Origin of the sequence: Azomonas agilis (assembly GCF_007830255.1) — a bacterium.
Lineage (GTDB): Bacteria > Pseudomonadota > Gammaproteobacteria > Pseudomonadales > Pseudomonadaceae > Azomonas > Azomonas agilis.
On record NZ_VLKG01000016.1, the window covers coordinates 1 to 52779 of the forward strand.

Annotated in this window: 47 protein-coding genes and 1 tRNA gene; 24 read left to right on the forward strand and 24 right to left on the reverse strand. The window is 52.9% G+C overall.

The features are described from left to right. Window positions 1-267: 267 nt before the first annotated feature. The 6 genes from LX59_RS14710 to LX59_RS14730 form a co-directional block, all read right to left on the reverse strand. The gene (locus LX59_RS14710; RefSeq protein ID WP_144570217.1) at window positions 268-1311 is read right to left on the reverse strand and encodes an IS110 family RNA-guided transposase; all 1044 of its coding nucleotides are present in this window, start codon (window positions 1309-1311) and stop codon (window positions 268-270) included. A 132-nt stretch (window positions 1312-1443) separates the two neighbouring features. Further along, window positions 1444-1596, reverse strand: a complete 153-nt coding sequence (locus tag LX59_RS14715) for a DNA-3-methyladenine glycosylase I (RefSeq protein ID WP_425457502.1) — start codon at window positions 1594-1596, stop codon at window positions 1444-1446. 18 nt (window positions 1597-1614) lie between these two features. Beyond that, entirely contained in the window at window positions 1615-2418 is an 804-nt protein-coding gene (locus LX59_RS14720; protein WP_144573229.1) for a retron system putative HNH endonuclease, read from the reverse strand. Continuing rightward, complete coding sequence (locus LX59_RS14725) at window positions 2415-3797, reverse strand: AAA family ATPase (RefSeq protein WP_144573230.1); 1383 nt, start codon at window positions 3795-3797, stop codon at window positions 2415-2417. Before LX59_RS14725 ends, LX59_RS14720 begins: the two co-directional genes overlap by 4 nt. A gap of 383 nt (window positions 3798-4180) precedes the next feature. Further along, window positions 4181-4309, reverse strand: a complete 129-nt coding sequence (locus LX59_RS16095; RefSeq protein WP_281284854.1) for a hypothetical protein — start codon at window positions 4307-4309, stop codon at window positions 4181-4183. A 468-nt stretch (window positions 4310-4777) separates the two neighbouring features. Beyond that, window positions 4778-5167 carry a hypothetical protein gene (locus tag LX59_RS14730; RefSeq protein ID WP_144573231.1) on the reverse strand — a complete coding sequence of 130 codons (390 nt, stop codon included), beginning with the start codon at window positions 5165-5167 and terminating at the stop codon, window positions 4778-4780. Window positions 5168-5862: 695 nt separating this feature from the next. On the opposite strand from LX59_RS14730, the gene LX59_RS14735 reads away from it, so the two are divergent. Both LX59_RS14735 and LX59_RS14740 read left to right on the forward strand, forming a co-directional pair. Continuing rightward, window positions 5863-6474 (forward strand): helix-turn-helix domain-containing protein, encoded by a 612-nt coding sequence (locus LX59_RS14735; protein ID WP_144573232.1) that lies wholly within the window; start codon window positions 5863-5865, stop codon window positions 6472-6474. Next, a complete protein-coding gene (locus LX59_RS14740; protein WP_170234389.1) occupies window positions 6467-7252 on the forward strand; it encodes a terminase small subunit in 786 nt (261 codons plus the stop codon). The genes LX59_RS14735 and LX59_RS14740 overlap by 8 nt, the downstream gene beginning before the upstream one ends. Window positions 7253-7504: 252 nt before the next feature. Here the strand turns inward: LX59_RS14740 and LX59_RS14745 are convergent. Then, window positions 7505-7592, reverse strand: a tRNA-Ser gene (locus LX59_RS14745). Between the two features lie 145 nt (window positions 7593-7737). Here LX59_RS14745 and LX59_RS14750 point away from each other — a divergent pair. The 7 genes from LX59_RS14750 (at window position 7738) to LX59_RS14780 (ending at window position 11233) form a co-directional block, all read left to right on the forward strand. Then, window positions 7738-8406, forward strand: a complete 669-nt coding sequence (locus tag LX59_RS14750; RefSeq protein ID WP_144573234.1) for a Bax inhibitor-1/YccA family protein — start codon at window positions 7738-7740, stop codon at window positions 8404-8406. A gap of 124 nt (window positions 8407-8530) precedes the next feature. After that, window positions 8531-8923 carry a sulfurtransferase complex subunit TusD gene (gene tusD / locus LX59_RS14755; protein WP_144573235.1) on the forward strand — a complete coding sequence of 131 codons (393 nt, stop codon included), beginning with the start codon at window positions 8531-8533 and terminating at the stop codon, window positions 8921-8923. Then, entirely contained in the window at window positions 8923-9285 is a 363-nt protein-coding gene (gene tusC, locus LX59_RS14760; protein WP_144573236.1) for a sulfurtransferase complex subunit TusC, read from the forward strand. The genes tusD and tusC overlap by 1 nt, the downstream gene beginning before the upstream one ends. Then, a complete protein-coding gene (tusB, locus tag LX59_RS14765) occupies window positions 9285-9584 on the forward strand; it encodes a sulfurtransferase complex subunit TusB (protein ID WP_144573237.1) in 300 nt (99 codons plus the stop codon). Before tusC ends, tusB begins: the two co-directional genes overlap by 1 nt. Beyond that, entirely contained in the window at window positions 9581-9898 is a 318-nt protein-coding gene (locus LX59_RS14770; RefSeq protein ID WP_144573238.1) for a TusE/DsrC/DsvC family sulfur relay protein, read from the forward strand. The genes tusB and LX59_RS14770 overlap by 4 nt, the downstream gene beginning before the upstream one ends. A 9-nt stretch (window positions 9899-9907) precedes the next feature. Next, a complete protein-coding gene (locus LX59_RS14775) occupies window positions 9908-10129 on the forward strand; it encodes a DUF2835 domain-containing protein (RefSeq protein WP_144573239.1) in 222 nt (73 codons plus the stop codon). A gap of 72 nt (window positions 10130-10201) precedes the next feature. After that, complete coding sequence (locus LX59_RS14780) at window positions 10202-11233, forward strand: quinone-dependent dihydroorotate dehydrogenase (protein ID WP_144573240.1); 1032 nt, start codon at window positions 10202-10204, stop codon at window positions 11231-11233. A 62-nt stretch (window positions 11234-11295) separates the two neighbouring features. On the opposite strand, the gene rmf is transcribed toward LX59_RS14780, so the two are convergent. After that, a complete protein-coding gene (gene rmf / locus LX59_RS14785) occupies window positions 11296-11511 on the reverse strand; it encodes a ribosome modulation factor (protein WP_144573241.1) in 216 nt (71 codons plus the stop codon). Window positions 11512-11875: 364 nt separating this feature from the next. Between rmf and rlmKL the strand changes: the two genes are divergently transcribed. Continuing rightward, the gene (rlmKL, locus tag LX59_RS14790; RefSeq protein ID WP_144573242.1) at window positions 11876-14062 is read left to right on the forward strand and encodes a bifunctional 23S rRNA (guanine(2069)-N(7))-methyltransferase RlmK/23S rRNA (guanine(2445)-N(2))-methyltransferase RlmL; all 2187 of its coding nucleotides are present in this window, start codon (window positions 11876-11878) and stop codon (window positions 14060-14062) included. Between the two features lie 66 nt (window positions 14063-14128). On the opposite strand, the gene dacB is transcribed toward rlmKL, so the two are convergent. The 6 genes from dacB to LX59_RS15655 all read right to left on the reverse strand — a co-directional run bounded on the left by dacB (window position 14129) and on the right by LX59_RS15655 (window position 20556). After that, on the reverse strand, window positions 14129-15559 hold the full coding sequence (dacB, locus tag LX59_RS14795) for a D-alanyl-D-alanine carboxypeptidase/D-alanyl-D-alanine endopeptidase (RefSeq protein WP_144573243.1): 1431 nt from the start codon (window positions 15557-15559) through the stop codon (window positions 14129-14131). A gap of 149 nt (window positions 15560-15708) precedes the next feature. After that, window positions 15709-17040, reverse strand: coding sequence for a deoxyguanosinetriphosphate triphosphohydrolase (locus LX59_RS14800; protein ID WP_144573244.1), 1332 nt, complete (start codon window positions 17038-17040; stop codon window positions 15709-15711). A 37-nt stretch (window positions 17041-17077) separates the two neighbouring features. Continuing rightward, window positions 17078-17467 (reverse strand): hypothetical protein, encoded by a 390-nt coding sequence (locus LX59_RS14805; RefSeq protein ID WP_144573245.1) that lies wholly within the window; start codon window positions 17465-17467, stop codon window positions 17078-17080. A gap of 95 nt (window positions 17468-17562) precedes the next feature. Then, complete coding sequence (gene fabI / locus LX59_RS14810) at window positions 17563-18336, reverse strand: enoyl-ACP reductase FabI (RefSeq protein ID WP_144573246.1); 774 nt, start codon at window positions 18334-18336, stop codon at window positions 17563-17565. A 167-nt stretch (window positions 18337-18503) separates the two neighbouring features. Next, window positions 18504-19811: a glutathionylspermidine synthase family protein gene (locus LX59_RS14815; protein WP_170234390.1), complete on the reverse strand. Its 1308-nt coding sequence runs from the start codon at window positions 19809-19811 to the stop codon at window positions 18504-18506. Between the two features lie 4 nt (window positions 19812-19815). Then, on the reverse strand, window positions 19816-20556 hold the full coding sequence (locus LX59_RS15655) for a hypothetical protein (RefSeq protein ID WP_170234391.1): 741 nt from the start codon (window positions 20554-20556) through the stop codon (window positions 19816-19818). 231 nt (window positions 20557-20787) lie between these two features. Between LX59_RS15655 and LX59_RS14825 the strand changes: the two genes are divergently transcribed. From LX59_RS14825 to LX59_RS14870, 10 genes are all read left to right on the forward strand, one after another. Continuing rightward, window positions 20788-21402, forward strand: coding sequence for a DUF6655 family protein (locus tag LX59_RS14825; protein WP_144573249.1), 615 nt, complete (start codon window positions 20788-20790; stop codon window positions 21400-21402). A gap of 175 nt (window positions 21403-21577) precedes the next feature. After that, a complete protein-coding gene (locus LX59_RS14830; protein ID WP_144573271.1) occupies window positions 21578-22870 on the forward strand; it encodes a cobyrinic acid a,c-diamide synthase CobB in 1293 nt (430 codons plus the stop codon). Next, the gene (gene bluB, locus LX59_RS14835; RefSeq protein ID WP_144573250.1) at window positions 22867-23517 is read left to right on the forward strand and encodes a 5,6-dimethylbenzimidazole synthase; all 651 of its coding nucleotides are present in this window, start codon (window positions 22867-22869) and stop codon (window positions 23515-23517) included. Before LX59_RS14830 ends, bluB begins: the two co-directional genes overlap by 4 nt. Further along, on the forward strand, window positions 23517-24437 hold the full coding sequence (cbiB, locus tag LX59_RS14840) for an adenosylcobinamide-phosphate synthase CbiB (RefSeq protein WP_144573272.1): 921 nt from the start codon (window positions 23517-23519) through the stop codon (window positions 24435-24437). Before bluB ends, cbiB begins: the two co-directional genes overlap by 1 nt. After that, window positions 24430-25413 carry a threonine-phosphate decarboxylase CobD gene (gene cobD / locus LX59_RS14845; RefSeq protein WP_144573251.1) on the forward strand — a complete coding sequence of 328 codons (984 nt, stop codon included), beginning with the start codon at window positions 24430-24432 and terminating at the stop codon, window positions 25411-25413. The genes cbiB and cobD overlap by 8 nt, the downstream gene beginning before the upstream one ends. A gap of 5 nt (window positions 25414-25418) precedes the next feature. Next, window positions 25419-26906 (forward strand): cobyric acid synthase, encoded by a 1488-nt coding sequence (locus LX59_RS14850; protein WP_144573252.1) that lies wholly within the window; start codon window positions 25419-25421, stop codon window positions 26904-26906. Further along, window positions 26894-27415 carry a bifunctional adenosylcobinamide kinase/adenosylcobinamide-phosphate guanylyltransferase gene (gene cobU / locus LX59_RS14855; protein ID WP_144573253.1) on the forward strand — a complete coding sequence of 174 codons (522 nt, stop codon included), beginning with the start codon at window positions 26894-26896 and terminating at the stop codon, window positions 27413-27415. The genes LX59_RS14850 and cobU overlap by 13 nt, the downstream gene beginning before the upstream one ends. Then, window positions 27412-28473 (forward strand): nicotinate-nucleotide--dimethylbenzimidazole phosphoribosyltransferase, encoded by a 1062-nt coding sequence (gene cobT, locus LX59_RS14860; protein ID WP_144573254.1) that lies wholly within the window; start codon window positions 27412-27414, stop codon window positions 28471-28473. Before cobU ends, cobT begins: the two co-directional genes overlap by 4 nt. Then, entirely contained in the window at window positions 28470-29024 is a 555-nt protein-coding gene (locus LX59_RS14865; protein ID WP_144573255.1) for a histidine phosphatase family protein, read from the forward strand. The genes cobT and LX59_RS14865 overlap by 4 nt, the downstream gene beginning before the upstream one ends. A 12-nt stretch (window positions 29025-29036) precedes the next feature. After that, window positions 29037-29762, forward strand: a complete 726-nt coding sequence (locus LX59_RS14870) for an adenosylcobinamide-GDP ribazoletransferase (protein ID WP_144573256.1) — start codon at window positions 29037-29039, stop codon at window positions 29760-29762. On the opposite strand, the gene glpD is transcribed toward LX59_RS14870, so the two are convergent. The 3 genes from glpD to LX59_RS14885 all read right to left on the reverse strand — a co-directional run bounded on the left by glpD (window position 29743) and on the right by LX59_RS14885 (window position 34656). Continuing rightward, window positions 29743-31245 carry a glycerol-3-phosphate dehydrogenase gene (glpD, locus tag LX59_RS14875; protein ID WP_144573257.1) on the reverse strand — a complete coding sequence of 501 codons (1503 nt, stop codon included), beginning with the start codon at window positions 31243-31245 and terminating at the stop codon, window positions 29743-29745. The two genes, LX59_RS14870 and glpD, sit on opposite strands and share 20 nt — an antisense overlap. A gap of 32 nt (window positions 31246-31277) precedes the next feature. Next, window positions 31278-33587 carry a beta-glucosidase BglX gene (gene bglX, locus LX59_RS14880; RefSeq protein WP_144573258.1) on the reverse strand — a complete coding sequence of 770 codons (2310 nt, stop codon included), beginning with the start codon at window positions 33585-33587 and terminating at the stop codon, window positions 31278-31280. Between the two features lie 220 nt (window positions 33588-33807). Beyond that, a complete protein-coding gene (locus LX59_RS14885; protein WP_246118781.1) occupies window positions 33808-34656 on the reverse strand; it encodes an SMP-30/gluconolactonase/LRE family protein in 849 nt (282 codons plus the stop codon). A 272-nt stretch (window positions 34657-34928) separates the two neighbouring features. On the opposite strand from LX59_RS14885, the gene LX59_RS14890 reads away from it, so the two are divergent. Then, window positions 34929-36518: an ABC-F family ATPase gene (locus tag LX59_RS14890; protein ID WP_144573259.1), complete on the forward strand. Its 1590-nt coding sequence runs from the start codon at window positions 34929-34931 to the stop codon at window positions 36516-36518. Window positions 36519-36522: 4 nt separating this feature from the next. Here LX59_RS14890 and LX59_RS14895 read toward each other — a convergent pair whose 3' ends face one another. From LX59_RS14895 to dmeF, 4 genes are all read right to left on the reverse strand, one after another. Then, on the reverse strand, window positions 36523-37440 hold the full coding sequence (locus LX59_RS14895) for a transglutaminase family protein (protein WP_144573260.1): 918 nt from the start codon (window positions 37438-37440) through the stop codon (window positions 36523-36525). Next, window positions 37437-39929 (reverse strand): circularly permuted type 2 ATP-grasp protein, encoded by a 2493-nt coding sequence (locus tag LX59_RS14900; RefSeq protein ID WP_144573261.1) that lies wholly within the window; start codon window positions 39927-39929, stop codon window positions 37437-37439. Before LX59_RS14900 ends, LX59_RS14895 begins: the two co-directional genes overlap by 4 nt. Before the next feature lie 69 nt (window positions 39930-39998). Beyond that, the gene (locus tag LX59_RS14905; RefSeq protein WP_144573262.1) at window positions 39999-43340 is read right to left on the reverse strand and encodes a transglutaminase family protein; all 3342 of its coding nucleotides are present in this window, start codon (window positions 43338-43340) and stop codon (window positions 39999-40001) included. A gap of 221 nt (window positions 43341-43561) precedes the next feature. Beyond that, a complete protein-coding gene (gene dmeF, locus LX59_RS14910) occupies window positions 43562-44524 on the reverse strand; it encodes a CDF family Co(II)/Ni(II) efflux transporter DmeF (RefSeq protein ID WP_144573263.1) in 963 nt (320 codons plus the stop codon). Window positions 44525-44591: 67 nt separating this feature from the next. Here dmeF and LX59_RS14915 point away from each other — a divergent pair, with 67 nt between their 5' ends. After that, complete coding sequence (locus tag LX59_RS14915; RefSeq protein WP_144573264.1) at window positions 44592-44867, forward strand: metal/formaldehyde-sensitive transcriptional repressor; 276 nt, start codon at window positions 44592-44594, stop codon at window positions 44865-44867. Window positions 44868-44870: 3 nt separating this feature from the next. Here LX59_RS14915 and norR read toward each other — a convergent pair whose 3' ends face one another. Then, the gene (norR, locus tag LX59_RS14920) at window positions 44871-46430 is read right to left on the reverse strand and encodes a nitric oxide reductase transcriptional regulator NorR (protein ID WP_144573265.1); all 1560 of its coding nucleotides are present in this window, start codon (window positions 46428-46430) and stop codon (window positions 44871-44873) included. A gap of 150 nt (window positions 46431-46580) precedes the next feature. Here norR and hmpA point away from each other — a divergent pair, with 150 nt between their 5' ends. After that, window positions 46581-47762 carry an NO-inducible flavohemoprotein gene (hmpA, locus tag LX59_RS14925; protein WP_144573266.1) on the forward strand — a complete coding sequence of 394 codons (1182 nt, stop codon included), beginning with the start codon at window positions 46581-46583 and terminating at the stop codon, window positions 47760-47762. A 17-nt stretch (window positions 47763-47779) separates the two neighbouring features. On the opposite strand, the gene LX59_RS14930 is transcribed toward hmpA, so the two are convergent. Continuing rightward, window positions 47780-48388: a class I SAM-dependent DNA methyltransferase gene (locus LX59_RS14930; RefSeq protein ID WP_144573267.1), complete on the reverse strand. Its 609-nt coding sequence runs from the start codon at window positions 48386-48388 to the stop codon at window positions 47780-47782. A 189-nt stretch (window positions 48389-48577) separates the two neighbouring features. Between LX59_RS14930 and LX59_RS14935 the strand changes: the two genes are divergently transcribed. Continuing rightward, window positions 48578-50161, forward strand: a complete 1584-nt coding sequence (locus LX59_RS14935; RefSeq protein WP_144573268.1) for a methyl-accepting chemotaxis protein — start codon at window positions 48578-48580, stop codon at window positions 50159-50161. An 83-nt stretch (window positions 50162-50244) separates the two neighbouring features. Here LX59_RS14935 and acnB read toward each other — a convergent pair. After that, the coding region (gene acnB, locus LX59_RS14940) for a bifunctional aconitate hydratase 2/2-methylisocitrate dehydratase (protein ID WP_144573269.1) at window positions 50245-52779 on the reverse strand (2535 nt) is incomplete at its 5' end.

The following is a 52779-nucleotide window of genomic DNA, read 5'->3' on the forward strand; positions in this document are numbered from 1 at the left end:
GTATATGGACTCTCCCCACAAGTAGTGAGCAAAGCTTTGCTTTTGCACCTGTCGTCAGCGCGGTTGCATTCGTATATCCGGCCTGTTCTGGGCGCTTACGCCCTGGCCATGCTGTAGTTCGCGCAGCGGGGGCCAAGCGTTCAATCGATCACGGGGATCATCATTGTTATCGGCCTTGTTCCGCTGCAGGACTCGCCTGTTCCGACAGTGCTGCTGTTCACCACAACCACCAGAAAACCATCACATCTTTACTGATTACCCCCGCCGTTAGGCGAGCTTTGTGCTCTGCCAGTTGCCATTGAACCGCCGCTCGTGGCACCAAACTGCCCAGCAGATCCGTACCAGCTTGTTGGCCAGGGCTACCGCCGCTTTGTTGTGGCCGATCCGCGCTGCTGTTTCTACAACCCATCGCTGTAAGTGCGTTAGCTTCTCCGGCGTGCGCGCCTGGCAGCGTTGGGCAGCCAGCAAGGCGGCTCGGGAGCCATGGATCAACAGGGTGCGCACATAGACGTTGCCCTGTCGGCTGATATGGCCGAGTTTGCGGCGGTCGCCGCTACTGAACTCGCGTGGCGTCATGCCCAGCCAAGCGCTCAGTTGCCTGCCGCTGGCAAAGCGTTCTGGTTTTCCAACAGCGGCGGTCAGGGCGCTGGCGGTCAGCAGGCCAATGCCACTGACTTCATCCAGTTTGCGTACGACTTCGTCGGCGGCGTGCCAGCGCTTGAGCTGTTGCTCGCACTCGGACATGCACTGCGCGTACAGGTTGATCTCGGCCAGAACAATCTGCAGTTGAGGCCGCAGCAGTGCCAGCTCAGGCCGCTCGATTAGCTCATGCGCGGCGCGCAGAAACGTGGCGGTGCTGCTGGGCGCTTCAATCCCCGCCTCACGCAAGAAGCCGCGTAGCAGGTTGATACGCTGGGTACGGCTCTTCTTCCAGGTTTCACGCAGGCCATGCAGTTGCTGCACCTGCTGTTGTTCGTGGGTTTTTACCGGCACTGGATGAATATCGCGACAGCGGGCCGCTTCGAGCATGGCATCGCAGTCGTTGCGATCAGTCTTGTTGCGCCGGCGATAGGGCCGCACGTAGCGTGGATGAATCAACATCACTGCATGCCCCTGTGCTTGCATCGTGCGCCCCCAATAGTGAGCGGTGCCGCAGGCTTCCATCACCCATTCGACGGGCTCGCTCTGCTCCTGTATATATTGCCGAAACGCCACCCGGTTCAGCCGTTTACGCTGCACCACTTGGCCAGAATGGACACTCTCAGCAACTTGGTAAATGGACTTGGCCAGATCAACTGCGATGCGCTTCATCACTGCTCTCCCACTCAGCAAACGTCGTTACTTCGGTATAGAACCGTGGCGTGGGGAGAGCCCATTACAGCATTCAAGGCGCTCACTTCATTCGCTGGGCAGTCGAATGCTGCACTTGCGCCTCAAGCTTTCTCATAACGACTCCAATAAGCCCGCCTGAAACGACTCCAGCATCAGGCACTCCCACAACTGGCGGGAGTCTCGAATCGGAACACCCCACTCTGTATCGTGGTAGGTCTGCATCATGGGGCTGCTATTGGCCCAAGGGCAGCGTTCTAGGCTCACAGCGATTACCTGTTTGGATTAGCCTTGAAAGTTGGTTTCGGCTAAATACTGCTCAGCAGCAGTACCTAGACAAAGCCGAATGGTGGTGAAGAAGCTTGGCCAAGGGTTGCGAAAGTAGCGCTCGGCAAGTTCGCGGAAAGCCCGCTCAGGTGGAATATTCTGCTGGCGATATTTTTTCTTGTTGTGCTCGATATCCCTGCAAATTCGCAAACGCGCCTCGCACAAGCGATTGCAGTTCAGATTGAGCATATCAATAGTGTGTCGCACCAGATGTTGCGTGCAGGAATGGCGATTGCTCGGTATGTCTAGGCCAGCGCAAACCTGTTCGTCAGGTAACAGCCGACCTGTGCTTTTTTCCAGAAAAAATAAACAGGGAAAAGCGGGCAGCTCCAGTGGATTGATAATCCAGCCATTGCACTGCTCATCCAGTTTGCCGCTTTGAATCATCTGATCTTTGTGGGCATCACAGCTGAGGTTTTCTCGTAATGGCTCCAGTGCATGAGGCGGTTGTTGGTGCCGCTGAGATCCTCCCATGCAGACCGCAATCATATTCTGCCAATCCAGCGCCCAGTTATGGGCTGTAGTCCTGTCTGACTTAGGATGAAAGTGTTCAACACGACACTTAAGCGGATCGCGGTCATGCAATCCGACTTCACAGAAACCACACAGGCAACCCTGCCCATCTAGCAGTCGTTGGCGGATGACTTCATAAACAGTGCGACCCACTGCATCCTTTCGCATTGGCTCCCATTCAATCATCGGATGTTCAGCACGATAGGTGGACAGCTCAGCGGGTTCATCCAGTCTGATAACCGGCTTCACTCACCCAGCTCCCACTTGCGATTCTCGATTTGCAGATCTGCATCCAGCAATGCGGGCTCTTGTCCCTGATAACGAGCATCCAGACTTTGGCGCAACTCCAGCGCGCGCGGACTATTCCACTGATCCCTATCAACCAGAGTTAGGTATTCCCTTAATTCCTGAGTGGCTTTATTGGTGGGAGGGCGTACATCATTAAGGCCAAGCACCTGCTTGAGCATTCGCTCTGGTTCAGCACCCTCTGTCCCCGGTGGTGCGGAATAAACTTTGTTGTCTCTCAATATGCGAATGCACTCAGAAGGTACAGTTGTGAGTACCTGTGGGCTGTGCGTAGTCACAACAAACTGGATCTTGGGAAAAGCTTCCTGTAACTGGGTCAAGATAGCTTGTTGCCAACGGGGGTGTAGGTGCATGTCTACTTCATCAATCAGTACCACGCCCTTAGTTGCTTTGGCGGCCTCTACACCAAGATGCGGGTTAAGCTTGATGCAGCGATAGGCAATGTCTCCGATCATGGCCAGTACGCTTCGGATTCCGTCACTAAGCTGATCAGCATCCAAGGTGCCCAGTTGTTCGTGAGTCAGTACCAGCGACTTCTCTCGGGTAATGCTGTATTCCAGCCGGTGCCAGCCAGTTATGGGGTATAGGAAGGTATCAATCGCTTGCTGTACAACCTGCACCCGTTCCTCGGCTGTTTTCAGGTCTGTGGTCTGAGCACGTCCTTCAAGCTGGCGTATTTGCTGCTCTCTTAGGCTTTGAAAGGCCCAAATAAACCATTCTTTGAAGTGCTTATAGGAGGAAGCAGGATCGAGGCAGTTTAGGTAAGCAAAAGTACGGATATAGAAGTCAGTCTCTTGGGTATCGTCTTTGCCTTTTAGGTTTTCCATCAGACGTTTCTGAGCCCAAAGCCGTCCTGTACCGTAATAGCCAAAAACGGGTAAATCCAGAGCTGGGCTTTCAGGGTTACGAATTCGCTCCTGAATACTTGCGGTCCACTGTCTCATGGAGGCAGTTTCGCCCTCATCTTTGGTTTTGCTGGACTTGGCTTCGCTGTCTCGGTAGCGCCCCCAAGAACGTCCAGCCCCGGAGCCAAAGTCGCCAGTCATTATGACTTTGGCGGGTAGCTGCCGAGCCATATCTCCATTGCTCAAGCGTTGTAGACGCACATCGTCAATGGCAACGGTATTGCCGGGATCATTAAACGCATTTCGGGCAAGATCGAAGCTGCTGATATAGGGCCACAGTGCAATGCGAATGGCATCAAGCAGAGTCGACTTACCCTGTCCATTTTCAGCGACAATGACCGTCATCTGCTTATGTAGTGGCAACTCCAGCTCAGTAAAACAGCGGAAGTTTTCCAGTCGCAATAAATCCAGCTTCACAGATTCTCCCTTGGCCCAAGCTCAGGCTTTTGTCTTTAATGGGACTTGCTTAGTGCGGCTCGTCCATCGGAACCTATCTATTAACTAACAGGCAGGACGTACTTTCCTCCTTGGCTACAGCAAAAACAGCTTAGTCAATTGGAGTAGCGCATTTTAAGCGATCAGGTATGAAAAAACTGAAGCTCAAACTGCCATGGGCTCATACCTCCTGTTAGTGCCCGCTTATCTGCCCAGTTATAGGCTGGAGTGGTTGTATTGCGGGAACTGTGGGGCTTCCAGTTGTCTGCCTGCATACATTGGCTGAAAACTCAGCTGATGTTCCATCTCCTGAACATTCAGGAGGTCTTCCGTTCTCGCTAAGCCAAAAGCTCAGCTCAGGTTCATCATAGGGTTGCTGATATACCTGCACGCAAGGTAAAGCCCTTGCTGGTGCTGGGCTCTAGGTGGTTGCTGATTGGTTGCTCATGGGGTTGGTGATGCACCAGCCACTTAGACTCAATGGGCCGCAACATTTCTCAACACCCCCCACGAACACGACTAGGGGAATTAAACTCGGGTGATTCCCCTAGTAAATCAATGGCAGCTCCTACGCACATCAGCCCAACAACGGCCCGTCTCGATAACTTCTGGCTGTTTACTCATAGGGCTGATGTCCAATTTTCGGACTTCAAAAGCAGCACCACTAACCCATTGATAAGACTCAACTCTGTCAAATTGACAGCGTTCCCTGTCATGGCTCCAGTACCTTCCTGTATTGGTGAGTAATATCGGGAAATTCGAGATTACTACCCGCCCACTGGTGTCGCCTGAACCTTGTATCGGTCGTGGAATTCCCCGACTGGGATTGTTCGAGCGACACTAAGTGGCGTTTCTGACACTAAGTGCTATTTTCGACACTCTGCGATGGTTACGGTTACGCCAAGGTTACGGGCTAATCCATGTGCTGTAGGTGGTTACCAAAGCACTGGTTACCAGCTCGGTTACCACTGAAACCATTTGTTTAATGAGCGAAATTCGTGCAGTGCTCGATGACGGAATTCCGGCATCGGTTCCGACCGAAATTCACCGGAGCAGATCCGCCATTCGTAGTGCTGGTGCATGGGCTGGGGATTTTCCAGTTTCAAACCGGAGTATTCAGAGGGGTATTCCGATTTGAAATCGGAGAAGTAGGGCTGGGCGCGGGTGGGAGTGGCGGAGCCTTGGATGCAGTCGATAGCGCACTGACCACTGCTAACCCGTCCTATCCCGAAGGGAACCGTCCCCTCGGCACGCCCATGTATCAGCATATCTGAGGAACGGGTCGGAAGGTAAGTCATGCTGACCTGCTGGATGGCCTGACCTAATTTGTCCACGCCCTTAGTGATCCTCATGTCTGAGGATCTGGACAGTTACGAAAAAACCGTAACCGCTATCAACCGGAATTTTCTTCCGGTTAGCGCTGGAGCGTTGCTCAGATTTGAGCATCGGGCCAAAAAGCGTGGCTGTATTCACCAGTCTGGAGCGATCCTCAAAAGTGAAGATCAGACGGCAATGAGTAGATTTCTACCCGCTGGAGCAGTCCTCAGAAACGAGGATTAGGACTAAGGCATTAACCAAGATTGAGTGCAGCAGAGCTTCAGTACACTAGTAGTCTGAGCAACTAGGTCAGCTACTCACCAAGCAGGAAGCTCCGGTTCGTCCAGCTCTGCCGCATGAAGCTGTAGCTAAAAAGGTCAGATAGCCTCTAGCCCTTTCAGTTTTAACGGGTATGGGATTCAGAAGAACAAAAGGCCACGATAACTCGCGGCCCTTTATCATGACGACTACCAATGGCGGGGGAACGTATCCTTCCTGCTTCGCGCGTCACCAGCTTGAACTCAGCATAAGATAACCTCTACCACTACGCTATAGGCAGTCTCTCTAAGCAATACTGGCTCAAAGATCAGAGTTCATCCTTTGAGTGGCAGGTGTGATCTTTTTCATTGTCCATTTCCCGGCCCCTTTATTCATTTTCGGAAACCTCGGAATAAAGCCTTTCCCATTCCGCGTCACCATAAGCCTTATTCAGCACTGAGTGAGGCAGCGTATGGCAATCATTCTCGACCGAATTAAACGCAAGAATCTGGCTCAGGTCGTAGGCCAGCGGTTAAGGGGCGCTCGTCAGGCATCGGGCCTCAGTCAACGCCAAGCCGCTGATGCGCTCGGTCACAAAGAGATTACCCAGATTTCATTGGCCGAATCTGGCCAAAGGTTGCCGCCGCTGGTGAATGTGATGCGCTTGGCTGATACCTACCGCGTACCCACGGACTACCTCTTAGGCCGTATTGATGATCCCGACCTTGAGGGCGTGGAGCTGCGGCTGCCCTTGCTGGAGCGGGGCTTAGGGCTGTCCTTAGATGGCTTGCATCGGCAACTCATCAAAGGCTACAGCCGTTTGACCCTGACCTTATCGAAAGGAAGCGCTAAGGATCGGGCGGCGCTGACTCAGTTGGCGTCCTTGGCTCAGGAGGGCAAAGAGGTTTTGCGGCGTGTTCGTGAGCTCAATCCTGAGTTTGACGAACTCAAAGGTGGAGCCCATTTACTCAGGGTGCTAGCAGATATAGAAGCTTTAGGCCGCTATGCCCATGAGCGTACACGGCATGAGCGCCATGCTGTGCAGCAGGCCCAGCAGTCCATGCAGGAGGTCGCCCATGAGTGAGCCGATGGATTATCAAGCCCAAGCTAAAGCCTTTGGGATCAGCCTAAAAGAGCTGATGTTTGTGGAGTACTTTTTAGCCAATGGCTTAAATGCCACCCGAGCCTATTTAGAGGCGGGCTACCGGCCTAAAAATGCGGCTAATGCCTCAGCAGAAGCCAGCCGATGTGTTGCAAAACACAGGGTAAAAACCTATCTCGGCTACCGCCTCAAGCAGCTTATCGGGGACGTAGAGGCCGAGAAGCAGCGCCTAATCCAGACCCTGACTTTTATTGCCTTTGGGGATGTGAATGAACTGGTGGAGCACCGGCGCGCCTGTTGCCGGTTTTGCCATGGCGAGGACTTCCGCTACCAGTACACCCCGGACGAATACCGCCAAGCCGAGCAGGAGGCTGAGGAACAAGGCAAAGACTTCGACCCCCAAGGCGGGATTGGCTTTGATGCCAATAAAGACCCCAACCCTAAGTGCCCCGAGTGCTTTGGTCGTGGGGTATCTCAAGTGATATTCCATGACACCCGCCACCTATCCCCAGCCGCTCAAGCCCTATACGCCGGTTTTGAGCACACCAAGGTCGGCAAAAAGGTCGTGCTGATGAGCAAGGAAAAAGCCTTCGAGCTGCTGGCCAAGATTCACAAGCTGTTTGATGACGCGCCCAAGGTCACGCTGGCTTTGGATGTAGAAGCCCTAGAGCAGCGCTTTGCTGAACGGATGCGCCGCGCACACGAGCGGACGCAAGCCCTACGCCAAGAACGTGGACTCACCCAAGATGAACCCTACTGAGAACTTCGGTAGCTATGGTGTAAGCACTTGGCTCAAAAACCAAAGCCGGGATTTTTGAGGAGTTGAATTCAATCAAAGAGTTAGAAAGCTCTAACGCCTCGGCACCAGCAAAGATTTTTGTCTATCTGGGATAGGCCCATTTTTATTTGCTGAATTTCCCAGAGTGAAATCTGAACGCGAAGACAAACTGGGGGGAGACTCAAGGTCTACAAAAGCAAGAGCCCCATAATTCGGGGCTTTTAGCTAGGAATATGGCGGAAGAGGTGAGATTCGAACTCACGGATAGTCGCCCATCGCCGGTTTTCAAGACCGGTGCCTTAAACCGCTCGGCCACTCTTCCACAATGCTTACTGACTGTTTACTGTAAGCGGGGCGTATCTTACCTGATAGAAATACACTGTCAAACTCTATTGATCGAAAATTCAATAAGTTCTGCTAGAATCCTACGACAAATCGTCACAGGCTGCATCCACAGGAGTCACGCTATGCACGAACAGTTTTCCACAAGCTATGTCCAAGAAGCAGGGCAGCTTGAAATCAGCCGGGTACTACGCAACACCTATGGCCTCTTGGCCATGACCTTGGCTTTTAGCGGTTTGGTCGCTTTTTTATCCATGCAAATGAAGGCCGCCTACCCCAATATTTTCGTGGTGTTGATCGGTTTTTATGGTCTGTTTTTCTTGACCGCTAAACTGCAAAACTCCGCTTGGGGCTTGCTGTCTACCTTCGCCTTGACAGGCTTTATGGGATATACCCTAGGCCCAATTCTGAACATGTATTTGGGTTTACCCAATGGTGGCCAAATCATCACCTCAGCCATGGCTATGACGGCTTTGGTGTTCTCCGGTCTGTCTGCCTATGTGCTGATTTCCCGTAAGGACATGAGCTTCTTAGGTGGATTTATCACCGCAGGTTGTTTGGTTTTATTGGGCGCTATGCTGGTCGGATTCTTCTTTGAGATTACTGGACTACAGTTGGCAATCAGTGCCGGATTTGTACTCTTTTCTTCTGCCTGCATTCTGTACCAAACCAGCGCCATCATTCACGGTGGCGAGCGCAACTACATCATGGCTACCGTAGGGCTTTATGTCTCTATCTATAACCTGTTGATTAGTTTGCTGCAGTTGTTGGGCATCATGGGCAGCGATGACTGATCCTAAAGGTCTCTCAGCTTAAAAAGCCCGCCCTTAAGCGGGCTTTTTAGTGGGCGTGTTCTAAAGCTTGTGAGGGCGTTATCATGTGCCTATCTAACTAAGGTACTAGATGTTTTACCTGCCCATGAAATTTGTGATTAGTGTTCAAGCTAGCCCTCAGAGTCCTGCTTCGCGTAGAGCGCTAAAATTTGCCCAAGCAGTCTTATCTGAAGGGCATGAAATCCTGCGCATTTTTTTGTATCAGGATGGTGTATGTAACGCCACCTCCATTCCAGTCTTGCCCCAAGATGAGCTGGATTTAGGAGTAGCTTGGGCTGAGTTTATCCAGCAACATCAATTGGATGCAGTGGTTTGCGTTGCAGCCGCACTAAGGCGTGGCATTTTGAATACTGCAGAAGCACAGCGCTATGGGCGTAAGGCTTCAGTTCTGAGTGATTCTTGGGAGCTGTCCGGTTTAGGTCAGTTGCACGAAGCCATCCAACAGGCAGATCGTTTAGTCAGCTTCGGAGGTTCTTGATGGCTAAATCTTTGTTGGTAATCAGCCGCCAAGCACCTTGGTCTGGATTGGGGGCTCGTGAGGCTTTGGATCTAGTGCTTGCAGGTGGTGCTTTTGATTTGCCCATCAGCCTGCTGTTTTTGGATGATGGGGTATTCCAACTGTTACCTGAGCAAAAACCGGAAGCATTGCAGCAAAAAGATGTGACGGCTAATTTGGCGGCTCTACCCCTATTTGGCGTAGAGCAACTCTATGCGGCTCGTACTGATTTAGTGCAACGAGGCTTGGGCGAATCTCAATTAGCTTTGGAGTCGGTTCGGATTTTAGAGGATGGCGCGTTAGCTGATTTAATCAACCGTCATGATCAGGTGATGACCTTCTGATGGCTACCTTACATCTCTTATCTCAATCTCCTTTTACGAACACTCAGCTCAAAAGTTGCTTACGCTTACTGGGTGACACGGATGGGCTGATGCTCTGTGGCGATGCGGTCTATGTTTTGAATTCAGCACCGGAGTTGGCTCCTGAACTGCAGGTTTTAGCGGCCAAAGGTGCTTTATATGCACTGGAGGAAGATCAAATCGCCCGCAATTGCATCCAAGAAGGCGTGGTTCAGTCGTTAAACTATGCTCAGTTTGTGGCCCTGTGCTGCCAATATGATCGAGTCAATTCTTGGGTATGAGCACTGAATATCGACGCGATGCTGAAGGCTATCTCATGGATTTAGAGGCATGGAGTGAATCCGTTGCAGAGGTTATTGCTCAGGAAGAGGGCTTGGTTTTGGGAACGGAGCACTGGGAAATTCTTTGGCTGTTGCGAGATTTCTACCAGCGCTTTCAATTGGCTCCTGCAACGCGTCCCTTAATTAAGTATGTGGCTCAGCAGTTGGGGCCAGAGAAGGGTAATAGCCTATATCTAAACCACCTGTTTAAAGGCACACCGGCAAAGCTGGCTGCAAAGTTAGCCGGCCTACCCAAGCCGACTAACTGTATTTGAGTCCCTGATATGCCACAACTGATTTTGGATATTTATATACCCGCTGAGCGCTTGATGGCAGTGTATCAAGGGCAGGCCAATCGTATTCAAGTCAAAAGCCGTACTGGTCAGGTGGTGAACTTGCCCGCTCATCATTTGCGGCCCTTTATTACCCGAGAAGGGGTGCAGGGCAGTTTTGTAATGGACTACAGCGCCGAGGGAAAATTACTGAGTTTGAATCGTTTGGCGTGACCTCTGTATCAGGACAGTTGCTCGGCAGATCGCTATACTTTGCACTTCCTCCTCAACTGAGCTTAGGCCCCCATGTATAATCTGGTTCGTGAGCTGATGTTCAAGCTCTCCCCGGAAACTGCCCATGAACTTGCCCTTGACCTGATCGGTGCAGGTGGACGGTTAAAACTAAATAGCCTGATTAACGCCCGTTTGCCCCATTTGCCGGTTCGCGTGATGGGGTTAGATTTTCCGCATCCTGTGGGTTTAGCTGCCGGTTTGGATAAAGACGGTGTAGCTATTAATGGGCTGGCTCAATTAGGCTTTGGCTTTGTTGAAGTGGGAACTGTGACTCCACGTCCGCAACCGGGTAACCCCAAGCCTCGGATCTTTCGCCTTACGGAAGCTGAAGCACTGATTAACCGTATGGGCTTTAATAACCAAGGTGTGGATGCTTTGTTGGCGCGGGTTCGTAGTGCGCACTTTGGGGGGATTTTAGGCATCAATATTGGCAAAAACTTCGATACCCCCGTTGAAGAGGCTGAGCAGGACTATCGTCTGGGGCTGGAAAAGGTTTATCCCTACGCCAGTTACGTCACTATTAACGTTAGTTCTCCTAATACACCCGGTTTGCGTGCTTTGCAGTTTGGCGATGCACTGAAGGCGTTATTGGATTCCTTGTATACCCACCGCGAATACTTAGCCGATCAGCAGGGCCGTCGTGTGCCGTTGGCGATTAAAATTGCACCGGATATGACCGATGAAGAAATTGCTTGGGTCGGCGAAGCCGTTTTGAACGCTGGGATGGACGCGATTATCGCCACCAATACAACCTTGAGCCGTAAAGGCGTTTTAGGTTTAGCTCATGCAGATGAAGCGGGCGGTTTATCTGGGGCTCCTGTGCGGGAACAAAGTACCCATACCGTGCGCGTTTTGGCGGAAACCTTAAAGGGACAACTGCCCATTATTGCTGTGGGCGGCATTACCGAAGGGCGGCATGCAGCGGAGAAAATCCAAGCGGGGGCTTCGTTGGTACAGCTCTATACTGGGTTTATTTACAAAGGCCCGACTCTGATTCGTGAGTCGCTAGATGCCATTGCTGCGTTAAAAAAGGCTGCCGTGTAACCAGCGCACTTTCTTTGGGACGCCTCCACCCCTGAGAAAGCACACTGGCGGATCAGCTGATCCTAGATGGCAGAGAGCACTTGGTTAAGACGGTGCAGGCCGGCCGCGCCGGTTAGCCCATCCCAGTGGTCGCTACGACCTTCGCGCCAGCCATTGAGCCAAGACTGACGGACATCAGGTTGAGTGAAGGGACAAAGTTCTTGGGATTTGCCGTGTATGCCATACCGATAACCACGTTGATATGCTCGTTCCATCGGATCACGCTTGAGTCTTCTCATTGGGTCTAGTCCTCTAGGTATTGACTGTGTTCCCTTTGGTCTCTTTGCGAGGCCAAGCAGTGTGTGTCGCACTGCTAGCGAAACCTGATATGGCTTAAAACAGGTTTCTACCGCTGCCCTGTTGGGCCCATTAGGGCAGCGGTTGGTTAATCTTTACCTGATTCTAGGATCAGCGGGAACGATCAATTTGTCATAAGTTGTTCACTTTTTGCTTATCAACCTTTCTAAGCCTGTCGAGAATAAGCCTAGAAAACCCCCTAATCTGAGGATTTTAGCCTCAGCACATCTAAAGCTTATGGGCGCCTGTTATTTCTGATTTGCTCCAGATTATCGGTCGAATTTGCCAACTACTTCCGGAATTTCCATGACTGACCAGCACGAACTGATCCTTACCTGCCCCAAGGGCTTAGAAATCCTACTCTGTGACGAGGCGCGTAGCCTTGGTTTAGAGCAGCCTCGCGAGCGTTTGGCTTTTATTCAGGGGACGGGTAGTCTGGAAACCGCCTATCGTCTTTGCCTGTGGTCACGTTTAGCCAACAGAGTGTTGCTGGTGCTTAGGCGTTTTGCAGTGGCCAGTGCAGAGCAGCTTTATCAAGAAATTCAATCCATCGACTGGGCCGATCATCTGGAGATTCAAGGCAGTTTAGCCATTGAGTTTACGGGCCGAGGTGCAGGGATTGATAACACCCATTTCGGAGCACTGAAAGTCAAAGATGCCATAGTGGATCAACTGCGCGACGATCAGGGACGGCGGCCCAATGTGGACAAGCTGAATCCTGATGTACGCATTCATGTGCATCTGGAGCAGGGGCAGGCCACGGTATCGCTGGATTTATCGGGCCATAGCCTGCATCAGCGCGGTTATCGGTTGCAGCAAGGCGCTGCCCCGCTGAAAGAAAACTTAGCCGCAGCCATTTTGATTCGCTCCGGTTGGCCTCGCATTGCTGCCGAAGGCGGCGCTTTAGCTGACCCTATGTGTGGTGTGGGAACGCTGCTGATTGAGGCGGGTTTGATTGCCGCAGATGTGGCTCCTAATTTACATCGGCCTCAATGGGGGTTCACTTATTGGCTGGGGCATGTTCCGGCTCTGTGGTCACGGTTACATCAAGAGGCTTTGCAGCGGGCGGAGGAGGGGTTATCTAAACCCCCGGCGTGGATTCGCGGCTATGAAGCTGATCCGCGTTTGATTCAACCGGCGCGTAACAACATTGAGCGCGCTGGGCTTAGCCAGTGGATTCGGGTTTATCAGGGCGAATTGGCGACCTTTGAACCCCATCCCGATCGCGGACAGAAGGGCTTGGTGGTGTGTAACCCACCTTATGGTGAGCGCCTAAGCGACGAGGCGAGTCTGGTGTATCTGTACCGTCACTTAGGTGAGCGGATGCGCGAAGCCTGTTTGGGCTGGGAGGCGGGTATCTTTACCGGAGCCCCTGAACTGGGTAAGCGCATGGGGGTACGCAGCCATAAACAATACGCGCTGTGGAACGGCGCTTTGCCCTGCAAACTGCTGCTGTTTCGCATTGAGCCCCAGGCCTTTGTGGGAGGTGCCGCCTTGGCTGCCGATCATCGGGCTAAGGATGCGCCCGCTGCTGCTCCTGTTGCAGCACCTTTGAGCGAAGGGGCGCAGATGTTTGCTAATCGCCTACGGAAAAACCTCAAGCAATTTAGCAAATGGGTCGCCCGTTCGCAGATTGAGTGCTATCGCCTGTACGATGCGGATATGCCCGAATACGCGCTGGCCATTGATGTATACCGTGACTGGGTGCATGTGCAGGAATATGCGGCCCCGCGCAGTGTCGATCCGGCCAAAGCGCAGTTGCGCTTGTTAGATGCCTTGTCTGCTATTCCCCAAGCTTTGGGCATTCCCTCAGAGCGAATCGTGCTCAAACGACGCGAGCGCCAGACCGGAACGCGCCAATACGAGCGTCAACAGGCCACAGGGGACTTTATGGAGGTGCAGGAAGGCGCTTTGAAGCTGTTGGTCAATCTGCACGACTATCTAGATACCGGCTTGTTTTTGGATCACAGACCCCTGCGGTTACGCCTGCAGGCGGAGGCTTCCGGTAAGCGCTTTTTGAATCTGTTCTGCTATACCGCCACTGCCAGTGTGCATGCGGCTAAAGGCGGTGCGCGCTCGACCACCAGTGTGGACTTATCCAAAACCTACTTAGACTGGGCACGGCGTAATCTGGCCTTGAATGGTTACTCTGAACGTCACCGTTTGGTGCAGGCGGATGTAGTGCATTGGTTGGAGCAAGACCGCGAGGAGTATGACCTGATCTTCATTGATCCGCCGACCTTCTCGAACTCGAAGCGTATGGACGGCGTGTTTGACGTACAGCGCGATCATGTACACTTGCTGGATTTAGCCATGACCCGTTTGGCGGCGGGCGGAACCCTGTATTTCTCCAATAACTTCCGCCGTTTTGTATTGGATGAGCAACTGTTGCAGCGCTATCGAGTCGAGGAAATCAGTGCTCAAACCATAGACGAGGACTTTCAACGTAATCCGAAGATCCATCGGGCGTGGCGTATTCAAGCCAAGGCTTAGTTAATAGGGTAGAGAGTAAAAGAACAGGGAGGCTACAAAGCCTCCCTGTTTGAAACACTGATGTGCTTACTTACGGCTTTGTAGGCTGATTAACACCTGATCCAAAATCGAGGAAGCCCCCCAAGGGCGGTCGTGGTTGAGGATGGCTACCACCGCCCAAGTATTACCGCGTCCATCTCGGCTAAAGCCTGCAATAGCCCGCACGTTGTTTAGGGTTCCGGTTTTGATGTGGGCATCGCCGGCCATGTTGCGCAGGCGTTTACGCATGGTACCGTCCATACCCACTAAGGGCATGGAGGAAATAAACTCAGGGGCATAGGGGCCATACCAAGCGGCGCGCAGCATATAGGCCATTTCCCGAGCGCTGATGCGCTCATTGCGAGACAGGCCTGAGCCGTTTTCCATAATTAGGTTGGAAGCATCCAAACCTTTCTTAGTAAACAAATTATGCACCGCACGGTTGGCGGCTTGGGCATCGTCAGCATCATTGGCGTTCCGAAAACGTGCCCCAATGCTGAGGAATAGCTGACGCGCCATAGTGTTGTTGCTGTATTTGTTGATGTCGCGGATGACTTCTACTACATCCGGCGAAAAGGCACGGGCCAGCAAACGGGCTTTGGGCGGGACGTTGCCTAAACGATCGGCTCCTTGGATGCTGCCGCCAAGCTCTTGCCAGATGCCGCGTACCGCGCCTGCGGCGTATTGTGGATGGTCAAGGATGGATAGATAGCTTTGACCGCTGCACCCTTCAGGAAGATTACCCGTAGCCACCATCACCAATTGCCCTTGCGCGTTTTGCGTTACGTTGTAGCGCGTATTGGGCCAGTCTTGGCACTGCACACCGCGTTGGGAGCTGATGCGGTTGTCGATGATCAGGTTGGCCATTGGTGGTTCGGTAGCCACACTGATGCGGCCTTCTTCGTTGCGGACTAAAACCCGTAATGCTTTGAGATTGACCAGCAAAGCATCGGGGCCGACAAGGAAGGGTTTGTTCTCATCGCCGCCATCGTCCACGAAGCTGTCATTTTGTGGAGGTATAAAAAAGCTGCGGTCTAATACCAAGTCTCCGGTGATTTGGCGTACCCCATTAGCCTTCAGGTCACGCATCAACAGCCAGAGGCGCTCCATATTGAGCTTGGGATCTCCACCGCCTTTAAGGTACAGGTTGCCGCTGAGTACGCCCGCTTTCAAAGAGCCGTCGGTGTAGAACTCGGTTCTCCACTGGTGGGTTGGGCCCAGTAACTCCAAAGCCGCGTAGGTAGTGACCAGCTTCATGGTGGAGGCCGGATTGAGGGGCACGTCTGCATTGAAGATGGTGGGCGTATCCTGACTGGTCAAAGGCAGCATGACTAAGGACACTGCATCAGGCGGTAGCTTGTTGGCTTTTAGCGCCTGAGCGACGGATTCGGGCAGGCTTTGGTTAATAGCTTCTGCCTGAGCCGATCCGGCAAACAGGATCAGACTGGTTAGTGCAAGGGTACTCAGGGTCTTTTTCATGGAGTCAGGCGCAACAATAGAGTTAGGCAAGCGGTTCCGGAGGTGGAAAAGCTGCCGCATTATGCCTGAGCCTGAGCCCGCTGTGCGTGTTCAAAATCAAGCAGGGGCTGGACTATAGTCGCTAGCCCCCTGAAGATGGGTGTAGATGGTTATAAAACCCTAGGGCGGCCTGTCATTTCGTTGGCCATTTCGGCGGCGTAGCTGTCGGTCATGCCCGCAATAAAGTCCATCATGCGTAAAAAGCGTTGATACAAACTTAGCTCAGGGCCGGGCTGGTGATAGCCTAGCAGGTCTAAGATGCGCTGATTTTTGATGGAAAGAGGGCGCTTGCTGTGTTGTTCTAAAGCTGCGCCAAAAAAAGCATTGAGTAAAATCTCTAAAACCGTGTACGCCCCGATTTCGTGCAGGGTTTTGCGTTTGTTGTGGAAGATTTTTTCCCGCGCTACTTGCTTGGCCCGTACCACGCACTCCTTTGCAGGGCCGTGCATGTGATCGACCAGATCGCTGGCTAAATTACCGGCCAACAGTGCTTCTTGTTGTTTGACGAAGGCACGGGCGGCGGCGTTGGTCAGGTGCTCAATGGCTTTACCGCGTAGGATCGCCAGTTTGCGCCGTTGTGAGTCCTGTTGCCCCAATTGGCGGTAGGTAATGGGCAGATCATCACCGACAAGATTGAGCAGTAAGGCTTCTACTTCGGCGTAATCCAGTAAGTCCATTTCCAGACCGTCTTCAAGGTCGATCAGGCCGTAGCAAATATCGTCAGCCGCTTCCATCAGATAAACCAATGGATGACGGGCCCAGCGCTGTTCTTCAACCAATGGAACGCCCAATTTGGCGGCGATTTGTTCTAACAAAGGCAGTTCGCTTTGGTAGCAGCCAAACTTATGTTTTTTGTAACCCAGTGCTTCTGCGTGCCGGGCGGCCCAAGGATATTTCAGGTAAGCGCCAAGGGTGGCGTAGGTGAGGCGCATACCGCCATCAAACTGGTGGTATTCCAGTTGGGTCAGCACCCGAAAGCCTTGGGCATTACCCTCGAAGTTTAAAAAATCCAGCCGCTCGGCATCTTCCAGTTGATCCAACCAGCCGCGCTCTAATGCCTGCAAAAACCAGTGACGGATGGCATCTTCACCAGAGTGGCCAAAGGGTGGGTTGCCTATATCGTGGGCCAAACAAGCCGATTGAATGATGACACCCAGATCCGCTGGGCTGCACCAAGCGGGCAGCTCATCTCGTAACACTTCGCCTACGCGCATTCCTAAGGAGCGGCCCACGCAGCTTACCTCTAAGGAATGGGTTAGGCGGGTGTGGATATGGTCGTTGCTGGATACCGGATGCACCTGTGTTTTACGACCTAAACGCCGGAACGCACCGGAAAAGATGATGCGGTCATGGTCTTTATGAAAGGGGCTGCGGCCCAGCTCCTCTGGGCTATGTACTACCTTGCCTAAGCGTTCGCGGGTAAGCAGTGTGTGCCAATCCAAGGGCAATCCTCCAAGGGTATGTGGGGGTGAGCTTAACTCAGGGCTCGTTCCAAAAGTCGGGGCATCCCAAACGCTCAGCCCGAGCTTTAGAAGCACGTAAGGCCGCCTCTAAATCATTGAGGCTGGGTTTATTCGGGGTTTGAGCGTAAAACCAAGTCGCTTTGGCCACCATGCTGGTGCTGTACAGTTCAGCCATGCGTAAACACTCCGCCTTTAAGGTTTTGGGATTAGGCGGAATAGGCAAAGAGGCTAGGTGTGTTTCCAGCGCTGTGGGTTCGGGTTCTGGCTCCGGTAGGGAAGCTGAGGTATCTAACTTCGGAGGGGAGTCTGAACGGGGTTCAGTCGCTAATGGCTGAGGGGGAAGGCTCTGGCAAGCCGTTAACAGGCAGCAAACAACCACTGGAAGCAGGCGCAGGATGTGGGACATTCAGTTCGTGTCAGGATGAAGTGTATATAGGTAGCCTACAGGATTAGGCTCTGATCGCCAGCTCCTGTTGAGCCGCGATCAGAACGGGGGTGGAGTTAGCGAACGGCGTGTACGCCTGCATCCACATACAGGGTTTGGCCGGTCATACCGCTGGCATCAGGCCCAACGAGGAAGGCGACGCAGCCGCCCACTTCATCTAGGGTGACTAAACGCCCTAGGGGAGCTTCAGAGGCCATACGGCTCATCAGTTGGTCAAACTGGGGTAAACCAGACGCGGCCCGAGTGGGTAAGGGGCCGGGAGAAACCGCATGAACCCTAATATTCTTAGGCCCAAGCTCAAGTGCCATATAGCGCACTAAGGATTCCAGCGCCGCTTTAACCGGCCCCATCAATCCATAATGTGGGATGGCGTCGTCGGCTCCGATGTAGGTCATGGTGACCAGTGCGCCGCCCTGAGGTAAGTGGGGTTCCACCAAGCGCGCCAGTTCAGCAAAGGAGTGGCACGACACGCGCATCGCCTCGTTAAAGCCTTCGGCACTGCTGTCTACCACACGGCCCAAAAGATCTGTTTTAGGGGCCCAAGCGATGGAATGCACCACAAAATCCAAGCCGCCTAATTGGTTGACGGCCTGATGAACTAGGTGCTCCAAATCTCCGGGGTGCTCGACATTGCAGATATGTAGCGGTGCTTGAATAGATTCGGCGAGGGGGGTTACTACGGCTTGGGCTTTCTCATTCAAACACGAGAGTACCAATTGGGCGCCGCGAGCAGCTAGAACGCGGGCACAACCCCAAGCAATGCTGTGTTCGTTAGCGACACCTAGAATAAGACCACGATGGTTAGATAGGGGAAGGTGTTCTGTAATCATCAGATGAGTTCCATGCTATGGGAAGGCTCCCTATAAGGCAGCTATAGACTGTGTTTAGATTCTGCCCACCAAAGTATGTCAGTCTGCACCTATAAATGAAGCAAGAATGTGTAAGGAATCACCTTTTGGCTGTTAAGCCCTATGTCTGGGGCTTAGGTCAGAACATCTTAGACCACAATCTGATGTGGGATAAAACGCTCGTTACTGAGTTCAAGGACAGGCGTTTCAAACGCACGAAAACACAGGGTTGCCGGAATGGCCTGCTTAGTACCGGCTTGGCCCGCCATCCACATGCCAGCAATAAAATGCTGAGCGCTGCCCGGCCATTGTGCGGCGGCCTGATACTGCTGATAGATGCGTGGCCCTTGCGCGTAGAGACCTTGAGTCTGTACTTGAAGCTGGCCTTGAGCGTCAAAAACCTCAATATTGGCGGACAGTCGTCCTAAAACCGGCTTGCTGACGTAAGCCTGTTGAGCGGCTCGGAAAGGGTCTGGAGTCAGATAGGTTCGGAGTAAAGGGGCCGCTTGATGCCGTTGGGCAAAGTCGGAATCCTGCTCCATCAACTCAGTGACATAGGCCAGCAAGCCTTTATGGCTCATAAACCAGCGCCAAGCAGGTTCCAACAAAGCGACATGGTTGGCCCATTGTTCCCAGTTCATGAACGCCGTTGGAAACTGCTCCACCATCTCTTCCCAAGGAGAGAGCACAAAGAGGGCATCTAAATAGGTATTGGTGTTACGGATCACAAAGGGGCGGCGCCGCTCGGCGTGGTCGTAGTCGATGTCGGACAGATCCAGAAGGTGCGCAGCGGCTTGCTCTCCGATGACCTGCGCTAGGGTTTCGCAGGTGGTTAAGTCTTCAATATGGTCAAAGGAACAGGCTAGGGCAATCTGATGCTGTGGTGCCAGCCGATGGGCTTTCAGCAGGTTGCGTGTTAAGTCGTACCATTCGTTGTATTGGCTTTGTCCGCTTGGGTCAATCTGGCTGAGTAGACGATGTTGTAGGTTAATGGACTCAAACAACATTACGGGCGTATCCCCGTTGAACTCGTAAATTCCAGTGACTGCTCCGTTATCAGGATTGATTACTGCATCGAAGCGCCCGTACAGACTTTGGCCAATTAGGGTGCGACTGTTGAAGGTATGGCGGGCATAGGGAATAAAATAGGCCCCGTGCTTGCGTAGAAAGGGGCAGTCCATGAAGCGATGCAAGGCCTCAGGATCTGCAAACAATCTCTGTAGACCCTCCAGCAAAGCCGCATAGGTTGCAGAAAAAGCCGTCTGGATACCCCCAATCTGGGACTCTGGAATATTGTAAAACGGCATAGCCGCCGCATGCTGTAGGGGGAAGGCCAAAAGCTCCTGCACGTTATTACGCAGGGCCGCATGATGTTGATACAGCCCATACAGGTAGGGCAGCTCTTCGCGGAGCAGGCTGTCCAAATCCAAAGCGATTGAGTGGTGGGTGATCTGCATGCCCTTAGGCTCCGCCACTGTAGCTGCTGGAGCGGCTTGAGCTGGAGTTAGAGCTGCTAAATACACTGCTACTGCGAGTAGACATACTGGAGCTGGTGGAGTCTTTGGAAGCCGGAGCCGCGTTCGACGTAGGTTGTTTTTGTAAACTGACGGACGAAGGCTGAGTGGCTGTAGTGCTGGTGCCGGTTGAGGGCTGTACCGCACTGCTGGCTTGTGGGCGCACAGGGGTTGAACTGGCTGCTCCTGTTGCAGGTGTAACCGGGGTCGCTGCTCTTTGGGCGTTTTGCTGCAAGCTGTTATTGTAGCTGGAGGTAGCCATATTGCGTTGCCGGCGTTCATCCTCACGGCTGTAATAGCTGTTGGTGCGTAGGGGCGGATTTTGCCGCGCGTAGTTATTCACCCCGCCCGCGCTGATCATGTGCCCGATCAAAGCGCCCGCCGCCATGCCTGCTACCAAAGGCCAAATACTGCTTTGGGATTGCTCATTACCTTGATCGCGCACCACGTGCAGTACGCGATTTCCGGCTTCATCAACCCCGTAGTAAACATCCTTGACGCTGGGATCAGCGGCTTGCAAGCGGGCCAGCTCAGCCTTGAGCTCGGTACTTTCCGCCGACAGTTGGGCCCGGGTTTCTGCACTGGTTGCACTGTTGCTGGGTGTGCTGGTATTGGCAGGACTGTCTTCATTTTGACAGCCTGTTAAGCTGACTGCTGTGGCCGCCAAAATCATCAGCTGCTTGTTCATGAACTTAAGCCCTCCTTGTGCGTGTTATTCTGAATCGCTGATTTTTTCTTTATTTCGTGTGTCATGGAACCTGTGTTAAATGGATGAATGATAGCATATCGCTGTTGAGAACTTTTCCGTTATTGCTTGATCCAATGCAGTAAGGCACAGCCGGAATAGGTGTTTTGAGTCTTGTGCAGATCAATTCTGCTGTGCAGAGACTCAAGCTTCAACTTGAGATAAGGAAGCCTAATGACCAAGCTCCCTCTAGGTTCTAGCACCGCGCTAGCTGTTTCTATGCTGTTGATGGTGCAGGGGTGTTCTACCCTAGAAGAGACCAATCCAGCCCGTAGCGCTACCGAACAACTCTTAATTTCGACCGCTGCCGAGCGAGCGGCACAGCGGTTGAATCTAAAAATTCCAGCCAATACCAGAGTCTTTGTCGAAAGCAGCAACTTTGAAGGTACGGATGCCAAGTACGCAACAGCCGCTATTCGTAGTCATTTGCTCTCCAAAGGGGTTTTGCTGATTGATGATAAAACCAAGGCCGATGTGATTGTGGAAACCCGTGCCGGAGCCCTGTCTACAGATCGCAAAAACACGGTGGTGGGTATTCCAGCCTTTGAGCTGCCTTTACCGCTGGCTTCTAGCTCTATCAGCGTTCCTGAACTAGCCCTGTACGGCAAAGACGGTCAGGTGGGAGTCGCCAGCTTTGCTGCTGTTGCCTATAACCCAAAAACGGGGCAGTACGTGGATGCTTCTTCACCAACCTTTGGCTATTCCCATAACACTAAGCAAACGTTTTTGCTGTTCTTTTCATGGCGTACCAATGATTTGATTCCCAAACAGCAAAAAGATGACTTCTAAACACTGAGGTGGTCTGAATTCGCTCACTGGGTAGGGTCGTCTCTTCTCGATTTACCCTTGTATTGGTGATACTTTGCGTCTCTAATTTTGCGGGATAAAGCAGTCTGTTGTGGTCAATAGAAGCTAAGTACGCAATCATTTCGGCTAACGCCTAATCTTTGCCGTGAACACAGTGATTAAGTCTTCGAATTGCCCCGCTTTGTTGATTGCAGCACCCGCTTCAGGTCAGGGTAAAACTTGGGTGACGGCGGCTTTGGCTCGTTTTCATGGTCGTCAAGGTCGGCGGGTACGGGTGTTTAAGTGTGGGCCGGATTTTTTAGATCCGATGATTTTAGCCCAAGCCTGCGGTCAGCCGGTGTATTCCTTAGACCTGTGGTTGTTAGGGGAAGAAGCGTGCCGCCGTTTGCTGTGGCAAGCCGCCGCTGAGGCCGATCTGATTCTGATTGAAGGGGTCATGGGGTTGTTTGATGGTTCGCCCTCAGCCGCTGATTTGGCGCGTCAATTCGGCATTCCCATTGTGGCAGTGATTGATGCCGCGGCTATGGCGCAAACCTTCGGTGCCTTGGTCTATGGTATGGCTCATTATCAACCGGGTTTGTCCTTTGCCGGCGTGTTAGCTAATCGTGTGGGCAGTGAGCAGCATGCGCAGTTACTGCGTAGCAGCCTGCCGGAAGGGCTGCCTTGGTGGGGTGCGTTACCACGTAGGACGGATTGGGAGTTACCCAGCCGTCATCTGGGCTTATTTCAAGCGCAAGAAGTAGCCGATTTAGAGGATCGCCTAAACGCTGCTGCTGAAGCCATCGCCCACAGCGCCAATCCTCCTTTGCCTAACGCAATAACCTTTGAGCCTGCCGCTGAGGTTAGTATGCTTCCGCTGCTGGTCGGAGTGCGGATTGGTATCGCACGGGATGAGGCTTTTGCCTTCACTTACGCAGCCAATTTGGATTTATTGCAGGAGTTAGGGGCCGAGCTGAAGTTTTTTTCCCCTTTGCGGGATTCCCAGTTGCCAGAGGTGGATAGCCTGTATTTTCCCGGTGGCTATCCTGAGTTGCATCTTGAAGCTTTGGCAGATAACCAAGAGTTAATGCAGAGCATTCGTGCCCATCATGCGGCCGCAAAACCCATACTGGCTGAATGTGGGGGGATGCTTTATGTGCTGGAGCGGCTAACCGATGTTGAGGGACAGTCCGCGGCTTTGCTAGGGCTGTTACCGGGGAAAGCCGTGATGCAGCCGCGTTTAGTAGCCTTAGCCTTGCAAGAGGTTGAGTTACCCGAGGGCCAATTGCGGGGCCATAGTTATCATTACTCGCGCCTTGAGTTATCCGTAGAGCCCATAGCCCTAGGGTACAGCCCAAATGCGCGGTCTGTGAGCGAGTCAGTATTTCGGCTGGGGCGTTTGACCGCCTCCTACATTCATTTTTATCTGCCTTCTAACCCACAGGCCGCTGCGGCGTTATTTTTGCCATGACTGCTGACTTTACTGATTCTGAGCGGGCGGCGGTGTACCGAGCCATCGCAGAGCGCCGAGATATGCGGCATTTTTGCGGTGGACAGATTGAGCCGGAGGTATTGCAACGTCTGCTGAATGCAGCTCATCAGGCTCCGAGCGTTGGTTTAATGCAGCCTTGGCGTTTTATCCGAATTTGTAATCCTGAGCGGCGTGCAGCGATCCAAAATCTAGTGGAGCAAGAGCGCCAACAGACGGCAGAAGCTTTGGGTGAGCGACGGGACGAATTTCTACGCCTGAAAGTAGAAGGTATTAAAGACTGCGCCGAGCTGCTGGTGGTGGCTTTGATGGAAGGGCGTGAGGCGCATATTTTTGGCCGCCGTACCTTGCCCGATATGGATTTAGCCTCAGTGGCCTGTGCCATCCAAAACCTGTGGCTGGCAGCCCGGGCTGAAGGTTTGGGTATGGGTTGGGTTTCCCTGTTCGATCCTGAGGCTTTAGGGCCGCTTTTGAGTCTGCCTCAAGGCGCACAAGCCGTGGCGATCCTCTGCTTGGGGCCAGTGACAGCCTTTTATCAGCAACCGATGTTAGAGGCTGAGGGCTGGACAAAAGCTCGTCCTCTGTCGGAGTTACTGTATCAAGACGATTGGGGCACGCCTCTATGTTGATGGGTACAGCACTGACGGTCATAGCGGCTTTATTGTTGGATCACTGGCTGGGAGAGCCTAGGCGCGCTCATCCTCTAGTGGCCTTTGGTGCTTGGGCGAATGTGCTGGAGCTTAAGCTCAATCCACAAGGGCAAGGAAAGCGCTCAGCAGGTCTTTTGGCTTGGGCATTGGCCGTGTTGCCATTAACCGCTTTGGCTTGGATGTTGAGTCAAATTCCTTATCTGGGCTGTCTGATTGAGGTGGGTTTGCTGTATTTGGCTATTGGTTTGCGCAGTCTGTTTGAGCACGTCCAGCCCATCATCCAAGCGCTACACACACACAACCTAAGCGAAGCTCGGTGGCGAGTGAGCCACATCGTTAGCCGAGATACCCAAGCTTTAGATGCGGATGCTGTGGCACGAGCCGCCACCGAGTCTGTATTAGAGAACGGCAGTGATGCGGTCTTTGCAGCCTTGTTCTGGTTTGTGGTCGCGGGTGCTCCGGGTGTGGTGTTGTATCGCCTAAGCAATACCTTAGATGCCATGTGGGGTTACAAGAACGTCCGCTTTCTACATTTTGGTTGGGCAGCAGCGCGCATTGACGATGGACTCAATTACATTCCCGCCCGTTTAACGGCTTTAAGCTATGCCCTCTGTGGCCATACCCGAACGGCTCTGCATTGCTGGCGTACTCAAGCACCTTTGTGGGACAGTCCCAACGCGGGGCCGGTGATGGCTGCGGGTGCTGGGGCTTTAAGGGTGCGTTTGGGCGGCACGGCGGTATATGGTGGCGCCATCCATCAACGCCCCGATTTGGGCGAAGGCTCAGTCCCTGAGGCTAAGGATATCCAGCGAGCTTTAAGGCTATTGCAGCGGGTCACAGGGCTTTGGCTGGCGCTGCTGCTATTAGGTGGATTGTTGGGTGGATGGCTGTATGCTTGAACACGGTGGCCGCCTGCGCCAAGCCGCGCAAACCTATAGCATTCCGATGCAGGATTGGCTGGACTTATCCACCGGATTAGCCCCTTGGTCGCTTCCCTTTCCTGCCGTACCCGAACAACTTTGGCAGCGCCTCCCTGAAGCGGAGGATGGTTTAGCCGAGCAAGCCGCCCATTATTACGGTGCGGCCCATGCGTTGCCGGTGGCCGGAACCCAAGCCGCTATTCAAGCCTTACCGCGTTTGCGTCCGCCCAGTCGAGTGGGGATATTATCGCCGTGTTACGCCGAACATGCGTATCAGTGGCAACAGGCGGGTCACTGTGTTGAGCTTTTGAAGGAAGCTGATATTCCTACTCGACTACCCGATCTACAAGTGCTGGTGGTGGTCAACCCAAGTAACCCGACCGGGCAATTGCTGGAGCCTGAGTTGTTACTGACTTGGCACAAGCAGTTGGCTTCACGAGGTGGTTGGCTGGTGCTGGATGAGGCCTTTATGGATGCCACTCCAGAGCACAGCCTAGCCGCTGCCAGCAAGCGTCCGGGGCTGATTGTGTTGCGTTCTTTAGGGAAGTTCTTTGGGCTGGCAGGAGTGCGTTTAGGCTTTGTGCTGGCAGAGCCCAAGTTGCTAGAAGCGCTGGAGCACTGGCTGGGGCCTTGGGCTGTGAGCGGCCCAGCACGTTGGATTGGGGCCGCATGCCTGCAAAACCTAGAAGCACAACAGCAGCAACGCCAACGCTTGCATCAAACCAGCCAACGCCTGAACAGGCTATTAGCGCATCAAGGGTTTCCCATTGTAGGAAGCACGGCTTTTTTCCACTGGTTGGTCACTGAGCAAGCAGCGGCTTTGCATCAGCACTGTGCTCAACAAGGCATCTTACTGCGCCATTTCCCCGAATTGCAGGGCTTGCGTCTGGGCTTACCGGCTACGGAGGCAGATTGGCAACGTCTGGAGCAGGCCCTAAACGGGTTTAGGAGATGATAATGATGAAGCGCGCCACAACCCTGATGGTGCAGGGCACTACCTCGGATGCGGGTAAAAGTACACTGGTGACAGCTTTGTGCCGTTGGCTAGCGCGCCAATCGGTATCTGTAGCCCCTTTTAAGCCACAAAATATGGCCTTAAACAGCGCTGTGACGGCGGATGGCGGCGAAATTGGTCGCGCCCAAGCGGTACAGGCTCAAGCCGCCGGTTTAGAGCCGCATACCGACATGAACCCCATCCTGCTCAAACCCAATACTGACATTGGGGCACAGGTGATCGTGCAGGGCAAAGCTATCGGCAATATGGCGGCGGTGGGTTATCAGCAGTACAAACCTATGGCCATGCGAGCCGTGTTGGAGTCCCATCAGCGTTTGGCCCATCAGTATCAGGTGATCATCGTTGAGGGGGCCGGTTCTCCGGCGGAAATCAACCTTCGAGCCAACGATATTGCCAATATGGGCTTTGCGGAGGCGGTGGATTGCCCCGTGATTTTGATCGCCGATATTGATCGCGGCGGTGTATTTGCCCATTTGGTCGGAACCTTGGCTTTGCTGTCGCCTTCGGAGCAAGCGCGGGTACAGGGGTTTGTCATTAACCGATTTCGGGGGGATCTGGCGTTGTTACAGTCAGGTTTAGACTGGCTGGAGCAATATACGGGCAAGCCGGTGTTGGGTGTGTTGCCCTATGTGCAGGATTTGCATTTAGAGGCTGAGGATAGCGTAGACGTGCGCCAAGTAACGGCTAGCGCTCATCCGCTTAAAGTCATAGTGCCGGTGTTACCGCGCTTGAGTAACCATACTGACTTTGATCCCTTACGCTTGCATCCACAGGTGGATTTGCAGTTTATCGGCCCCGGTCAGCCCATTCCGGCTGCGGATTTGATCATTTTGCCCGGCTCTAAAAGTGTGCGTGCTGATTTAGCGCGGTTGCGTGCTGAGGGTTGGGAGGAAGCGATCCAACGTCATCTGCGCTACGGCGGTAAGCTGCTGGGGATTTGTGGTGGCTTCCAGATATTAGGTCAGCAACTGCACGATCCTCTGGGTTTAGAGGGCGATGCCGGTGACAGCGAAGGCTTAGGTTTACTGGAGTTCTCCACGGTGCTGGAAGCAGAAAAGCAGTTACACCGCGTACAGGGCCAACTGTGTTTACAACAGGTACCCATCAGCGGCTACGAGATTCACGCAGGTGTCAGCCGAGGGCCTGCTTTAGAGCGTCCGGCAGTGTACTTAGACTCAGGCCGTGTGGATGGAGCTATCAGCGCCGATGGGCAGATTCTGGGGACTTACTTACATGGCCTGTTTGAACAGCCCAGTGCCTGCGCTGCTTTATTGCGTTGGGCGGGTCTGCAAGATCCACAGGCATTCGATTATCAGGCCCGTCGTGAACAGGACATTGAGCGCCTAGCCGATCTGGTACAGCAGCATCTGGATATCAAGCGCCTAAACCGACTCTGTGGACTGACTGCGAAGGAAATCCCATGCCTGAACTGATTTTAGGTGGAGCTCGTTCGGGTAAAAGCCGTTTGGCTGAGCAACGTGCTCAAGCCAGCGGTTTAGCCGTCACCTACATTGCCACCAGCCAAGCGTGGGATCAGGAGATGCAGGCCCGCATTCAACACCACCAAGAGCGTCGTCCCAGTCATTGGGGTTTAGTGGAGGAGCCTTTAGCGCTGGCTCAGGTGTTAATCCAAAATGCCGCTCCAGAGCACTGCTTACTGGTGGATTGTTTAACCCTGTGGCTGACTAATTTATTGTTACAGCCTAATCCTGAGCGATTGATGCATGAGCGCCAAGCACTGCTGGATTGCTTGCCTAAACTCCCGGGCCAGATTCTTTTAGTCAGTAACGAAACAGGGCTGGGAGTAGTGCCTTTAGGCGAACTCACCCGCCGTTATGTGGACGAAGCCGGTTGGCTGCATCAAGTCCTAGCCCAAAGCTGTGAGCGCGTTACCCTCGTGGTGGCGGGTTTACCCCTTAGCCTCAAGGAGCCTCCAGCATGACCGATACTGCCTTTTGGTGGCAAAACCCCTGTCGTATGCCTGATCAACAGATGGGGCAAGCAGCGCAACAACGTCAGCAGCAATTGACTAAACCCACAGGCGCTTTGGGCGATTTGGAAGCCTTAGCCATTCGTTTGGCGGCTTTACAGGCTAAGGAGTTGCCCCAAATCAACCAACCTTGGTTGACTCTGTTTGCCGGTGATCACGGAGTAGTGGCTGAAGGGGTTTCGGCTTATCCGCAGGCGGTTACGGTGCAAATGCTGCGTAACTTCCTCAACGGCGGTGCCGCCATCAGCGTATTGGCTAAGGCCCAGAATATTCCCCTAGAGGTAGTGGATTTGGGCACGGTGGATTTGCATCTGTCCTTACCCAATGTGCAGCACCTGCGCCTTGGCCCTGGAACAGCTAATTTCGTCCACCAACCGGCCATGAGTGTTGAGCAATGCCAAGCTGCCTTACAGGCCGGGCAGGCCGCCGTGCAACGGGCAAAAGCCAACCGTGCAGACCTGTTTCTGGCAGGAGAAATGGGCATTGGCAATACCACGGCGGCTACCGCTTTAGCCTGTGCCCTGACCGGATTGGCTCCGGCCCAGTTAGCTGGCCCCGGTACGGGGTTGGATCACTCAGGCGTGCAGCAAAAACAGGCGGTGATTAATCGGGCGTTGCAATACCATCAGGATCAATTAGAAGCACCTTTGCAGGCACTCCAATGCTTGGGTGGTTTTGAGCTGGCGGCACTGGCCGGAGCCTATATCGCCTGCGCTCAAATGGGAATACCGGCCTTAGTGGATGGCTTTATCTGTACCGCAGCGGCTCTGTGTGCGGTACGCCTGAACCCCGAGTGTCAACCTTGGTTGCTGTTTGCTCATGCAGGCGCAGAGCAGGGGCATGTACTGCTCTTGGAACAACTACAGGCCAAACCTTTGCTGCACTTAGGGTTACGCCTCGGCGAAGGCAGTGGGGCAGCGTTAGCAGTGCCCATCATTCAATTGGCCTGTCAGCTTCATACTGGGATGGCTACCTTTGCCGAAGCCGCCGTAGCAGATCGCCCACTATGAGTTTGAGTATTAGCCTGTTACGTCACGGAGAAACTACCCACGGCGGTTTTCGCGGACGCTTGGATGATCCACTGACGGAGCTCGGTTGGCAGCAAATGCAGCAAGCGGTGCAGGGGACAATGGGCTGGACGCATATCCTCAGTTCACCCTTACAGCGTTGCCGCCTTTTTGCTGAATACCTAGCTGTCGAGCTTGAGCTTCCGTTGCAGATTGAAGCGGATTTGCGTGAGTTGAGCTTTGGCGCTTGGGAAGGCCGTACCGCTGCTGAATTAATGGCCACGGATGCTGAGGCTTTAGGCCAGTTTTGGGCCGATCCTTACGCCTTTACGCCACCTCAAGCCGAGCCTATGCAGGACTTTGCCCTACGCCTTCAACGGTTAATGCAGCGTTTACCGCAAAGCTATGTTGATGCGTCCTTGCTGATTGTGACCCACGGCGGTGTGATGCGTTATCTATTAGCGGAGGCTCAAGGCTTGCCTAAACAGCAGTTATTGCAGATTGAAGTGCCCCATGCTGCGTTACGCCCATTGCACTGGCCCGATCAACGCTGAGCTGAGTTTTACATGCACGCCTTTTGGATCGCCCTACAATTTTTGACCCGTATTCCGGTGCGCTTATCGGCTATGCCTACTCCTGAGGCGATAGGGCGCTCTTTGCTCTGGTATCCGGTGGTGGGATTGCTGATCGGGTTATTACTGCTGGGGGTGCAAAGTCTGTTGCAGGGTATAGCACCTGTGTTGCAGGCGGCATTGTTGTTGACGGCTTGGGTGCTACTCACCGGCGGTTTGCATCTGGACGGGCTGGCTGACAGCGCCGATGCGTGGGCCGGTGGCTTTGGTGATCGGGAGCGTACCCTTGCGATTATGAAAGACCCCCGCAGCGGCCCCATAGCCATAGTCGTACTGGCGTTGGTGCTGTTGCTCAAGTACTCCGCTTTGCAACAGGTAAGCCCTTGGGCGTTGTTGTTTGCGCCTTGGTTGGCTCGTGGGCTCTTGCCGCTGTTGTTTTGGACTACGCCTTATGTGCGCTCTGGAGGATTGGGAACGGCCCTGACGGAGCATCTGCCCAGAGCTTGGATACCTTGGGTGCTGGTGCTGCACGCAGTACTGCTGCTCTGTTGGGGGGGCTGGTTTGGATTAGTGGCTTTGGGTGCGGCACTGGGCTGTTTTGTGCTGCTGCGCCACCTGATGCAGCAACGTTTGGGCGGAGTTACAGGAGATACCGCCGGTGCGCTGGTGGAGCTAGCCGAGGTTAGTGTGCTGGTGCTGCTCAGTGCTTGGGCCGGTTAGCCTTAAGATAATCCTCCACTGCCGCGCAATCGCTGGGGGAAAGGAATAAGCCCAGCTTGGTACGCCGCCATAAAATATCTTCAGCCGTTTGAGCCCATTCATATTGGCATAAATAGTCCAATTCACGCCCGTATAAATGCATGCTGGCGCTTAATAGCGGGCCTAAGTCTTCTAAGGTTTGTACGGAGTCTAAGAGCGACTCAACGCGGCAGCCGTATTGTTTGATCCAACGCTGTAACAAGCTTTGATCCAACCAAGGGTAGCGCTCTTGCACCGCCTGTTGATTGAGCGGGTATTCGCCACCAGGCAGGGCCGTATGGGCTGTTTGACTGGGGTTCATCTGAGGAAAGAAGGGAGACAGCAGGTCTAAAGCCTGTTCTGCTAATACGCGATAGGTAGTGAGTTTACCGCCAAATACGGACAGCAGTGGGGCCAATCCATTCGCGTTGGTGGACACCTTCAAACTGAAGTCCCGGGTGACGGCTGAAGGGTCTTGGGCCTGATCATTAAACAGAGGCCGTACCCCAGAAAAGCGATGTACCACCTCTGTCGGCGCTTGGCGGAAGTAGCGCTGAATAATGTCCAGTAAGTAGCTTTGTTCTTCTTCAGTAATCTGTACTTGAGCGGGATCGCCTTGGTATTCGCAATCCGTCGTACCGATTAGGGTGAACTGATCCCAATAGGGGATGGCGAACACAATCCGGCGGTCTTCGTTTTGCAGGATATAGGCTTGTGTCCCCTCATACAGACGCGGTACCACCAGATGGCTACCGCGCACCAGACGCAAACTGTGGGGCGATTTGGTGTGTAGGCAGTGTTCCAGCACCTGTACCGCCCAAGGGCCGGTTGCATTGACTAAAGCCTTAGCTGTAACGCTGTAAGGCGGTTGGTTTTCGGTTTTTAGTTCTATATGCCACAGATCATTTTGGCGTGTAGCCCTGAGGCAGCGTGTACGAGGCAGAATTTTTGCCCCACCTTCGTAGGCGGCTTGGGCATTGGCTACGACTAAACGGGCATCGTCCACCCAACAGTCGGAGTACGCAAACCCTGTATGAAACTCCGGTTTTAACGGGCCATCCCGGTCTAAACTCAGGTATTGGGAACCTTGCAGATGTTGGCGTGGCCCTAAGTGATCGTAGAGAAATAAACCGGCTCGAATCAGCCACGCCGGTCGTAAATGGGGCTGGTGCGGCAAAATAAAACGTAACGGGTGAATCAGGTGCGGAGCCTTGGCCATCAGCACTTCACGCTCGGTCAAAGCTTCGCGCACCATGCGAAATTCGTAGTGTTCCAGATAACGCAGCCCGCCGTGAATCAGCTTGCTGCTAGCAGAAGAGGTGTGCTGGGCTAAATCGTCTTGCTCACACAAACACACCGAGAGGCCTCGCCCCGCCGCATCGGCTGCGATACCGGTGCCGTTAATACCCCCACCAATGACCAGCAGATCAAAAGAACCCTGTGTAGTGGTGTTGGGATAGAACATGGCAGTACCTCTCGGTGGATTGGGTCTAAGCGCTATGGCTTCAGGCTAAAGTTTTGATGTTGCACTTGTTGCGAGTCTAAGCCGATTTGTACCTGAAATACGCCAGGTTCGGCTTTGTATTCCAGTTGCGCGTTGTAGAACTTTAACAGCTCCTCAGTGATGGGGAAGCGCACCACTTGTTGCTCGCCCGGTTGCAATTGGATCTTCTGGAACCCCTTGAGTTCTTTAACCGGACGCACAATCGAAGCCGCTTCATCACGAATGTAAAGCTGGACTACGGTTTCTCCTGCACGATCTCCGGTGTTTTTCAGGGTAATGCGCGCCTCTAAGCTTTGGTCCGCTGTCATTTCGAGGCTGGATAGCTGCATGTCTGAAAGCTGAAACTGGGTATAACTCAGACCATGACCGAAGGGATACAGCGGGCCATTGGGTTCTTCAAAATACTGCGAGGTGTAGTTGCCCGGTTCTTTAGGGTCTAAAGGTGCAGGGCGACCAATACGCAGGCGGTTGTAGTAGGTCGGGATTTGGCCCACGGAACGCGGGAAAGAAATAGGCAGCTTGCCGGACGGGTTATAGTCGCCAAACAGCACATCGGCGATGGCATTGCCACCTTCAGTACCGCTGAACCAGGTTTCCAAGATGGCATCGGCGTTTTCCTGTTCCCATTCCAAAGCCAGAGGTCGCCCATTCATCAATACCAACACCAAAGGCTTGCCGGTGGCTTTGAGGGCTTTGAGTAGGGCTTTTTGGGTATCTGGCAGGGTTAATTGGGTACGGCTGGAGGATTCGTGGGACATACCACGGGATTCACCCACCGCTGCCACAATCACGTCGGCCTTTTGAGCCACTTCCAAAGCTTCGGCTAGGAGCTGTTCAGCGTTGCGCGGATCAGGGTTGACCTCGGTTTCCGCCCAGTTGAAGCGGTTCAGATAGTCAATGATGCTCTGATTGCCGGTTAGGTTCGCGCCCAGTGCGTACAGGAGTTTGGCTTCTGCTCCCAGAGCCTGTTGCATACCTTGGCGTAGGGTTACGGTTTGCTGGTGCCGTCCTGCTCCTGACCAACTGCCGAGCATATCAATAGGGCTGTCCGCTAAGGGGCCGATCAGGGCAATGGTGCTGGATTTGGCCAGAGGCAGCCGGTTTTGCTCATTTTTCAGCAGTACCAGCGATTGGCGGGCTATTTGGCGGGCGGCTTCGCGGTTAAGGCGCTGTTCGGATTTAGGGTCTTGATCTCCCGAGGCTTCACCAATGCGGCGGAAGGGGTCATGGAATAGGCCCATGTCGTATTTAGCGGCCAGCACCTCATATACGGAGGCATCCAATTCTTTTTGGCTTACTTCGCCAGATTGGATCAGTTTGGGCAGTTCATCGCGGTACAGGCTGTCGTGCATACTCATGCTGATGCCGGCTTTGATGGCTAATTTAGCGGCTTCACGTCCATCTTGGGCTACGCCATGACGGATCAGTTCCCAAATCGCCCCGTGGTCGCTGGTGACTAATCCTTTAAAGCCCCAGTCTTTGCGCAATAAGTCTTGCATCAACCAGATATTGGCGGTGGCGGGCATACCGTTAATGGAGTTCAGCGCGGCCATTACACCACCGGCTCCTGCCTGAATGGCGGCTCGATAGGGCGGCAGGTAGTCCTGATACATACGCATGGGACTCATATCGACCACGTTGTAATCGCGCCCGCCTTCGACCGCGCCATAGAGGGCAAAATGCTTAACGCTGGCCATAATGCTGTCGGCATTACTGGGTGAGGAGCCTTGATAGCCTCGCACCATAGCTTCCGCAATACGCGAAACGAGGTAAGTATCCTCACCAAAGCCTTCGGAGGTACGGCCCCAGCGTGGATCGCGGCTAATGTCCACCATGGGTGCAAAGGTCAGATCTAGGCCATCGCCACTGGCCTCAACAGCGGAAACACGGGCAGCTTGTTGAATAGCCTCCAGATTCCAGCTAGAAGCCAAGCCCAAGCTGATAGGGAAGGTGGTGCGATGCCCGTGAATCACATCAAAGGCAAAAAAGATCGGAATTTTGAGGCGGCTGTGTAAAGCAGCAGCTTCTTGTAACGGGCGGTTTTCGGCACGGCTGATGCTGTTAAAAGTGCCACCAATGCGTCCTGCCGCGATCTCTTTCAGTATTTGCGGTTGAGGCATATCCGGCCCAATGCTGATCAGGCGCAGTTGACCTATTTTTTCCTCCAGCGTCATGCGCTGCATCAGATGCTCAAGAAAGGCTGATTTTTGATCAATAGGTGGTGGAGTTTCTGTAGTTTCAGCCCAAGCGGGACTTAGGGTTAGGCAAGTAACTAAGCCTAATAGAGCAAAGGACGTATGCATGACGAAAAGCGCGAGATCCCGATAGATCAAGGGTGGGATAGCACGACAGCCCAGAGTTTTTTGATTCGTTGTCATCGAATCAGGGGGTAACTTCTGGGCTGTCCCAATTCTCGCTTCCTGAGTAAGTAAGCGCTATCTTAGGGGCATCATATAAGGGTGAATAAATAGAACGCTATTATCGGCAAGAAGGTTTGGGAGATAAATCCGCTTGCGTGTCGATTTAATCTAATTGCTTAAGCTCTAGGATCCGGTCTCGACCCCCTTCAGCCAATAGGTAATGTCCGGGGGCAATAGGATGCAGAACTTGGGGAGATTTTAAAAAGCTTAAAATAGTCTGCAATTCCCCATTGGGCTTACGCAGTAATAAGCGGGCACGATGGTTGCGATCCTCGCTCACCCATAATCCTTGAGCATCGCAAAAAAGTGAACCTGGCTGGTGCAGGCCTTGGAGATAGATACTGTCTTGCCCATCCTCGGAGAATTTTTTCACTAATCCGCGATCTTTTTCGGTGTAAAAGCGTTGACCATCGGGACAGATTACTAAGGCCTCTGCTTCATCTAAGTTGTCGCGCAAGATGTTCAAACTATTAGTTTTGGCGTGGTATTGAAGGAGTCGTCCTTGATAGCCTTTACGATCTTCGATGGCATATAAGTATTCACCTTCTACGGTTAATGTTTGAACATTAGTGCCATTAAATAAAGGTTCAATTTTACCATCGCGTAATAAGTTAACAGGGAAGGGGCCAGCCTCTTGGCTAAATACAATACCTTCGTTATATAAAGCTAAACCATCAGGCTTTGATAAATTGTCTACTAATAATTGGCGCAGGCCTTCGGGATTAATTTTCCAGATTTTCCCACGACTTTTGGTTAGCTCTTCAGTAACAATAATATTTTTTTGTGAATCTAACAGAATAGCCCCAGGGCTTTGTATATCCGTTAAGCGCTCTTGGTAACTCCAGCCTGAATGAGGGGTTACTGGATAAAAGTGTTGCCAGGCGAAAAAGGTGGCTGTGGATATGGTTAATAGTAATGCTAAAGATATGTTTATTTTTATAAGGGCTCTCAAGGTATTTTCCTATTTTAACTAAAACTTGAGTTTTCTGAGTGTGCATGCTAGTGAAAGTAATCGTTTTTTTCAATGCTTGTTTTGTTAATCTATTCAAACATTGTAACTTTGATTAATTAATAAGTTATATTGCTGCTCAATAAGGTGGTTTTACTTGAGGGTGATTTATCTGAATTAAAATACAGGGACATTAGCCTCTGTATAGGGTATGCTAAGACTACTTATAAAACATATTTCATCTAATTAATCGGTTTATCAAAGGACTAGATTCGTTGATTTCAACTGCCAACATCACCATGCAGTTTGGCCCTAAGCCACTGTTTGAAAATGTCTCTGTCAAGTTTGGTAATGGCAACCGCTACGGCCTGATTGGGGCTAACGGTTGTGGTAAATCCACCTTTATGAAGATCTTGGGTGGCGAGCTAGAGCCCTCTGGTGGTCAAGTGATGCTAGAGCCCAATGTGCGTTTGGGTAAACTGCGCCAAGATCAGTTTGCCTATGAACATTTTAGCGTGATTGATACCGTGATCATGGGGCACGCTGAGCTATGGAGCATTAAGGCCGAGCGCGACCGTATTTATTCTTTGCCGGAAATGAGTGAAGAGGACGGCATGGCGGTGGCTGAGCTGGAAGTCCAGTTTGCTGAATACGATGGCTATACCGCCGAATCGCGTGCCGGTGAGCTGTTGCTGGGTTTAGGAATTCCTTTAGAGCAGCATTTTGGCCCGATGAGCGCGGTAGCTCCGGGCTGGAAATTGCGGGTATTGTTGGCTCAGGCGCTGTTTTCTGATCCCGACGTACTGTTACTGGACGAGCCAACCAACCACCTTGATATTAATACCATTCGCTGGCTGGAAAGCATTCTGATCGCCCGCGACTCCACCATGATCATCATTTCCCACGATCGGCACTTCCTAAACTCCGTGTGTACCCACATGGCGGATTTGGATTATGGCGAGCTGCGTCTATTCCCCGGTAATTACGATGAATATATGACCGCCGCTACCCAAGCCCGTGAGCGTCTACTGGCCGACAATGCCAAGAAAAAAGCTCAGATTGCCGAGCTACAAACCTTCGTCAGTCGCTTCTCAGCTAACGCTTCTAAGGCCAAGCAAGCCACCAGTCGTGCGCGGCAGATCGACAAAATTCAGTTGGAAGAGGTTAAGCCTTCCAGCCGTGTGAGTCCTTTTATTCGCTTTGAGCAAACTAAAAAGCTGCATCGCCAAGCCGTGACCTTGGAGAAACTGTCTCAGGGATACGATGGCATTCCGCTGTTTAAAAATCTGGGCATTCAGATTGAAGCCGGTGAGCGTGTGGCCATTATCGGCCCCAACGGGATCGGCAAAACCACGTTGTTGCGTACCTTGATGGCAGAGCTTCCGCCAATGACTGGGGAAGTGAAGTGGACAGAAAGCGCTGAAGTTGGCTATTTCGCCCAAGATCACGCCGCCGATTTTGCGGAAAACCTGAGCCTATTTGACTGGATGTCCCAGTGGACTCAGGGCGGAGAGCAGATCGTGCGCGGTACTTTGGGCCGGATGCTGTTTTCCAACGATGAAATTCAAAAATCAGTCAAGGTGATTTCTGGCGGTGAGCAGGGTCGTATGCTGTTTGGCAAGTTGACCCTGCAAAAACCCAACGTGTTGGTGATGGATGAGCCTACTAACCACTTGGATATGGAATCCATTGAGGCGCTGAACTTAGCCTTGGAAAATTATCCCGGTACTCTGATTTTCGTCAGCCATGACCGGGAGTTTGTCAGCTCGTTGGCAACGCGCATTTTGGAGTTGTCAGAGCAGGGAATCACCGATTTTAGCGGCACTTATAATGACTATTTGCGCAGCCAAGGTATTTTGGTCTAGCAGCTCAGAGGCCATGCGCGATGGCCTCATCCAAAGGCATGACCGTGACACGCACGTCAGGGTCATGGCTGCCACCGCCTAAAATCACCCCACGCAACGGGGATACATCGGCGAAATCCCGTCCCCAAGCAAGGGTGATGTGTTCTAACTCTGGACGAATGTTGTTGGTGGGATCAAAGTCCACCCAGCCCTGTACCGGGCAAAATACCGATACCCAAGCATGGGAAGCATCAGCACCAATCAGACGAGGTTGGCCGGGAGGCGGTTGGGTCAATAAATAGCCACTGATGTAGCGGGCGGACAGCCCTCTCGATCTTAAACAGGTTAGCATCAAGTGGGCAAAGTCCTGACAGACACCGCGTCGTTTTTCCAATACCTGTACTAAAGGCGTGGCGACCTGTGTCGCGTTAGGGTCGAAGGTGAATTCGTCAAAAATTTTCTCCATCAGGGCTTGCGCGGCCAGCAACAAAGGACGCTGGGGGGGAAAGCAATCCGCTGCAAAGTCACTAAATACTTGTTTTAGATGCACATAGGGTGATTCAAAGCGGTAGCGTGCGGCCTCTAAAATGCTGGGATCTGGTGGTTTTCCCGTGGTATAGCTCAGGGCTTGGCACACTGTTTCCCAGGGTGGGGATATATTTAAGTCCAATTCTGGGCGCTGAAATACTTCTACATCCAAGTTGGCAGTTACAATCAGTGAATCGTGGGGCTTTTCAATGGCGATCCGGGTTAGGGGATTCCCAAAAGCATCAATGCTGTCGCTGCGGTGGGTAGGCTCAGGCGCAATATGCAGGCCACGGTGGTGGGTGCGTTGCCACAAAGATTCCCGAGGCCATAGGTGGGCTAACTGTTGGGCCAGCGACACGGTGGACGAGTAATGGTAGTGCGTATCGTGCAGAATTTTATAACGAGTACTGGTCATAGGGACTGAGTCTGCTGGCTGGTGTCAATGTGCGCGAAGAAGCGTAATCCCAAGCGGTCAGACAGTTGAGCAGAGCTGTGGCTGATCTGACGCAGTAAATCAGCCAGCCTGTTAAGACTGTCTTGTCGGGCCGCGCTTGAGTGTTCTGACTCAAATTGATCCAGGTTGAACTTCAGTAACTGATGGTGCAGATCAGATAAAGTTTGTTCTAAAGGGAAATCAAAGCGCTCACTAAAGCACTGTACCCCTCGGATAAGCATGTGGAGTTGGAAAACCACCGCATGAGGGTTGTGGTCGTCTAACAGCAGCAAGTCCAGTACCGGAATCAGTTGTGGCGAGGCCAGATAGCGCGTGCGGTAGGTGATGCTGCTGTTGCCCAACTCTAGCAGCCATGCCAGTGCTGAAGGATCTTGCACCGTAGGGCCGGATATAAAGCTGGCTAGACTGTTGCAGATAAACTGTAGACGTTCAATGCGGCGGCCGGTCATCAAAAAGCGCCAGCCATCGTCACGGGTCATATCGTCAAGGGCAAAACCAGACAGCGTCACGGTGGAGAGCAAGAGACGATCTAAGAGCTCTAACAGCTCCCCCGATTCGGCGTTATTGGCTTCCGGCAGTACCATTTTTTGCAGTTCTAACATAGCCTGCCAGTTTTCACGGGACAGTTTGCCGCGCACATTGGTAGCCGCCCAATGCAGGCGTTGTAGGTTACTGCGTAAGCTAGGAGGCCAATCTTCATCCAGTACGGCGCGAATTAGGCGTTGTTCTAGCTCCGGTGTTTTCCCTTGGGGAACCAGCCCTAAACCTTCGGCGACCACTAAAGCAGCTTGCATGGCTTGGGGGTCGTTGTCGTCGTCAATGTAGCGGGAGAGCATAATTCGGAGTAAGCGCGCTTCCCCTTCGCAGCGCTCACAGTAGCGGCCAAACCAGAACAGGTTCTCCACCATGCGTGAAGGAAGGTAGTGGTCACTGCGCACGACTTCCCGTGCTTTGAGGGGCTTAACGTGTTGCCAAGGGTCGGTAGTGGCTTGGCGGGCCCCCAAAATCCAAGTGTCTTTACTGGCTCCGCCACGCTGCATGGATAGCACTTCAGCATCGGCTTTGGCAGCGACTCGGCTCAGTCCTCCGGGCATGACATAGTAGCTGCCATCGGGTCTGGCCACTGCAAATAAGCGCATGGCCAACGGACGGGCTTCAATACGGCCACTTTGATTATGCCAAATGGGCGCTACAGACATTTTAGGCCGCTCCAACCCCACATAAGCATAAGGGCGTTGGCACAGACGTTCACGCAGTTCATTGAGTTGGGTTGGGGTGAGTTCTGGGCCAAAACAGGCTTGAAAACTTTGGGATCCAAAAGCTGGGCGGATTAATAATTCGGGTAGCTTTTCTAAAGCCTCTTTGAGTACCGGCGGCTCTCCACACCACCAGCTAGCTACGGAGGGGAGCTGCAATTCTTCACCAAATAGACGTCGGTTAATGGCAGGTAGAAAACCCGGTAATCCGGCAGATTCCAGCACACCCGAACCCAGAGCATTGGCAACCAGTACCCGCCCTCGGCGTACCGAGTCCAATAAGCCGGGCACACCTAAGGCAGAGTCGGTGCGAAGTTCCAGAGGGTCGCAGAAGTCGTCGTTTAAGCGGCGCAGTACGGCGTGAACTCGGCGCAATCCCGCCAAACTTTTTAGGTATAGGGTGCCATCGCGCACCGTGAGGTCGCTGCCCTCCACCAGTGGATAACCTAACTGACGGGCGAGGTAGAGATGCTCAAAATAACTTTCGTTAAAACGGCCAGGAGTAAGGAGTACAACCAGAGGCTTTTCATTGTCCTCAACCGGTGCTTGGTGGGCCAAGGTATCCAGCAGGGTGCGGAAGTAACTCGCGATGTGTTCCACTCGCAAGTCCCGGTACAGCTCTGGAAAGGCCCGCGAGATCAGGTGGCGGTTTTCCAAAGCATAACCCGCGCCTGAGGCTGCTTGGGTACGGTCGGCCGTAACCCACCAGCGCCCATCGGGGCCACGGGTTAAGTCCACTGCGTATAGATGCAGCCAAATACCACCCGGTGGTTGGATGTCCTGACAGGGCCACAGAAATTGTTCATGGCCGAAAATTAAATCCGAGGGTAACAGGCCCTCCGCCAAGAGTTGCTGAGGGCCATAAACATCACCCAGTACCGCATTGAGTAAGCGTGCTCGTTGCTCAACACCCGAGGCTAACAGGTGCCACTCTTCAGCAGGAATCAAATGGGGGAGTAGATCCAGCTTCCAAGGCCGATCCGTGCCATCGGGCTCAGCATAAACGTTGTAGGTAACGCCATTTTCTTGGATTTGGCGTTCTAACAGTGCTTGGTGCTGTTGCAGATGCTCACGGCCACCCTCTTGCAGATGTTTGAGCAAACGCTGCCAATGAGGACGTACAACCCGTTTAGCATCGAATAACTCATGCTGGGATGGGTTGTTGTGAGGGTAGTGGATAAGCAGATTGGACATTGAGTACTCGGCAAACGAAAACAAGCGAGGCAGCCTACATCTTTGCAGATCAGGCTGCCGTGCGATCCATCAGTAGCGGCGTAAATCCAGCGTCATCGGCAGCTCTGCATGAATGTTCAGCGGTGGGCACTGGATACGCCCCGGTGTGTGCCCATGCTGGAAGAAACGCGCCAGACGACGGCTTTCCGCTTCATAGGCGTTGACCGGCAGTGTGTCGTAACTACGCCCACCCGGATGAGCTACATGATACTGACAACCTCCTAAGGAGCGTTGCATCCAAGTATCCACTAAATCGAAGATCAGTGGAGCCTGTACGCCTATAGTAGGTTGTAAGCAAGAGCTCGGTTGCCAAGCGCGGTAACGCACCCCCGCAATAAACTCGCCCACGGTTCCGGTAGATTGCAAGGGGACAGGAACACCGTTACAGGTCAGCACATAACGATCGGGAGCCATGCCGCTCAGTTTGACCTGTACCCGCTCCAGTGAGGAGTCCACATAGCGTACTGTACCGGCTGCACCGCCTTCCTCACCCAAAACATGCCAAGGTTCTAGGGCATTGCGCAATTCTAGGTCGATGCCTTTGACGGCGTATTCGCCCAGTTTGGGGAAGCGGAACTCAAAGTGAGGCGCAAACCATTCAGCCCGCACGGGGTATCCGGCTTCTTCCAACTCAATGATCACATCTTGGAAGTCCTGCTGAATAAAGTGGGGCAGTAAGAAACGGTCATGCAGTTCTGTGCCCCAGCGTACTAAGCGTTGAGGTTGGTAGGGCTCATTCCAGAATCGAGCAATCAGAGCCCGTAACAGCAGTTGTTGGGCCAAGCTCATTTTGGCGTGGGGAGGCATCTCAAAGGCGCGCAACTCCAACAATCCTAAGCGCCCTGAGGCTGAGTCAGGGGAGTAGAGTTTGTCGATGCAAAACTCAGCGCGGTGGGTGTTGCCCGTCACATCAATCAGCAGGTTACGCAGCAGGCGATCCACCAGCCAAGGCGGGCACGCCTCACCGGCTTGGGGGAATTGCTGAAAGGCGATTTCCAGCTCGTACACTGAGTCATTACGCGCCTCATCTACCCGTGGCGCTTGAGAGGTTGGGCCGATGAATAAGCCTGAGAACAGGTACGACAGGGACGGATGATTGTGCCAGTAGCTGATCAGGCTACGCAGTAAATCAGGGCGACGTAGGAAGGGCGAATCGCTGGGCGTAGCTCCACCTAAGACAAAGTGATTACCACCGCCGGTTCCGGTATGTCGGCCATCGATCATGAATTTTTCGCTGGACAGCCGCGTTTGGCGCGCAGCCTCGTACAGAAATTCAGTGCGCTCTACCAGCTCATCCCAGCTAGCAGCAGGGTGGATATTGACTTCAATAACCCCTGGGTCGGGCGTAACTCGGAAGTGGGTCAGACGTGGGTCTTGGGGCGGCTCGTAACCTTCCAGCAGGACGGGGCAGTTCAATTCGGTGGCCGTGGTTTCGATAGCCGCGACCAGTTCCAGATAGTCTTCCAGACGGTTTAACGGTGGCATAAACAGGTATAGACGACCTTCGCGAGGTTCCGCACAGAGCGCGGTACGCACAATGCCAGCGGCGGATTCAAAGCGCTGCGGGGCTTGATCCTTGTGTTTTAAAGCTTCTTGCTTGATTTGGTTTGTTGCTTCTGCTGTCTGCGCCGCCGCTTTTTGAGCGGCACTTGGGTTGCGTAACTGCTGCAAAATTTGTTGCCGACTAGGCAGCGGTGGGAATAGCTGGTTCCAATCTGGGGATTGCACATAGGGATAATCGCCCTCACTGACCCACGGCTGGGAGTCCAGAGGTAAGCGGTAGCCCATAGGTGAGTCGCCGGGCATCAAGCGGCAATATTTATCGCGCAGAAACCAATGACCGGTTTCCCACATCTGGCCATCAGCGGTGCGTGCTAAAGGCAAGATGTGGCCCACTACATGACCTAAGCCTTGGTTAAATATCTTGCGTAGTCGTTCGCGTTCCAGCTCATCGCTGAGGCGAGTATCCTCTGGGGTGATGTTTTCCGGTAAACGCCGCTCCCGCCACAGGTAGTACATCCAGTCTTCGTAGGCGGGGAAGTCGTAATCACTGGTTAGGCCCAAGTGTTGAGCCAGACGTTTGAGGAAACGCTGGGCTAAATCTGCATTCGCGCCGTAGGATTGCTTCTCATCGGCCCAGAGTGCGGGGTTTTGCCAAATAGGTTCACCATCGCGTCGCCAGAAGCAGTTCAGTGACCAACGCGGTAGTTGTTCGCCTGGATACCATTTGCCCTGCCCGAAATGTATCAAACCTTGGGGCGCATACTGATCGCGCAAGCGGTGATAAAGCTCGGCGGCCAAACGGCGCTTATTGGGGCCAAGGGCTGTGGTGTTCCATTCAGGATCGTCGGGGTAGTCGATGGCTACAAAGGTGGGCTCGCCGCCCATCGTTAGGCGCACATCATGGGCTTTTAAGTCAGCGTCAACCTGATGGCCGAGGTCGCGGATGGCTTGCCATTGTTCATCGGTGTAGGGTTTGGTGACGCGAGGGGCTTCCCAAACGCGCTCAACGCGCATCTCATGGCTAAATACGCACTCGCACTCATCCACGCCGCCACTGATGGGGGCCGCTGAGGAGGGTTCAGGGCTGCAGGCTACCGGAATATGACCTTCTCCGGCAAAAAGTCCTGATGTGGGGTCGAGCCCAACCCAACCCGCGCCCGGTAGATAGGCTTCGCACCAAGCATGCAGGTCAGTGAAGTCTTGTTCGGTTCCGCTGGGGCCATCCAGTGGTTTCACATCCGCCGTCAGTTGAATCAGGTAGCCAGATACAAAGCGGGCCGCAATCCCCAAATGCCGTAGCAGTTGAACCAGCAACCACGCGGAATCGCGGCAGGAACCTGAGGCTTTTTCCAGCGTTTCTTCTGGGGTTTGTACACCAGGTTCCAGACGAATGCCGTAATGGATATCGCGGGCCAACTGCTGGTTTAGGTTGACCAGAAAGTCCACGCTGCGCAAGGGCGTGAGGTCAATCTGGCCTAAGTAATCAGCAAAGCGCGGAGTTTCGGGCAGTTTAGTTAAATAAGGCGCCAGGTCTTGGCGTTCACCTTCAACGTATTGGAAGGGAATTTTTTCTGCATAGGGTTCGAGGAAAAAGTCGAAGGGGTTAAACACCGCCATTTCGGCGATCAGATCCACCTCGATTTTCAGTTCCTCAGTTTTCTCTGGAAATACCAGTCGCGCCAGATAGTTACCCTGAGGGTCTTGCTGCCAGTTAATAAAGTGCCCGGCTGGAGATACTTTCAGCGAATAGGAGTGAATCGGTGTCCGACTGTGTGGGGCAGGGCGTAGGCGCACTACCTGTGGCCCCAGATTGACGGCTCGGTCATAACGGTAATGGGTAACGTGATGCAAGGCAACATGAATTGACACGGCGGGCCTCCTGCGAGCCAGAGCAACCAGTAAGGGAAAACAGGCCGCCGCTTGCCTGTGTTAAATCAGGCAAGGGATCGGACATCATTCCCTCGTCAGTAAAAAGCACCCTTGAAGGGTAATGACAAGCGCATGATGCCTGATTATGTACTACAAGCGGGCGACAATGTCGCCTGCTGATCAATGAAAGTCCTTGAAAATACGAATGCTTGAGGATAGAGCTAGGCTGAGTGCTTGGAAAAATGTTGGTTTAGTTCGAGGGTAATGTGTACTAATTCTTCGTGGATACTGAGCTGATTGCGGAAGAAGTCGGGATTAGCATTAGGGGTTTCCGGTACAGTCAAAGCGATAATGCAGGCATATTGGGCACGGCCAACACGCCATACATGCAAATCGGTGATGGTGGCAGGGATTGGACTGCTTTCGATTACCTCGTGGATTTCAGCGACTACGGGCGCATCCATTTCTGCATCCAGTAGTACGCGGCTGCTGTCACGCAATAAACCCCAAGCCCAAACCGATACTAAAATGGCTCCCACAATCCCCATAATCGGGTCAAGCCAGTTGGCTCCCCAGAGCTTGCCTCCAAACAGGGCGATAATAGCCAGTACCGAAGTCGCGGCATCGGCGATGACGTGCAGGTAGGCTGCTCGTAGGTTCAGATCATGGTGATGAGGGTGGGAATGCGGATGCCCGTGATCATGATCGTGGCTGTGTCCGTGGTGGCTATGGTCGTCTTTAAGCAGCCATGCGCAGATCAGATTCACGATTAGGCCAATAAAGGCGATAATGATAGCTTCGTTATAATGTATCGGAGTGGGTGAAATCAGACGCTCGATGGATTGGTATAGCATGAGTCCAGCTACGCCCACTAAACATAAAGCGCTGGTGTAGCCGCCTAGAATCTCAATTTTCCAAGTGCCGAAGCTAAAGCGTTTATCCTGAGCAAATCGGCGGGCGGCGTTATAGGCCAGTACCGATAGGCCCAAAGCTAGGGCATGGGAGCTCATATGCCAACCATCTGCCAGCAGAGCCATGGAGTTGAAGGCCCATCCGCCTAGAATTTCAGCCACCATCATGCTGGCAGTTAGGACTACGGCCCAGCGCGTATTACGTTCTGCTAAGGGGTTTCCTTCATCGAATATGTGGGTATGTTGCCGGTAGGCTGAGGCGGACGTATCCATAAGCTCTATCCTATTAAGGGGTTTATATACTATACCCCAGTATAGCTATATCCCATGAGGTTTAAAAATGGCACATACGATCAGAGGTAAATCGAAATTACTGACCCGTGTTCGACGGATCAAAGGGCAATCTGAGGCTTTAGAGCGGGCGTTAGAGCAAGAGATAGACTGTGTGGCCATACTGCAACAGATTGCTGCGATTCGCGGGGCCGTGAACGGTTTGATGGCTGAGGTTCTGGAAGGGCACATTCGTGGGCACTTAGGCGCTACGGAGGCGACTCCAGAACAACGGCAAGAGGATGTCGAGCAGGTGGTGGCTGCCGTGCGTTCTTATTTGAAATAGGGGCTATTTGAGCCCTAAACGCATAGCAAGACGATTTAAGTTCGCTGGATCAGCTTTTAGTGCTCGGGCTACCTTACTCCATTGTGGGCCATATTGTTCCAAGGCGTTGCGAATGAGTTGGCGTTGAAACTCATCCATGGCTTGGCGCAGATCCCATTCTTGGGCCAATGCGCTATGGGCGATCTCTTCGACTAATTGGGTGGCCGTTGTGGGAGCCAGTCCGGGTAAGTCCAAAACCTGCTCATCAATGCTCAGAATTTTGGGGGGCTGAGGCGCACGGGCTAAAGCTTTTAAAGCAGCGCGGCCAATTAGGTGTTCTAGCTCACGCACATTACCCGGCCATGTGTAGTGCAACAGTGCTTGTTGAGCCTTAGCGGTGAGGCATAACCCCCGTACTCCAAGTTGAACCCGATTCTCTTCCAGAAAATAGCCGGCTAACAGCAGTACATCCTGTCCTCGGGCTCGTAAGGGGGGAACGGGGAGTGGGTACACCGTCAAACGGTGGTACAGATCAGCCCGAAAGCGGCCCGCCCGTACTTCGGCGGCTAAGTCGCGATTGGTGGCCGATAAAATGCGTACATCCACCCGATGTTCGTAATCAGAGCCTAGGCGTTGCAGTTGGCCACTTTGCAGCGCACGGAGCAGTTTAGCCTGTACTGCAAGGGGCAGCTCTCCGATTTCGTCCAAAAATAGGGTGCCTCCATCCGCCAGCTCAAACTTGCCTTTGCGTTCTTGTACCGCGCCGGAAAAAGCCCCGCGTACATGGCCAAACAGCTCGCTTTCCACCAAGGCATCGGGCAAGGCCGCACAGTTAAGGCTGATAAAGGGTTTACGCGCTCGGTTGGAGGCTTGATGAATGGCTTCGGCCACCAATTCTTTACCGACTCCAGTCTCTCCGGTGATTAATACGGTTAGTGAGCTGTCGGCCACAAGGCGAATTTCGTCCATCATTTGTCGATGGGCTGGGCTTTGGCCAATCAGTTCGCGTGGGGTTGGAGAGGGAACGGCTTGTCGGTACAGCTCAGCGCGCTGGTGCTCGGCCTCAACGCGTTTGGTTAAGCCCTGAATGCGCTCTCCAGCCTTTACCGTAGCAGCCGCAAGGCTAGCAAAGGCTTCTAGTAAATCCAGATCAACCAAATCAAAGCAACAAGGGTCTAGGGCATCCAGTGTCAGCAATCCCCAGAGTTGATCATCCAGATACAGTGAGCAGCCCATGCAGTCGTGGACTTCCAAGGGGCCGGGAGGATGTTCAATCAAGCCATCATAGGGATCAGGCAAGCTACAGTCTTGAGCAAAGCGCATGGGGCGGCGCTGTTGCAGCAGTAGTTCTAAACGAGGGTGTTCATCGCGCCGGAAACGTCGCCCCAGAGTATCAGGGCTTAACCCTTTAACGGCTACTGGAGTAAGTACATCGCCTTCTAAGCGCAACAGGGCTACAGCATCGCAGGGGAAGAGTTGGCGCAGTGTATTCAATAAGCGAGCATAACGGGCGCTTTGGCTTAACTCGCGGGAAAGATCTGCCACCAAAGGAACCAGCCAATCTAAGAGAATTTTTTTGGTCATTTTGACTTTTTTATGGTCGATTTAACTTGGTCAATCATAAGTCAAAATAACCTGTCTAGTTTTAATTTATTGAATTATAAAGAATTAAATTCTGGCATATTTTCTGAATTGTTCTAGGCAAGCATCCGATTGATCTTAAAGGAGTATTCCATGCTTTCTGAACAGCATCGTGCATTAGTTAAAGCTACCATCCCTTTGTTAGAACAAGGCGGCGAGGCTTTGACCACGCACTTTTACCAACGTCTGTTTCGGGATCATCCCGAAGTTAAAGCACTGTTCAATCAAGCTCATCAAGCCAGTGGTGCTCAGCCAAGGGCATTAGCCAACAGCGTGTTGATGTATGCACGTCATATCGACCACTTGGAAGCTTTAGGGCCGCTAGCCGCTCAAATCGTCAACAAGCATGTGGCCCTTCAGGTGTTACCTGAGCATTATCCTTTGGTGGGTAGTTGTTTGTTGCAGTCCATCCGCGAGGTTTTGGGGGCTGAAATTGCCACAGATGCTATTTTGGAGGCTTGGGGCGCGGCCTATCAACAATTGGCCGATATGTTGATTCAGGCCGAAGAAGGGGTCTATGCGGCTAACGCTCAGGCTTCTGGAGGTTGGCGTGGTGCTCGTAGCTTTGTGCTGGCCCGCAGAGAACTTGAGTCCGACGAGATGATCTCTTTATACCTCGTACCCAAAGATGGGGGCTCTGTAGTTCAGGCCCAAGCAGGTCAGTATATAGGTGTGCGTTGGATGCATCAGGGGGAAGAACTGCGCCGCAATTATTCCCTGTCTCGCTGTTCGGAGGGAGAGGGGTATCGTATTAGCGTGCAGCGGCAGCTAGGAGGTGTGGTCTCTAATGCACTACATGACGAATTTAAGCTAGGGGATTCTATTGATGTATTCCCGCCCGCTGGGAATTTTGTGTTGGATCAGAGCCATCAGCCTATAGCGTTAATCAGCGGTGGTTCAGGTATTACGCCCACCATAGCGCTGTTGGAAGCAGCTTTAAAAACCCAACGGCCCGTTTATTTCATCCACTGCGCACGTCACGCGGGCGTGCATGCGTTTCGTGATTGGGTGGATGAGCAAGCCCGTCAACAACCACAGTTGCAAGTACACTACTGTTACAGCGAGCCTCGTGTTAGGGATTTAGTGGAAGCTAAAGGTTATCTGACCGCTGACTTACTAGGCGCTTGGATACCTAATATGAAGGAGGTGCAGTTTTATTGCACCGGGCCGCAGGCTTTCATTCAAGCTAACTATCAATCTTTGTTGGGTTTGGGGGTGCCCGCTTCCCAGATCCACTCTGAGTTCTTTGGGCCTGCAGTACCTTTAGAGGGCTGATTTTCTAGCCTGAGTTGTCAAAGCTTTTGGCCTATCAATAGAAATACGGGATAAGCACGCTCCAAACCGTCGATGGTCTTATCAATGACGAAGGCAGTGGAGTAATGAGAGGGGGTGATTCCGTTGGCTCGGTACACCTCCTCTAAATCTGTGCGTTGAAATCCATTATGCGGCACTATTTTGGGAGCATGAAAGCTCCCGTCCTCTGCTTCCAAATCGGCCAAGCAAAGATAGCCTCTGGGGTTGAGGTGTTGGCTTAGTAGCTTCACAGTTGCTGGGTAATCCTCAATATGATGCAGCACCATCAGGCTAAAGATTAAGTCAAAGCCGCCTTGCAGAGGCTGATGCTCCAAATTAAGGCTGTGCGTATTGGTTAAGGCTTGTTGGGTTATTTTATGCTCAACCTGTTCCAGCATACCGGTAGCGGTGTCCGCCAGAACCAGCTCAGCGGCTGAGTCTGCAAAATTTAGCCCCAATAATCCCGTCCCGCAGCCAAAGTCCAAGGCTCGATATTGGGCAGGTAGCATCGTTTGCTGCTTGATTTTTTGTGCAACTTCTTGGGCTCTGGCCACACGATGGGACTGTTGATCCCAGGTCGCAGCCTTCTGATTAAAGTATTCGGACATAGCAAATAGCTCCTTTCGTGCGATAGTCTATTTTAAATGCTGAGTAGATAGTCTTTTGATGCATTACTGTGAAGATCACTTTCAAAGTTTTTCTGCACCAAGTATTTGTTCCTAGACGTTAAGCATTGATAATCGAAAAACATATTAATAAAAACCAAAATTCATCATTGCTGCAATTTGAGGTATGCAATGGCTACTCGATTAACCCCTATTTTTTTTATCTGTGTCGTACAAATCCTGCTGATCTGTTTGGGGTTCTGGCTGTTAGAACAGCATCAATCCACCCTAATCATTTGGATTGTATTAGTAGCTTGCTTGCCCATTTGCTGGATGCTGTACCGAAATATTTTGTACGCAGAGCGAGTATCTACAGGAGCTGAGACTGCTGATCATGCAGATGCGATCAAAGATTTGAGTCGAGATCTGTCCCAAACCACTACCCAAAATGCACTTTCTGCGGCCGATGTTGCGTACTCGGTTAAACAGTTGGGGCAACGTCTGGATTCCCAAGTGTCCAGCGCTAACCAAGTGGTTGTGGGTGCTCAGGCAATGATCGTCACGGAAGAGCAAGCAGCTCAGCTCAGTCAGCAAGCCTTAAATGCCGCAACAGAGGCTCGTCAGAGCAGTGATGCTGCCATGCATGTAGTGCAGGAAACCATTCGCTGTATGCATCAGTTAAGCGAGCGTGCAACCTTAAGCCGTACCCTGATCGAAACTCTAAGCCAGCGGAGCGAAGATATTCAGCGGGTAACTCAGGTGATTCAGTCTATTGCCAGTCAGACGAATTTGCTGGCTTTGAATGCCGCGATTGAAGCCGCTCGGGCGGGCGAATATGGACGAGGTTTTGCTGTAGTTGCCGATGAAGTACGTGGTTTGGCTGGGCGTACTGCGCGAGCTACCGACGAGGTGGGGCAAATGATTACGGATATTCAACAGCAAACCAGTGCAGTAGTAGGGCAAATTCATGAGTTAGTAACGGCCCTTAATACCAGTGTGAATTCTGTGGAAAAAGCGGGCCAAGGGTTGGAGCGTATTAATCTATTAGCGGATGGCGTTGCGACTCAGGTTGAGGAGATAGCCAGAGGCTCTGCGGATAATAAGCAGCAGTTGGCTAGCTTATTTAAGGCTGTTGATCAAATGCGTACTGATTTAACAGAAAGTGAAAGCCATACAGAGCGCTTAGAGAAAGTCGCAAACTTGTTGGAAGATCAAAGTGAAAAAATCAGTGAGCGTTTGGCTGAAATTGCCCTGAATGATTACCATCAGAAAGTGTTTGATTTAGCTCGTCATGCTGCGCAGCAAATCACTGAGCGCTTTGAGCAGGATATTGCTATAGGAAAAATAAGTCTCGCGGATTTAATGGATCGTGCACTACAGCCAATCCCCAATACACAACCGACTAAATACCACTCCCGTTTTGATGGTTATACAGATCAAGTATTGCCTGAGATTCAGGAGCCTTTGTTAAAGCATTCAGGAGTTATTTTCGCAATTGCCTGTACTGCGGAGGGTTACGTCCCAACTCACAATCGGGCCTTTAGTGAAGCCCCTAACGGCAATGCAGAGCATGATCGGCTGAAAAGTCGCAGCAAGAGGTTGTTTAATGACCAAACAGGGCTACGTTGTGGCAGTCATACTAAGAAAATGCTGCTACAAACCTATACCCGCGATACCGGTGAGTTGATGCACGATTTGTCAGTACCTATTTGGGTAAAAGGCCAACATTGGGGCGGTTTTAGGGTGGCTTATCGGCCAGAGTCAAGTCCACGCTAAATCGGTATTTAAAACAAACCCCGCGTTGAGCGGGGTTTGTTTTTTAATGCGATGACCGAGGCATAACGCCTCGGTCTGGTGCATTACACGGAAGCTACAGCGATCTTGGCTTCTTCCGCTTTTTTGCGGAAGTCAGCAATTTGATCGAAGCTCAGGTAGCGATAGATGTCGGCAGCCATGCTGTCGATATTTTTCGCGTACTCCATGTACTCAGCCACGGTTGGCAGTTTGCCCAGAATGGAGGCAACAGACGCCAGCTCAGCAGAGGACAGGAACACGTCTGTAGAATCGCCCAGACGGTTCGGGAAGTTACGAGTAGAAGTAGAGACTACCGTGGAGCCCGTTTGTACGCGGGCTTGGTTACCCATGCACAGAGAGCAACCGGGCATCTCCATACGCGCCCCGGCTTTGCCGTAGATGCCGTAGTAGCCTTCTTCGGTCAGCTGGTGAGCGTCCATTTTGGTGGGCGGAGACAGCCACAGGCGAGTAGGAATACCGCCTTTGACTTTGTCCAGCAGCTTACCGGCAGCGCGGAAGTGACCGATGTTGGTCATGCAAGAGCCGATGAAGACTTCATCGATCTTACGGCCAGCCACTTCGGACAGCAGACGAGCGTCATCAGGATCGTTCGGGGCGCACAGGATGGGCTCTTTAACGTCAGCCAGATCGATTTCGATCACGGCAGCGTATTCAGCATCCGCATCGCCTTCCAGCAGCTGAGGTTTAGCCAACCAAGCTTCCATCGCCTGAGCACGACGCTCCAGAGTGCGAGGATCACCGTAACCTTCGCTGATCATCCAACGCAGCAGCGTGATGTTGGATTTCAGGTAGTCAGCGATGGGCTTCTCAGGCAGTTTGATGGTGCAACCAGCGGCAGAGCGCTCGGCAGAAGCATCAGACAGTTCGAAGGCTTGTTCTACGGTCAAATCGTTCAGACCTTCGATTTCGAGAATACGGCCAGAGAAGATGTTCTTCTTGCCTTTTTTCTCAACGGTCAGCAGGCCCGCTTTGATGGCGTAGTAAGGGATGGCATGCACCAGATCACGCAGGGTGATACCGGGTTGCATTTTGCCTTTGAAGCGCACCAGAACGGACTCTGGCATGTCCAGAGGCATTACACCGGTAGCGGCGGCGAAAGCCACCAGACCGGAACCGGCTGGGAAGGAGATACCGATGGGGAAACGGGTGTGCGAGTCACCACCAGTACCCACGGTGTCCGGCAGCAGCATGCGGTTCAGCCAGCTGTGGATGATACCGTCGCCAGGACGCAGAGAAATACCCCCACGAGTCATGATGAAATCAGGCAGCGTGTGGTGGGTCTTAACGTCGATGGGCTTAGGATAAGCCGCCGTGTGGCAGAAAGACTGCATGACCAGATCAGCAGAGAAGCCCAAGCAAGCCAAGTCTTTCAGCTCGTCACGGGTCATAGGACCTGTGGTGTCTTGAGAACCTACGGTGGTCATCTTAGGTTCGCAGTAGGTGCCGGGACGAACCCCTTTGCCTTCTGGCAGACCGCAAGCACGGCCCACCATTTTTTGAGCCAGAGAGTAACCCTTGCCGCTGTCGGCAGGCGCTTCGGGCTTTTTGAACAGGGTAGAAGGAGCCAGACCCAGTTCAGCACGAGCTTTCTCGGTCAGGCCACGACCGATGATCAGAGGAATACGGCCACCGGCACGTACTTCGTCCAACAGAACGTCGGTTTTCAGCTGGAAGCTGGTAACCAGCTCATCGCTGCCATGACGGCGGACTTCACCCTTGATGGGGTAAACGTCAATGACATCGCCCATGGCCAAGTTGGTGCAGTCGAACTCGATCGGCAGAGCGCCGGCATCTTCCATGGTGTTGTAGAAGATCGGGGCGATTTTGGTACCAAAGCAGAAACCACCCGCGCGCTTGTTCGGAACGTAGGGGATGTCGTCACCGAAGAACCAGAGTACGGAGTTGGTAGCAGACTTACGAGAAGAACCAGTACCTACTACGTCACCCACATAGGCCACAGGGAAGCCTTTGGCTTTAGCTGCTTCGATTTGCTTCAGCGGGCCAACGGAACCCGGCTGAACAGGCTCGATGCCGTCACGCGCCATTTTCAACATGGCCAGCGCGTGCAGCGGAATGTCAGGACGAGACCAGGCATCAGGAGCGGGAGACAGGTCGTCGGTGTTGGTTTCGCCAGGCACCTTGAACACGGTCAGAGTGATTTTTTCTGGGACGGCGGGTTTAGCGGTGAACCACTCGCCGTCAGCCCACGACTGGAGAACGGCTTTAGCGTTGGCATTGCCCGCTTTAGCTTTCTCGGTCACATCGTGGAAGGTGTCGAACATCAGCAGGGTGTGCTTCAGTTGTTCGGCAGCGATAGCACCCAGTTCGGCGCTGTCTAGCAGCTCAACCAGAGTGGCAATGTTGTAACCACCTTGCATGCTACCCAGCAGCTCAGTGGCACGCGCTTTGGTGATTAGAGGAGAGGTGGCTTCGCCTTTAACGATGGCGGTCAGGAAACCGGCCTTAACGTAGGCAGCCTCATCAACCCCCGGGGGTACGCGGTTAGTAATCAGGTCAACTAGGAAGTTTTCTTCGCCGGCCGGCGGGTTTTTCAACAGATCGACTAGGCCAGCGGTTTG

Coding starts and splice junctions, on each gene's coding strand:
- norR (WP_144573265.1), bottom strand. CDS start 46,430: ATGACCAAAAAAATTCTCTTAGATTGGCTGGTTCCTTTGGTGGCAGAT.
- LX59_RS14780 (WP_144573240.1), top strand. CDS start 10,202: ATGTATAATCTGGTTCGTGAGCTGATGTTCAAGCTCTCCCCGGAAACT.
- LX59_RS14735 (WP_144573232.1), top strand. CDS start 5,863: ATGGCAATCATTCTCGACCGAATTAAACGCAAGAATCTGGCTCAGGTC.
- LX59_RS14865 (WP_144573255.1), top strand. CDS start 28,470: ATGAGTTTGAGTATTAGCCTGTTACGTCACGGAGAAACTACCCACGGC.
- LX59_RS14935 (WP_144573268.1), top strand. CDS start 48,578: ATGGCTACTCGATTAACCCCTATTTTTTTTATCTGTGTCGTACAAATC.
- cbiB (WP_144573272.1), top strand. CDS start 23,517: ATGGGTACAGCACTGACGGTCATAGCGGCTTTATTGTTGGATCACTGG.
- cobD (WP_144573251.1), top strand. CDS start 24,430: ATGCTTGAACACGGTGGCCGCCTGCGCCAAGCCGCGCAAACCTATAGC.
- LX59_RS14730 (WP_144573231.1), bottom strand. CDS start 5,167: ATGAGGATCACTAAGGGCGTGGACAAATTAGGTCAGGCCATCCAGCAG.
- bglX (WP_144573258.1), bottom strand. CDS start 33,587: ATGCATACGTCCTTTGCTCTATTAGGCTTAGTTACTTGCCTAACCCTA.
- LX59_RS14850 (WP_144573252.1), top strand. CDS start 25,419: ATGAAGCGCGCCACAACCCTGATGGTGCAGGGCACTACCTCGGATGCG.
- dmeF (WP_144573263.1), bottom strand. CDS start 44,524: ATGGATACGTCCGCCTCAGCCTACCGGCAACATACCCACATATTCGAT.
- LX59_RS14815 (WP_170234390.1), bottom strand. CDS start 19,811: ATGCAGATCACCCACCACTCAATCGCTTTGGATTTGGACAGCCTGCTC.
- rlmKL (WP_144573242.1), top strand. CDS start 11,876: ATGACTGACCAGCACGAACTGATCCTTACCTGCCCCAAGGGCTTAGAA.
- LX59_RS14870 (WP_144573256.1), top strand. CDS start 29,037: ATGCACGCCTTTTGGATCGCCCTACAATTTTTGACCCGTATTCCGGTG.
- cobT (WP_144573254.1), top strand. CDS start 27,412: ATGACCGATACTGCCTTTTGGTGGCAAAACCCCTGTCGTATGCCTGAT.
- tusD (WP_144573235.1), top strand. CDS start 8,531: ATGAAATTTGTGATTAGTGTTCAAGCTAGCCCTCAGAGTCCTGCTTCG.
- tusB (WP_144573237.1), top strand. CDS start 9,285: ATGGCTACCTTACATCTCTTATCTCAATCTCCTTTTACGAACACTCAG.
- tusC (WP_144573236.1), top strand. CDS start 8,923: ATGGCTAAATCTTTGTTGGTAATCAGCCGCCAAGCACCTTGGTCTGGA.
- glpD (WP_144573257.1), bottom strand. CDS start 31,245: ATGTTCTATCCCAACACCACTACACAGGGTTCTTTTGATCTGCTGGTC.
- fabI (WP_144573246.1), bottom strand. CDS start 18,336: ATGATTACAGAACACCTTCCCCTATCTAACCATCGTGGTCTTATTCTA.
- LX59_RS14775 (WP_144573239.1), top strand. CDS start 9,908: ATGCCACAACTGATTTTGGATATTTATATACCCGCTGAGCGCTTGATG.
- LX59_RS14710 (WP_144570217.1), bottom strand. CDS start 1,311: ATGAAGCGCATCGCAGTTGATCTGGCCAAGTCCATTTACCAAGTTGCT.
- hmpA (WP_144573266.1), top strand. CDS start 46,581: ATGCTTTCTGAACAGCATCGTGCATTAGTTAAAGCTACCATCCCTTTG.
- bluB (WP_144573250.1), top strand. CDS start 22,867: ATGACTGCTGACTTTACTGATTCTGAGCGGGCGGCGGTGTACCGAGCC.
- LX59_RS14740 (WP_170234389.1), top strand. CDS start 6,467: ATGAGTGAGCCGATGGATTATCAAGCCCAAGCTAAAGCCTTTGGGATC.
- LX59_RS14915 (WP_144573264.1), top strand. CDS start 44,592: ATGGCACATACGATCAGAGGTAAATCGAAATTACTGACCCGTGTTCGA.
- LX59_RS14825 (WP_144573249.1), top strand. CDS start 20,788: ATGACCAAGCTCCCTCTAGGTTCTAGCACCGCGCTAGCTGTTTCTATG.
- LX59_RS14895 (WP_144573260.1), bottom strand. CDS start 37,440: ATGACCAGTACTCGTTATAAAATTCTGCACGATACGCACTACCATTAC.
- LX59_RS15655 (WP_170234391.1), bottom strand. CDS start 20,556: ATGAACAAGCAGCTGATGATTTTGGCGGCCACAGCAGTCAGCTTAACA.
- LX59_RS14770 (WP_144573238.1), top strand. CDS start 9,581: ATGAGCACTGAATATCGACGCGATGCTGAAGGCTATCTCATGGATTTA.
- LX59_RS14900 (WP_144573261.1), bottom strand. CDS start 39,929: ATGTCCAATCTGCTTATCCACTACCCTCACAACAACCCATCCCAGCAT.
- cobU (WP_144573253.1), top strand. CDS start 26,894: ATGCCTGAACTGATTTTAGGTGGAGCTCGTTCGGGTAAAAGCCGTTTG.
- rmf (WP_144573241.1), bottom strand. CDS start 11,511: ATGAGAAGACTCAAGCGTGATCCGATGGAACGAGCATATCAACGTGGT.
- LX59_RS14805 (WP_144573245.1), bottom strand. CDS start 17,467: ATGTCCCACATCCTGCGCCTGCTTCCAGTGGTTGTTTGCTGCCTGTTA.
- LX59_RS16095 (WP_281284854.1), bottom strand. CDS start 4,309: ATGTTGCGGCCCATTGAGTCTAAGTGGCTGGTGCATCACCAACCCCAT.
- dacB (WP_144573243.1), bottom strand. CDS start 15,559: ATGAAAAAGACCCTGAGTACCCTTGCACTAACCAGTCTGATCCTGTTT.
- LX59_RS14930 (WP_144573267.1), bottom strand. CDS start 48,388: ATGTCCGAATACTTTAATCAGAAGGCTGCGACCTGGGATCAACAGTCC.
- LX59_RS14750 (WP_144573234.1), top strand. CDS start 7,738: ATGCACGAACAGTTTTCCACAAGCTATGTCCAAGAAGCAGGGCAGCTT.